At 71.9% G+C, this 57,671-nt stretch carries 47 protein-coding genes and 1 pseudogene (1 of these 48 running past the window's edge); 23 read left to right on the top strand and 25 right to left on the bottom strand.

Annotated elements, in window-relative coordinates; translation table 11 throughout:
* A protein-coding gene (gene scy / locus ACWGIS_RS08595) for a polarized growth protein Scy (RefSeq protein ID WP_453361645.1) crosses the window boundary here: on the bottom strand, nt 1-3,322 show its 5' portion. It extends 527 nt beyond the left edge of the window; 3,322 of the gene's 3,849 nt are visible here — the first part of the coding sequence; it begins with the start codon at nt 3,320-3,322; the stop codon falls past the left edge of the window.
* A gap of 257 nt (nt 3,323-3,579) precedes the next feature.
* Complete coding sequence (gene mce, locus ACWGIS_RS08590) at nt 3,580-4,020, bottom strand: methylmalonyl-CoA epimerase (protein ID WP_355792002.1); 441 nt, start codon at nt 4,018-4,020, stop codon at nt 3,580-3,582.
* A 148-nt stretch (nt 4,021-4,168) separates the two neighbouring features.
* Here mce and ACWGIS_RS08585 point away from each other — a divergent pair, with 148 nt between their 5' ends.
* A complete protein-coding gene (locus tag ACWGIS_RS08585; protein ID WP_453361644.1) occupies nt 4,169-5,371 on the top strand; it encodes an acetyl-CoA C-acetyltransferase in 1,203 nt (400 codons plus the stop codon).
* Between the two features lie 123 nt (nt 5,372-5,494).
* Entirely contained in the window at nt 5,495-6,451 is a 957-nt protein-coding gene (meaB, locus tag ACWGIS_RS08580; protein WP_453361643.1) for a methylmalonyl Co-A mutase-associated GTPase MeaB, read from the top strand.
* A 485-nt stretch (nt 6,452-6,936) separates the two neighbouring features.
* On the opposite strand, the gene ACWGIS_RS08575 is transcribed toward meaB, so the two are convergent.
* On the bottom strand, nt 6,937-7,542 hold the full coding sequence (locus tag ACWGIS_RS08575; RefSeq protein ID WP_453361642.1) for a PepSY domain-containing protein: 606 nt from the start codon (nt 7,540-7,542) through the stop codon (nt 6,937-6,939).
* Nucleotides 7,543-7,665: 123 nt separating this feature from the next.
* Here ACWGIS_RS08575 and ACWGIS_RS08570 point away from each other — a divergent pair, with 123 nt between their 5' ends.
* Both ACWGIS_RS08570 and ACWGIS_RS08565 read left to right on the top strand, forming a co-directional pair.
* Nucleotides 7,666-8,328 carry a response regulator transcription factor gene (locus ACWGIS_RS08570; RefSeq protein ID WP_453361641.1) on the top strand — a complete coding sequence of 221 codons (663 nt, stop codon included), beginning with the start codon at nt 7,666-7,668 and terminating at the stop codon, nt 8,326-8,328.
* A complete protein-coding gene (locus ACWGIS_RS08565; protein WP_453361640.1) occupies nt 8,325-9,758 on the top strand; it encodes a sensor histidine kinase in 1,434 nt (477 codons plus the stop codon). Before ACWGIS_RS08570 ends, ACWGIS_RS08565 begins: the two co-directional genes overlap by 4 nt.
* 3 nt (nt 9,759-9,761) lie before the next feature.
* On the opposite strand, the gene ACWGIS_RS08560 is transcribed toward ACWGIS_RS08565, so the two are convergent.
* From ACWGIS_RS08560 to ACWGIS_RS08545, 4 genes are all read right to left on the bottom strand, one after another.
* Entirely contained in the window at nt 9,762-10,238 is a 477-nt protein-coding gene (locus tag ACWGIS_RS08560) for a MarR family winged helix-turn-helix transcriptional regulator (RefSeq protein WP_121406028.1), read from the bottom strand.
* Between the two features lie 92 nt (nt 10,239-10,330).
* The gene (locus ACWGIS_RS08555; protein WP_453361639.1) at nt 10,331-11,128 is read right to left on the bottom strand and encodes an AIM24 family protein; all 798 of its coding nucleotides are present in this window, start codon (nt 11,126-11,128) and stop codon (nt 10,331-10,333) included.
* Nucleotides 11,125-11,775, bottom strand: coding sequence for an AIM24 family protein (locus ACWGIS_RS08550; RefSeq protein ID WP_355785714.1), 651 nt, complete (start codon nt 11,773-11,775; stop codon nt 11,125-11,127). Before ACWGIS_RS08550 ends, ACWGIS_RS08555 begins: the two co-directional genes overlap by 4 nt.
* Nucleotide 11,776: 1 nt before the next feature.
* Nucleotides 11,777-12,409 carry an AIM24 family protein gene (locus tag ACWGIS_RS08545; protein ID WP_453361767.1) on the bottom strand — a complete coding sequence of 211 codons (633 nt, stop codon included), beginning with the start codon at nt 12,407-12,409 and terminating at the stop codon, nt 11,777-11,779.
* A 200-nt stretch (nt 12,410-12,609) separates the two neighbouring features.
* Here ACWGIS_RS08545 and ACWGIS_RS08540 point away from each other — a divergent pair, with 200 nt between their 5' ends.
* From ACWGIS_RS08540 to ACWGIS_RS08525, 4 genes are all read left to right on the top strand, one after another.
* Nucleotides 12,610-12,957, top strand: a complete 348-nt coding sequence (locus ACWGIS_RS08540; RefSeq protein ID WP_453361638.1) for a DUF3817 domain-containing protein — start codon at nt 12,610-12,612, stop codon at nt 12,955-12,957.
* Nucleotides 12,954-13,247 (top strand): MTH1187 family thiamine-binding protein, encoded by a 294-nt coding sequence (locus ACWGIS_RS08535; protein WP_453361637.1) that lies wholly within the window; start codon nt 12,954-12,956, stop codon nt 13,245-13,247. The genes ACWGIS_RS08540 and ACWGIS_RS08535 overlap by 4 nt, the downstream gene beginning before the upstream one ends.
* Nucleotides 13,248-13,519: 272 nt before the next feature.
* Nucleotides 13,520-15,307, top strand: coding sequence for a glycosyltransferase family 2 protein (locus tag ACWGIS_RS08530; protein WP_453361636.1), 1,788 nt, complete (start codon nt 13,520-13,522; stop codon nt 15,305-15,307).
* Nucleotides 15,308-15,310: 3 nt separating this feature from the next.
* A complete protein-coding gene (locus tag ACWGIS_RS08525; RefSeq protein ID WP_453361635.1) occupies nt 15,311-17,266 on the top strand; it encodes a galactose oxidase-like domain-containing protein in 1,956 nt (651 codons plus the stop codon).
* Between the two features lie 12 nt (nt 17,267-17,278).
* Here ACWGIS_RS08525 and ACWGIS_RS08520 read toward each other — a convergent pair whose 3' ends face one another.
* A complete protein-coding gene (locus ACWGIS_RS08520; protein WP_453361634.1) occupies nt 17,279-18,286 on the bottom strand; it encodes a glycoside hydrolase family 6 protein in 1,008 nt (335 codons plus the stop codon).
* A 118-nt stretch (nt 18,287-18,404) separates the two neighbouring features.
* Nucleotides 18,405-19,388: a DUF5937 family protein gene (locus tag ACWGIS_RS08515; RefSeq protein ID WP_453361633.1), complete on the bottom strand. Its 984-nt coding sequence runs from the start codon at nt 19,386-19,388 to the stop codon at nt 18,405-18,407.
* An 82-nt stretch (nt 19,389-19,470) separates the two neighbouring features.
* Here ACWGIS_RS08515 and ACWGIS_RS08510 point away from each other — a divergent pair, with 82 nt between their 5' ends.
* From ACWGIS_RS08510 to ACWGIS_RS08495, 4 genes are all read left to right on the top strand, one after another.
* Entirely contained in the window at nt 19,471-20,844 is a 1,374-nt protein-coding gene (locus ACWGIS_RS08510) for an MFS transporter (RefSeq protein ID WP_453361632.1), read from the top strand.
* 10 nt (nt 20,845-20,854) lie between these two features.
* Nucleotides 20,855-21,364: a MarR family winged helix-turn-helix transcriptional regulator gene (locus ACWGIS_RS08505; RefSeq protein ID WP_453361631.1), complete on the top strand. Its 510-nt coding sequence runs from the start codon at nt 20,855-20,857 to the stop codon at nt 21,362-21,364.
* A 65-nt stretch (nt 21,365-21,429) separates the two neighbouring features.
* Nucleotides 21,430-21,768 carry a DUF3817 domain-containing protein gene (locus ACWGIS_RS08500; RefSeq protein ID WP_453361630.1) on the top strand — a complete coding sequence of 113 codons (339 nt, stop codon included), beginning with the start codon at nt 21,430-21,432 and terminating at the stop codon, nt 21,766-21,768.
* 128 nt (nt 21,769-21,896) lie between these two features.
* Nucleotides 21,897-23,597, top strand: coding sequence for an acyl-CoA mutase large subunit family protein (locus ACWGIS_RS08495; RefSeq protein WP_453361629.1), 1,701 nt, complete (start codon nt 21,897-21,899; stop codon nt 23,595-23,597).
* A 238-nt stretch (nt 23,598-23,835) separates the two neighbouring features.
* Here ACWGIS_RS08495 and ACWGIS_RS08490 read toward each other — a convergent pair whose 3' ends face one another.
* Nucleotides 23,836-24,462 (bottom strand): TetR/AcrR family transcriptional regulator, encoded by a 627-nt coding sequence (locus ACWGIS_RS08490; protein ID WP_453361628.1) that lies wholly within the window; start codon nt 24,460-24,462, stop codon nt 23,836-23,838.
* 278 nt (nt 24,463-24,740) lie between these two features.
* Here ACWGIS_RS08490 and ACWGIS_RS08485 point away from each other — a divergent pair, with 278 nt between their 5' ends.
* The 4 genes from ACWGIS_RS08485 (at nt 24,741) to ACWGIS_RS08470 (ending at nt 28,932) form a co-directional block, all read left to right on the top strand.
* Complete coding sequence (locus ACWGIS_RS08485) at nt 24,741-25,721, top strand: tetratricopeptide repeat protein (RefSeq protein ID WP_453361627.1); 981 nt, start codon at nt 24,741-24,743, stop codon at nt 25,719-25,721.
* Between the two features lie 620 nt (nt 25,722-26,341).
* Entirely contained in the window at nt 26,342-26,974 is a 633-nt protein-coding gene (locus ACWGIS_RS08480) for a DUF6230 family protein (protein WP_453361626.1), read from the top strand.
* Between the two features lie 106 nt (nt 26,975-27,080).
* Nucleotides 27,081-27,665 (top strand): DUF6114 domain-containing protein, encoded by a 585-nt coding sequence (locus tag ACWGIS_RS08475; protein ID WP_453361625.1) that lies wholly within the window; start codon nt 27,081-27,083, stop codon nt 27,663-27,665.
* Nucleotides 27,655-28,932 carry a hypothetical protein gene (locus ACWGIS_RS08470; protein WP_453361624.1) on the top strand — a complete coding sequence of 426 codons (1,278 nt, stop codon included), beginning with the start codon at nt 27,655-27,657 and terminating at the stop codon, nt 28,930-28,932. Before ACWGIS_RS08475 ends, ACWGIS_RS08470 begins: the two co-directional genes overlap by 11 nt.
* Before the next feature lie 207 nt (nt 28,933-29,139).
* Here ACWGIS_RS08470 and pyk read toward each other — a convergent pair whose 3' ends face one another.
* From pyk to pta, 3 genes are all read right to left on the bottom strand, one after another.
* On the bottom strand, nt 29,140-30,570 hold the full coding sequence (pyk, locus tag ACWGIS_RS08465; protein WP_453361623.1) for a pyruvate kinase: 1,431 nt from the start codon (nt 30,568-30,570) through the stop codon (nt 29,140-29,142).
* Between the two features lie 73 nt (nt 30,571-30,643).
* Nucleotides 30,644-31,930 carry an acetate kinase gene (locus tag ACWGIS_RS08460; RefSeq protein WP_453361622.1) on the bottom strand — a complete coding sequence of 429 codons (1,287 nt, stop codon included), beginning with the start codon at nt 31,928-31,930 and terminating at the stop codon, nt 30,644-30,646.
* Complete coding sequence (pta, locus tag ACWGIS_RS08455; protein ID WP_453361621.1) at nt 31,927-34,017, bottom strand: phosphate acetyltransferase; 2,091 nt, start codon at nt 34,015-34,017, stop codon at nt 31,927-31,929. Before pta ends, ACWGIS_RS08460 begins: the two co-directional genes overlap by 4 nt.
* A gap of 282 nt (nt 34,018-34,299) precedes the next feature.
* Between pta and ACWGIS_RS08450 the strand changes: the two genes are divergently transcribed.
* Complete coding sequence (locus ACWGIS_RS08450) at nt 34,300-35,325, top strand: ATP-dependent 6-phosphofructokinase (RefSeq protein ID WP_453361620.1); 1,026 nt, start codon at nt 34,300-34,302, stop codon at nt 35,323-35,325.
* Between the two features lie 169 nt (nt 35,326-35,494).
* Here ACWGIS_RS08450 and ACWGIS_RS08445 read toward each other — a convergent pair whose 3' ends face one another.
* The 6 genes from ACWGIS_RS08445 to ACWGIS_RS08420 form a co-directional block, all read right to left on the bottom strand.
* Complete coding sequence (locus ACWGIS_RS08445) at nt 35,495-36,124, bottom strand: XRE family transcriptional regulator (protein WP_453361766.1); 630 nt, start codon at nt 36,122-36,124, stop codon at nt 35,495-35,497.
* Between the two features lie 452 nt (nt 36,125-36,576).
* Complete coding sequence (locus ACWGIS_RS08440) at nt 36,577-37,437, bottom strand: carbohydrate ABC transporter permease (protein ID WP_453361619.1); 861 nt, start codon at nt 37,435-37,437, stop codon at nt 36,577-36,579.
* Between the two features lies 1 nt (nt 37,438).
* Entirely contained in the window at nt 37,439-38,314 is an 876-nt protein-coding gene (locus tag ACWGIS_RS08435; RefSeq protein WP_453361765.1) for a carbohydrate ABC transporter permease, read from the bottom strand.
* Nucleotides 38,315-38,409: 95 nt separating this feature from the next.
* Nucleotides 38,410-39,747, bottom strand: a complete 1,338-nt coding sequence (locus tag ACWGIS_RS08430) for an extracellular solute-binding protein (protein ID WP_453361764.1) — start codon at nt 39,745-39,747, stop codon at nt 38,410-38,412.
* Between the two features lie 757 nt (nt 39,748-40,504).
* The gene (locus ACWGIS_RS08425) at nt 40,505-41,188 is read right to left on the bottom strand and encodes a response regulator (protein ID WP_453361618.1); all 684 of its coding nucleotides are present in this window, start codon (nt 41,186-41,188) and stop codon (nt 40,505-40,507) included.
* Nucleotides 41,185-42,948 carry a sensor histidine kinase gene (locus tag ACWGIS_RS08420; RefSeq protein ID WP_453361617.1) on the bottom strand — a complete coding sequence of 588 codons (1,764 nt, stop codon included), beginning with the start codon at nt 42,946-42,948 and terminating at the stop codon, nt 41,185-41,187. The genes ACWGIS_RS08425 and ACWGIS_RS08420 overlap by 4 nt, the downstream gene beginning before the upstream one ends.
* Before the next feature lie 347 nt (nt 42,949-43,295).
* Here ACWGIS_RS08420 and ACWGIS_RS08415 point away from each other — a divergent pair, with 347 nt between their 5' ends.
* Nucleotides 43,296-44,711 (top strand): cation:dicarboxylate symporter family transporter, encoded by a 1,416-nt coding sequence (locus ACWGIS_RS08415; RefSeq protein WP_402379752.1) that lies wholly within the window; start codon nt 43,296-43,298, stop codon nt 44,709-44,711.
* Between the two features lie 485 nt (nt 44,712-45,196).
* Here ACWGIS_RS08415 and ACWGIS_RS08410 read toward each other — a convergent pair whose 3' ends face one another.
* Nucleotides 45,197-45,814 (bottom strand): TetR/AcrR family transcriptional regulator, encoded by a 618-nt coding sequence (locus ACWGIS_RS08410; RefSeq protein ID WP_453361616.1) that lies wholly within the window; start codon nt 45,812-45,814, stop codon nt 45,197-45,199.
* A gap of 216 nt (nt 45,815-46,030) precedes the next feature.
* Here ACWGIS_RS08410 and ACWGIS_RS08405 point away from each other — a divergent pair, with 216 nt between their 5' ends.
* Nucleotides 46,031-47,827: an MFS transporter gene (locus tag ACWGIS_RS08405; protein ID WP_453361615.1), complete on the top strand. Its 1,797-nt coding sequence runs from the start codon at nt 46,031-46,033 to the stop codon at nt 47,825-47,827.
* 205 nt (nt 47,828-48,032) lie between these two features.
* Here the strand turns inward: ACWGIS_RS08405 and ACWGIS_RS08400 are convergent.
* Both ACWGIS_RS08400 and ACWGIS_RS08395 read right to left on the bottom strand, forming a co-directional pair.
* Nucleotides 48,033-48,287 (bottom strand): annotated as a pseudogene (locus ACWGIS_RS08400) (MarR family winged helix-turn-helix transcriptional regulator); the annotation flags it as partial.
* A 57-nt stretch (nt 48,288-48,344) separates the two neighbouring features.
* Nucleotides 48,345-49,289, bottom strand: coding sequence for an NAD-dependent epimerase/dehydratase family protein (locus ACWGIS_RS08395; RefSeq protein WP_453361614.1), 945 nt, complete (start codon nt 49,287-49,289; stop codon nt 48,345-48,347).
* Between the two features lie 95 nt (nt 49,290-49,384).
* On the opposite strand from ACWGIS_RS08395, the gene ACWGIS_RS08390 reads away from it, so the two are divergent.
* From ACWGIS_RS08390 to ACWGIS_RS08375, 4 genes are all read left to right on the top strand, one after another.
* Nucleotides 49,385-49,906: an Lrp/AsnC family transcriptional regulator gene (locus ACWGIS_RS08390; protein ID WP_453361613.1), complete on the top strand. Its 522-nt coding sequence runs from the start codon at nt 49,385-49,387 to the stop codon at nt 49,904-49,906.
* 43 nt (nt 49,907-49,949) lie between these two features.
* On the top strand, nt 49,950-50,378 hold the full coding sequence (locus ACWGIS_RS08385; RefSeq protein WP_453361763.1) for a MerR family transcriptional regulator: 429 nt from the start codon (nt 49,950-49,952) through the stop codon (nt 50,376-50,378).
* Complete coding sequence (locus tag ACWGIS_RS08380; RefSeq protein ID WP_453361612.1) at nt 50,375-50,707, top strand: thioredoxin family protein; 333 nt, start codon at nt 50,375-50,377, stop codon at nt 50,705-50,707. The genes ACWGIS_RS08385 and ACWGIS_RS08380 overlap by 4 nt, the downstream gene beginning before the upstream one ends.
* Nucleotides 50,708-50,853: 146 nt before the next feature.
* Nucleotides 50,854-53,118 carry a HelD family protein gene (locus tag ACWGIS_RS08375; protein WP_453361762.1) on the top strand — a complete coding sequence of 755 codons (2,265 nt, stop codon included), beginning with the start codon at nt 50,854-50,856 and terminating at the stop codon, nt 53,116-53,118.
* 70 nt (nt 53,119-53,188) lie between these two features.
* Here the strand turns inward: ACWGIS_RS08375 and glgB are convergent, their stop codons facing one another.
* The 3 genes from glgB to ACWGIS_RS08360 all read right to left on the bottom strand — a co-directional run.
* A complete protein-coding gene (glgB, locus tag ACWGIS_RS08370) occupies nt 53,189-55,876 on the bottom strand; it encodes a 1,4-alpha-glucan branching enzyme (RefSeq protein ID WP_453361611.1) in 2,688 nt (895 codons plus the stop codon).
* 49 nt (nt 55,877-55,925) lie between these two features.
* A complete protein-coding gene (locus ACWGIS_RS08365) occupies nt 55,926-57,332 on the bottom strand; it encodes a maltokinase N-terminal cap-like domain-containing protein (RefSeq protein WP_453361610.1) in 1,407 nt (468 codons plus the stop codon).
* A 109-nt stretch (nt 57,333-57,441) separates the two neighbouring features.
* On the bottom strand, nt 57,442-57,671 hold a 230-nt coding region (locus ACWGIS_RS08360), incomplete at its 5' end, for an alpha-glucosidase C-terminal domain-containing protein (RefSeq protein WP_453361609.1).

Here is a 57,671-nt window from a genome sequence, read left to right as displayed (position 1 = left end):
CGGTCGCGTCCCGGCGCGCGCCGACCAGCAGCTCGTCGGCGTCCGTACGGGCCCGCTCCACCAGGGTGTTGCCCTCCACGGTCGCCTCGGACACCAGGCGCTCGGCCTCGTTGCGGGCGGCGCCCACCATCGTGTCGGCCTGCCCCTCGGCGTCCGCCGTGGTCTTCTGCGCGGCCTGCTGCGCCTCCGAGAGGAGCTTGTCGGCCTCCGCCGCCGTCTCCGAGATGAGCGTGTCGACCTGCTCGGCCGCCTCGGAGCGCCGCTTGTTGGCCTCCTTGCGGGCCTCGTCGAGCGTCTGCTCGGCCTTCTCCCGCGCGGCCGCCGTGACCCGCTCGGCCTCCGCCGCCGCCTCCGCCTTGACGCGCTCCGCCTCGGTGCGGATCCGCTCCGCGTGCTGCTGCGCCGAGCCGACCGTCTCCGCGGCCTCCGCGCGCAGCCGCTCCGCGTCGCCCGTCGCGTCCGAGATGAGCTTCTCGGCCTTCGAGACGGACTCCGTACGGACCCGCTCCGCCTCCGCGGCCGTCTCCGCGGTCAGGCGCTCCGCCTCGGACCGCGCCTCGGTGATGAGGGTGTCCGCCTGCGTCGCCGCGTCCGAACGGATCCGGTTCGCGTCCTCCCGGGCCTCGGCGCGGGTGCGCGAGGCGTCCTGATCGGCGTTCGCGATCGTGTCGGACGCCTCCGTGCGGGCCCGCTGGGCGTGCTCCGCGGCGTCCGAGCGCAGCCGCTCGGACTCGGCGATCGCCTCCGCGACCGTCCGCTCCGCGAGCGCCTTCGCGGCCTCCGACTCCTCGGACGCCTCCCGCCTGACCCGCGACGCGTCCTCGGAGGCGCGCTCCCGCTCGGCGTACGCGTCGGCGCGGACCCGGTCCGCCTCCTGCTGCGCCTCCGTGCGCGTACGGTCCGCCGCGTGCTCCGCGGCCGAACGCAGCCCGGCGATCTCCTCCTGAGCCTGCTCGTGCAGCCCGGCGACGGCGTCCCGCACCTGCTGCGCGGTCTGCTCGGCGCTGGTGACCATCTCGGTCGCGCGCCGGTCGGCCTCCTCGACCAGCCGTACGGCCTCGGCCTGCGCCTCGTCCACCCGGGTGCGCGCGGACGCCAGCAGCTCCTCGCTCTGCTCGCGGGCCCGCTCGCGCTCCTGGTCCGCCTCCTGCCGCGCCGAGCCGAGCACCTCCTCGGCCTCGCGACGGCGCCGGGCGGCCTCCTCCTGCGCGGCGGCCAGCGTCTCCGCGCCCTCGGCCGCCAGCCGCTCCGCCGCGGCCTGCGCCTCCGCGCGTACCCGGTCGGCGGTGTCCTGGGCCTCCGACTTCAGCCGCTCGGCCTCCGCCGCGGCCTCCGAACGCAGCCGTACCGCGATGTTCTCGCCCTCGGCGCGCGACGCGGACGCGTCCGCCGCCGCCTCCGTGCGCAGCCGGTCCGCCTCCGCCTCGGCCTGCGCCTGAAGCGTCCGGATCCGCTCGGCGGCCTCCGTGCGCAGCCGCTCCGCCTCCTCGGCCGCCTCGCGGCGGATCCGCTCGGCCTCCGCACGGGCGTCGGTCAGCGCCTGCTCGGCCGCGACCACACGCTCCTCGGCCTCCGTGCGCAGCCGGCCCAGCTCTTCCGCGGCCTCGGCCTGCCGGGCGGCGACGGCCCGCTCGGTCTCCTCGCGCAGCTCGCGCGCGACCCGCTCGGCGTCCGCCTTGATGCCCTCGGACTGCTCGACGGCGTCCGCGCGGTGCCGCTCGGCCTCGGCGCGGGTGCGCTCCAGTGTCTCCTCGGCCTGCCGGCGCAGCGTCGTCGCCCGCTCGATGGCCTCGGTGCGCACCCGCTCGCTGTCCGCCGTGGCGGTCGTCCGCAGCTCGTCCGCGTCCGCCTTCGCCTTGGCCAGCAGCTCCTCGGCGGTCCTGGCCGCCTCCTCGATCTGCTGGACGGCCTCGCGCCGCGCCTCGCCGCGGATCCGCTCGCCCTCGGAGACCGCGTCCGCCCGCAGCTGCTCGGCCTCGCCGCGCAGCCTGCGCGCCTCCTCCTGCAGCTCGACCGTCTTGGCCCGGTACTCCTTGGTGTCGTCCTTCGCCGCGCCCTTGAGCTCCTCGGCGATGTCGTGCGCCTGGGCACGCAGCCGGTCCGCCTCGGCCTCCGCCTCGGAGCGGATCCGCTCGGCCTCCTCGGTCGCCGCCCGGGTGGTCTTCTTGGCGTCCTGCGACGCCTTGTCAAGCACCTCCTCGGCCGTCCGCGCCGCCTTGGCGAGCTGCGAGGCGGTCTCCTCGGCGGTGAGACTGCGCGCGTTCTCCTCGGCCTCCGCGATGATCTTCTCGGCCGCCGCCTTGGCGTCGGCGACGAGCTGCTCGGCGTCCGCCTTGGTGGTCTCGGCCTCCTTGGTGGCCTCGCTGACCAGCCGGGCGACCTGCTCCTTCGCGGTGCGGGTGCGCTGCTCGTTGGCCGACTCCGCGCCGGACAGCGTCCTGGCGGCGGCGTCCTTCGCCTCGGCGACCAGCTTGTCGGCCTCGGCACGCGCCTCGCGCAGGGCCTTCTCGGCCTCCGCCATCCGCTGCTCGGCGGTCCGGCTCAGCTCGGTGGCCTGGCGGCGCGCGGCGTCCGACTCGGTGGCGGTGGAGCTGCGCAGCTGCTCGGCGTGCTCGGTGGCCTCCTGGGCCTGCGACGACGCGGCGTTCAGCAGCCGCTCGGCGTCCGAGCGGGCCCGGCGCAGCAGCTGCTCGGCCTCCGCGCGGGCCGCCTCGGCGTCGTTCGTCAGCCGCTGGCGGGCCTCGGCGGCGATCCGCTCGGCCTCGGCACGGGCCGCGGCGAGCGCCTGGTCGGCCTCGGTCCGCGACTCCTCCAGGAGCCGGCGGGCCTGCTGCTCGGTGCGGGCCCGCAGCTGCTCGGCCCATGCCACGTTCTCGTTGACGTGCGACTCGACGGTCTGCCGGCGCTCGGCCAGCTCCTGGTCGAGCTGCTGGCGGCGGGTCACCGCCTCCTGGTGCAGCTCCGCCTGGAGGCGCGCGGCCTGCTCGGCGTGCTCCTGGAGGATGCGCTGCGTCTGCGCGCGGGCCTGGCTCAGCTCCCGCTCGGCGTCCGCGCGCAGCTGGTCGGCCTGGATCTGGGCGTTACGGAGCAGCTGCTCGGCCTGGTAGCCGATGTCCGCACCGTCGTAGGCAGGACGGGTCGCCAGACTGCGGCGCGCCTCGTGCAGCTTGGCGCGCAGCACCTCGACCTGATAGCCGAGGTCCTCGGCGTGCTGGACGGCCTTCTCCCGCTCGGTCTTCAGCCGCTCCATCTCGGCCTCGAACCGAGAGAGGTGGTCGACGTCAGCCGCCGGCTCTCGCTCCTGGCGTTCGTAGCCCCGCACTGCGCGGTCCCATCCGTCCCCTGGTCGCAAGTCTTTCCGAACGAGCTCCGTCCGTCCGCCGAACGGGGCCCCCGGGGAATGGTGTCAGATCAACGGCGGAGCATGGGCTGCTGCCCCGACGCTCGCCCCCCGAAACCTGGACCCCGGCCCTCGGTCCTGTCGCAGACAGAACCCGGGGCCGTGTCCAACGACAGGCCCCGGGCCGCCCCGGTGAGGCAGCGGCCGTCCCCAACCCTACCGGCCCAGATATACGGAGGTCAGTGCTCAGGTGACTCAACAGCCGCCGAAGTGACCAGTTCTGTCAGCACGCCATGACAATCCTTGGGGTGGAGGAAGGTGATCCGGGAGCCCATGGACCCGATCCGGGGCTCGTCGTACAGGACCCGTACGCCCTTGTCCTTGATGTCGGCCGCGTCGCCGTCGACGTCCGCCGTGCCGAAGGCGATGTGGTGGACCCCCTCGCCGTTCTTGGCCAGCCACTTGCCCACGGCGGAGTCCTCGCGGGTGGGTTCGAGCAGCTGGAGGTAGGAGGCGCCGCCGTCGGACGTCTCGTTGATCTTGAGCATGGCCTCGCGGACGCCCTGCTCCTCGTTGACCTCGGAGTGGAACACCTCGAAGCCGTACGTCGCCCGGTAGAACTCGACAGTCCTGTCGAGGTCGAAACAGGCGATTCCGATGTGGTCGATTCGCGTCAGCATGGAGTCAGTGCAGCGCTCCTCGCGTGGTTACGCAACGTGCGCGCGATCACACCGCGGGCCGGATGACGGGTGGCGTACCGCTCAGTACATTCTCAGTAAACCCTCGTTCACTCCTCGGCTGTGCAAGCCGGTAAGGGGATCGCACCTCATGTCTGGAACGAACAGCACGACCTCCGTGATCGTCGCGGGTGCCCGCACCCCGATGGGACGGCTGCTCGGCTCGCTGAAGTCCTTCTCCGGAGCCGACCTCGGAGGATTCGCGATCAAGGCCGCCCTCGACCGTGCGGGCATCGGCGGCGACCAGGTGCAGTACGTGATCATGGGCCAGGTCCTGCAGGCCGGGGCGGGGCAGATCCCGGCGCGGCAGGCCGCGGTCAAGGCCGGCATCCCGATGAGCGTGCCGGCGCTCACGATCAACAAGGTGTGCCTGTCGGGCCTCGACGCCATCGCCCTCGCCGACCAGCTCATTCGCGCCGGCGAATTCGACGTGGTGGTCGCCGGCGGCCAGGAGTCCATGACGAACGCCCCTCACCTGCTCCCGAAGTCTCGTGAGGGCTACAAGTACGGTGCCATCCAGATGCTCGACGCCATGGCGTACGACGGGCTCACGGACGCCTTCGAGAACATCGCCATGGGCGAGTCGACGGAGAAGCACAACAGCCGCCTCGGCATCGCCCGCCCCGAGCAGGACGAGATCGCGGCGCTGTCCCACCAGAGGGCCGCCGCCGCCCAGAAGAACGGCGTCTTCGAGGCGGAGATCACGCCGGTCGAGATCCCGCAGCGCAAGGGCGAGCCTGTCGTCTTCAGCCAGGACGAGGGCATCCGCGGCGACACCACCGCCGAGTCGCTCGGCAAGCTGCGCCCCGCCTTCACCAAGGACGGCACCATCACCGCCGGCACCTCGTCGCAGATCTCGGACGGCGCCGCCGCCGTGGTCGTGATGAGCAAGGCCAAGGCGCAGGAACTGGGCCTGGAGTGGATCGCCGAGATCGGCGCCCACGGGAACGTGGCCGGGCCGGACAACTCGTTGCAGTCGCAGCCGTCCAACGCCATCCAGCACGCCCTGAAGAAGGATGGCCTGGACGTCGGCGATCTTGACCTGATCGAGATCAACGAGGCGTTCGCCGCGGTCGCCGTGCAGTCGATGAAGGACCTCGGCGTCACTTCGGACAAGGTGAACGTCAACGGCGGTGCCATCGCGCTCGGTCACCCGATCGGGATGTCCGGTGCGCGGCTCGTCCTCCACCTCGCGCTGGAGCTGAAGCGGCGCGGCGGCGGCGTGGGCGCGGCGGCGCTGTGCGGTGGCGGTGGCCAGGGTGACGCGCTGATCGTGCGGGTACCCAAGGCCTGACACCGGGTTCGTCCCGCCGGTGGGACGACACCGGGTGGCCCGTCCCGACGGGGACGGCGCCGGGTGCGCGTCCCGCCGGTCCGCTGTTCGCCCTCTCGTACGACCCGACTGAACGGAGCTGTGATGCAGGACGTCTCCACACTGGTGGCCCAGGCCAGGGAAGGACGGCCGCGGGCCGTGGCCCGGCTGATCTCCCTGGTGGAGGGGGCGTCCGAGCAGCTTCGCGAGGTCATGGCCGCGCTGGCGCCGCTCGCCGGGAACGCCTACGTCGTCGGGCTGACCGGCTCGCCGGGTGTCGGCAAGTCGACGTCCACCTCCGCGCTGGTCACCGCCTACCGGCGGCTCGGCCGGCGGGTCGGGGTGCTCGCCGTCGACCCGTCGTCGCCGTTCTCCGGGGGCGCGCTGCTCGGGGACCGTGTGCGGATGTCCGAGCACGCGTCCGACCCGGGTGTGTACATCCGCTCGATGGCGACCCGCGGGCATCTCGGCGGGCTCGCCTGGGCGGCCCCCCAGGCGATCCGTGTCCTGGACGCGGCGGGCTGCGACGTCGTCCTCGTCGAGACCGTCGGCGTCGGGCAGTCCGAGGTCGAGATCGCCTCGCAGGCCGACACGTCCGTGGTGCTGCTCGCCCCCGGCATGGGGGACGGGATCCAGGCGGCGAAGGCCGGAATCCTGGAGATCGGTGACGTGTACGTCGTGAACAAGGCCGACCGGGACGGGGCCGACGCGACGGCCCGCGAGCTGAACCACATGCTCGGGCTCGGGGAGTCCCGGGGGCCGGGGGACTGGCGGCCGCCGATCGTGAAGACGGTGGCGGCGCGCGGGGAGGGCATCGACGAGGTCGTCGAGGCGCTGGAGAAGCACCGGGCGTGGATGGAGGAGCGCGGGGTGCTGGCCGAGCGGCGGCTGGCGCGGGCCTCCCGCGAGGTCGAGACGATCGCCGTCACGGCGCTGCGGGAGCGGATCGGCGACCTGCACGGCGACCGCCGGCTGAGCGCGCTGGCGGAGCGGATCGTGTCGGGGGAGCTGGACCCGTACGGGGCGGCGGACGAACTGGTGGCGGGGCTGACCCGGGGCTGACCCGGGGCTGACGCGGGGCCGGCGTCCGGTGGACGTGGGGCGCCTTCTGTGCGACGTGGGTCGGGGCCGTGCCGGTACATCCGCCCGTTGCGGGCCGGGCGCGAGCTCCGTCACAGAGGTGACCCGGAGTCCAACGCCCGGCCCGCAACGGGCATTTGATGTACCGGCACGGCCCCTTCCGTCGTACGGCGGCTGCCGGTTCGTTCCCATTGAGCTGCGTCCCGGGGGCGGTGCGGGGTCGTTCCCATTGAGCTGCGTCCCGGGGGCGGTGCGGGGCCGTCCCCATTGAGCTGCGTCCCCAGGGTGGTGCGGCGCCGTCCCCATTGCCTGTGGGGTCGTCCCCAGCGCGCTGCGGGGTCGTGGTTGTCGCGGTGCGGGCTGAGAGCCCCTGCCGGCTCGGGCGCGGGTGATCGTGCCGCTGGGGCGGCACTTGTGGGCCCCGTCGGCAGCGGGATCGCCCGTCTCCGCCTCGGCTGCGGCGGGACTCAGTCGTCGTTCGGGGTGGCCGCGGTCACGTTCGCGGTGCGCGGGTCCACGCGCCAGTCGTGCTCGGTGCCGTTCGCGGACCTCGTCTCCGCCTCCCAGGCGCTGCCGCCCTCGTCCTCCAGCTCTACGGAGGTGACCGTCCCCTTCGCCGCGGCGGCGCGGGCGGCCTCGGCGGCCGAGGTGGACGTGCCCTTCAGCGCGGCCCGGTGCTCGGCGGCGTCGTCCTCGGTCTCGGCACGGGAGCCGAGCACCTTGCCGGTGGCGGGGTCGACGCGGACGCCGTGCACGGTGTCCCCCTTGCCGAGGACGTCGACCTCCCAGGCCACGGCGCCGCCGTCGTCGTCCAGGTCCGCGGCGACGGCCGTACCCGGCGTGCGGGCCAGGGCCGCCTCGATGGCCTCCGCCGCGCTCACCTTCGCGGACTTCGCGGCGGCGTCCTCGCCGTCGCGGGAGTCGTCGTCCCGGGTCTCGTTCCGGTCGTCGTCCTTGTCCCGCACGGTCGACTGCCGCGTGTCGTCGTCGCCCGAGACCGCCAGGGCCGTGGCGGAGCCGCCCGCGATCAGGGTCGCGGCGGCGACGGTGGCGATGACGATGTTGCGCTTCATGAGGTTCCTCCCGGTGTGCACGGTGATGCCTTGTTCCGACGGAAGACAATCTGCCCGGCGGACCTGAACCCGGCCTGAAGCCGCCTGAAGCCCTCTTCAGCTTCCGTTTGGGACGCTGGGCGCATGCGCCTGTTGATCGTGGAGGACGAGAAGCGGCTGGCCCTGTCGCTCGCGAGGGGACTGACCGCCGAGGGCTTCGCCGTGGACGTCGTCCACGACGGGCGGGAGGGCCTCCACCAGGCCGGTGAGGGGACGTACGACCTCGTGATCCTCGACATCATGCTGCCCGGCATGAACGGCTACCGCGTCTGCGCCGCCCTCCGCGCCGCCGGCCACGACGTGCCGATCCTGATGCTCACCGCCAAGGACGGCGAGTACGACGAGGCCGAGGGTCTCGACACGGGCGCCGACGACTACCTGACGAAACCGTTCTCGTACGTGGTGCTGGTGGCGCGGGTGAAGGCCCTGCTGCGCCGGCGCGGCACGTCCGGAGCCTCGCCGGTGCGGGTGGTCGGCGACCTCAGGCTGGACGCGGCGGCCCGGCGCGTGTTCCTGCGCGAGGACGAAGTCGCCCTCACCACCAAGGAGTTCTCCGTGCTGGAGCAGCTCGTCGTGCGGGCGGGAGAGGTCGTCTCGAAGGCGGACATCATGGAGCACGTCTGGGACTTCGCGTACGACGGGGACCCGAACATCGTCGAGGTGTACGTGAGCACGCTGCGCCGCAAGCTGGGGGCCGGACTGATCAGGACCGTGCGCGGCGCCGGGTACCGGCTGGAGGCCCGATGAGGCGCCTCTTCGGTTCCGTCCGCGCCAAGGCCACCCTGGGCGCGACCGTCGTCGTCGCGATCGCGCTGGTCGCCGCCGGGACCGCCGTACTGCTCTCGCTGCGGTCCAACCTGATCGTGCAGGCCGGTGCGCAGGCCGAGCGCACCGCCCGGGAGGTGGCGGCCGACCTGGCCGGCCGCACCCCCTACGGCGAGCTGTCGCTGGACGACGACCAGCCGGTGCAGGTGGTGGACGGGTCCGGGCGGCTGGTCGCGGTGAGCGAGCACCTGGAGCGGATCAGCGGCACCGGGACCGGCGCCGTGCGGCCCGTGCCCCCGGCGGAGGCCGCTCGCGACGACCACGGCGGCGAGGACCCCGGGGACGACGACGCGCTCGAACCGGGCGAGATCGGCGACGAGGTGGAGTACAGCGAGGGGTCCGCCACCATCGACGGGGACACCGCCGACTACCGCTTCGCGGCCGTGGAGGTGAGCGTCGGGGACCAGGGCGACCTCACCGTGTACGCCGGTTCCCCGCTGTCGGCCGAACAGAGCGCCGTGGGCACCGCGTTGACCGTGATGCTGATCGGGTTCCCGCTGCTGCTCGCCGTGGTCGCCGGGGTGACCTGGCTCGTCACCCGGCGGGCGCTGCGCCCGGTGGAGGACATCCGGAGGGAGATGGCCGCGATCACGGCCTCGGAGGACCTGGCGCGCCGGGTGCCGGTGCCCGTCACGCACGACGAGGTCGCCCGGCTGGCCCGGACCACCAACGAGACGCTGGCCGCGCTGGAGAAGTCCGTCGAGCGGCAGCGGCGGTTCGTCGCGGACGCCTCGCACGAACTGCGCAGCCCCATCGCCTCGTTGCGGACCCAGCTGGAGGTGGGCGCGGCCCATCCCGGGCTGCTGGACGTCGCGGGCGCGGTCGAGGACACCGTACGGCTCCAGCGGCTGGCCGCCGATCTGCTGCTGCTGGCGCGGCTGGACGCGGGGGAGGGGCCCGGGGACGCCCGGTTCGACCTGGGCGCGCTCGTGCGGGAGGAGGCGGCCGGGCGGACGGGGGTCACGGCGGACGCCGAGACGGTCGAGGTGACCGGCTCCCGGGGGCAGTTGGCACGGGTGCTGGCCAATCTGCTGGACAACGCGGGACGGCACGCGCGCGACCGGGTCGCCGTCACCCTGCGCCGGAAGGGCGCGTGGGCCGTGCTCGGGGTCGCGGACGACGGTGCGGGCGTGCCGGCGGCGGAGCGGGAGCGGATCTTCGAGCGGTTCGTACGGCTCGACGACGCCCGCAGCCGGGACGACGGCGGGGCCGGTCTGGGCCTCGCCATCGCCCGCGACGTCGCGCTGCGGCACGGCGGCACGCTCACCGTCCGCGAGGCGCCCGGAGGTGGGGCGCTCTTCGAACTCAGGCTGCCCGTGGGCCGGTCGGCACGGGATGCCGGGGCCGGGTGACGGTCAGGGACGGCCCCGCTGGCCCCGCAGCTGCTCCGCGATCGGGGTCAGCGACTTGTGGAGGTCGTTCAGGGCCTCCGGGGAGAGCAGGTCGATGAAGTGCCTGCGCACGGACGCCACATGGTGCGGGGCGACCTTCCGCATCGTCTCCAGGCCGTGGTCGGTGAGGACCGCGTACAGTCCTCGTCGGTCGGATTCGCAGTTCTCACGACGTACCAGGTTCGCGTTCTCCATGCGGGTGATCTGGTGCGAGAGGCGGCTCTTGGACTGGAGGGTGGCGGACGCGAGGTCGCTCATCCGCATCCGGACGTCCTCCGACTCGGAGAGATTCACCAGGATCTCGTAGTCGTTCATCGTCAGTCCGAACGGCTGCAAGTCCTTCTCGAGCTGATACGTCAACAGCCTGTTGACCTCCAGGTGGGTGCGCCAGGCGCACTGCTCCGCATCGGTCAGCCAGCGCGTGGCCGTCTCGGTCTCCATGAATGAAGTCTACCTAAAAGGTTGAAAGGCGAACTAGTGAGGGTGGTGTGACTACGCGCACGCGTTCGACGTCACACTCCGCAGACTACCGCTCACAGCCCGAAGCGACGCTGGAGGTCCCCCAGCTGTCCGGGAAGACGCGGTGCGCCGGCTTGCCCTCCGTGCTGACCCGGCACCCCGCCGCCGCCCGGTACGCCGGCCTGCTGCGGGACCGCTCCGGTGGCCTGCTCCGCCATCAGCGCCTCGGACGACTGGAGCAGTACCGTACCCGCCCCCACGAACTCGAACTGGTGCTCCTCGCCCGAGGCCCCGCCGATGCCCGTCATCGCACGTAGACCGCCCATGACACCTGTCAGGTAACCGTGGTCGTAGTGGTGGCAGGGGGAGGGGCAGTCGGCCCATCCGACGAGCGCCTGCGGGTCCACCCGGATCGGCGGTTCCATGAACACCACGGGGCCGTTCGACGCGGCCACGAACTTGCCCGAACCGATGAGCGTCAGGAAGCCCGGGACGATGGACTGCTTCAGCGCGAGACTTGGCTGAAAAGCGAGCAGGTTGCCCGAGCGAATGGTCAGGTTGCCCTGCTCCAGGTCGTACGAATTCACGTCGAAGGCCCGGTCAGCGAGGAGCATCTTGCCCGAGCCCTCCGCCACCACCCAGTCGCTCGCGTGCAGAGGCGAATGGAACGACGTACGCACCAGACGGTCCAGCCGGCCGTGCCCGATGCCGTTGAACTCCATCGAGCCGTAGTAGGCGATCATCTTGCCCTTCTGCAGGAACCACTGGCTCCCCTTGAGCTCCACGCAGAAGGTGTACTTGTTCACGTTGTCGTCGACCGGCAGGGTCGCCGGGTCGAAGATCACCGGGCCCTGGGCCCCGTACGCGCTCACAGCTTCTCCTCCGAGGCCTGGACGTACACCGCACCGCTGCCACTCAGCTCCAGCTGGAACGCCTCGCCCGAGCCGCGGCCCACCATGTCGCGCCAGCCGAGCGCCGTCGACAGCTTGTTGCGCACGTCGCCGTGGTGCGCCACGTACGCCTGCGGATCGACGTGGACCGGGCGCTGCGGGGTGATCGGGACCTGGACCACGCCGCCGTGCGCCATGACCGCGACCGCGCCGTGGCCCTTCAGGGTCGTGGTGAACAGGCCCTGGCCCGTCACCTGGCCGCGCACCATGCCCATCACCCCGCCCTGCGAGCCCATGAACATCGTGCCCTGCTCCAGCGTGCCGTCGAAGGCGAGCAGCCGGTCCGCCTCCACGTACAGGGTGTCGCCGGTGAGGGTGATGACCTCGATGTGGTGGCCGCCGTGCCCGAAGAACACCGTGCCGGAGCCCTCGACGGTCATCAGGGGGGTGGCCTCGTTCGCCAGTCGGCGGCCGATCATGGACATCACGCCGCCCTGGCCGCCCTGCATGTTGGGAGTGAAGGAGACCTCGCCCTTGTAGGCGAGCATCGCGCCCCGCTGACTGAACAGCCGCTGGCCCGGCAGGACCGTCGCCTCGATCATCTTCGAGTTGATCTCACGGAAGGGCATGTCACACATCCCCCGCGATCGTGTTGCGCTCGCTGGGCTGGACGTAGACCAGGCCGTCGCCCTCGAAGCGGATCTGGAAGGCCTCGCCGCCGCCCTCGCCCATGAACGTGCGGAACGTCACACCGGACTGGAAGGACTGCCGTACGTCGCCCTGGTGCGCGATGTACGCGCCCGGGTCGACGGTCAGCGGGTACTGGGAGCTGACCCGCAGGACCACCGCGGGGCCGTCGGACATGATCGCCGCCTGGCCGTGGCCCTCGACGGTCGTCGTGAACAGGCCGTTGCCCTGGGAGGCGCCGCGCAGGCCGGTGAAGGACGTGCCCGTCCGCAGGCCGGCGTCCGTCGCGAGCAGGTTGCTGGACTCGACGTACAGCTTGTCCCCCTGGAGGTTCACGAGATTGATCTCGGAGGCCCGGTCGGCGAAATAGCAGGTCCCCTGCCCTTTCACCTCCATCATGATCATCTGCTCGCCGGTGAGGCGCCGGGTCACCATCCCCCGTATCCCCTCACCGCCACCGCTGAGCTTCTTGAAGGCCATCTGCCCGTCGTACGCGACCATCGAGCCGTTCTTCGCCTTCACGGCGTCGCCGGTCATGTCTACGGCCAGCACCTTGCTGCCTTGGAGTCGGAACATCGCCACGGTGTGAAGGTAGCCGCCGGAGGTGGCCGCCGACAGGGCCTCAGGGTGGAGAACGACCCCGACCGCACCCTTACGGGGCGGCCGTCACCCCCGGACCGGGGCGCTCCGGCCCGGATGCCACAATGAGGGGACGCTTGTGCGTGCGTTCACAAAGCGCCCCTGCCCGCCGACAGCGAATCCCCCGAAGGTGACCCGTGGACCTGAAGACCGCCACCGCCCTCCGCCGCCTGCGCCTGGTCTCGGCGCCCGAGGCCGTGTCCTTCCTGCTGCTGCTGGTCTGCTCGGTGCTCAAGCGCACCACGGACTTCAACGCGGTGCCCGTCATGGGCGCGGTCCACGGTGTGCTCTTCATCCTCTACGTGATCTTCTGGGCCGACGCCTGGAACCGCGCGAAGTGGCCGTTCGGGACCGCCGCGCTCTACTTCGTGCTCTCCGTCCTGCCCACCGGCGGCTTCTTCGCCGAGCGCAAGCTGCGGCGCGAGGCGGAGGACGCGGTCATCGCGTCCCGCGCGCGCCGCGAGGGCGTGGTGAAGGCGTCATGATCGTCGCCTTCTCCGTGACGCCGCTGGGAGTGGGCGAGGACGTGGGCGAGTACGTCGCCGACGCCGTCCGGGTGGTCCGCGAGTCGGGCCTGCCGAACCGCACCGACGCGATGTTCACCTCGGTCGAGGGCGAGTGGGACGAGGTCATGGACGTGGTGAAGCGCGCGGTCGCCGCGGTGGAGCGGCGGGCGCCCCGGGTCTCCCTCGTCCTGAAGGCCGACATCCGGCCCTCGGTCACCGACGGCCTGACGTCCAAGGTCGCGACGGTGGAGCGTCACCTGTCCGCGTAGCCACCAGAGATCTCCCGTGAACCCCGGTCCGGCGGACCGGGGTTCTTCCGTGCCCGCCGCACCGAGACGCCCGCGCCCACCCGTCGACGCCCCGCCGGCGCCCGTGCGTCGACGCCCGTGCCGACGGCTCCCCGCTCGGCCGCTCCGGGCGACACGCTGCCGCGTGTGGCCGTACTCCTTCTGACCCGTCCAGTTCGACACGCCACAGAAACTCCACTTGTGTGTGGGTATCGGCTCGTTCGATCACCCCGTTTCAATCACTGGAGGGCGCTGTGCGGCCCGAGGGCTACGACTACGACACCTACAGCCGACTGGCGGGACCGCTCACGCAGCCGTCCACCTCGGCCTACCGGGTGCAGTACACCAAGCTCCTCTCGCGAGAGCCGCGTCGAATACGAGCCGTCCTCCTGATGACGCTGGCGCCCCTCCTCACCTGCCTGCTCCTCGTCTACCTGGTGTGGCCCACCCACTGGGTCGAGCGCGAGGGCGGCGCCCGCTGGCTGATCGGCCTCGACGTCACCATGCTCATATCGATCGGCCTGATCGAGCTGTTCATGGTCGTCAACGTGGTCTCCATCGCCCACGCCACGATGGTCGCCCGCGACCCGGTCCCCGTCGTCCCGCAGCCCGGTACCCGCGTCGCCTTTCTCACCACGTACGTGCCCGGCAAGGAACCCCTCTCCATGGTCCGCGCCACCCTTGAGGGCGCGGTCAAGGTCACCCACACCGGCCCCCTCGACGTCTGGCTCCTCGACGAGGGCGACGACGAGCAGGCCAAGGCCCTGTGCGCGGAACTCGGCGTACGGCACTTCACCCGGTCCGGCGTCCCCGAGTGGAACCGGGAGAAGGGCGTCCACAAGGCCCGCACCAAGCACGGCAACTACAACGCGTGGATCGCGATGCACGGCGGCGAGTACGAGTTCTTCGCCTCCGTGGACACCGACCACGTCCCGCTCCCCGGCTTCCTGGAGCGGATGATGGGGTACTTCCGCGACCCGGACGTCGCGTTCGTCGTCGGCCCGCAGGTCTACGGCAACTACGACAGCCCCGTCACCAAGGCCGCCGAGTCGCAGCAGTTCCTCTTCCACGCGCTCATCCAGCGCGCCGGGAACCGCTACCGCGCCCCCATGTTCGTCGGCACCAACAACGTCGTGCGGATCGCCGCGCTCCGCCAGATCGGCGGCCTGTACGACTCCATCACCGAGGACATGGCGACCGGGTTCGAGCTGCACCGCCACCGCAACCCGAGGACGGGCGGCCACTGGCGCTCGGTCTACACCCCCGACGTGCTCGCCGTCGGCGAGGGCCCCGCGTCCTGGACCGACTTCTTCACCCAGCAGCTCCGCTGGTCCCGCGGAACCTACGAGACCCTGTTCAAGCAGTACTGGAAGGCGCCGTTCACGATGCCTCCCGGCCGCCTGTTCTCGTACACGATGATGCTCTTCTACTACCCGATGACGGCCGTCAACTGGTTCCTGGGCATCCTCAGCTGCGTCCTGTTCCTGTGGTTCGGCGCCTCGGGCACGCAGGTCGCCGCCTCCGTCTGGCTGATGCTCTACAGCGACGCCGCGGCGCTCCAGATCGGGCTGTACCTCTGGAACCGGCGGCACAACGTCTCCCCGCACGAACCGGAGGGCTCCGGCGGTCTCGCCGGGATGGCGATGTCGGCGCTCTCCGCGCCGATCTACCTCAAGTCGCTGAGCGCCGCCCTCAAGCGCAGCCCCAGCGGGTTCGTGGTCACGCCGAAGGGCGGCGGCGCCAGCCCCGACCGGCTGGCGACCTTCCGCATCCACCTCTCCTGGGCGGCGCTGCTGGCGTTCTCGCTGCTCGCGTCGTTCGTCCTGGACCACACCCACGCGGCCATGCGCACCTGGGCCGTCCTCGCCATGGGGATCTGTCTGGCGCCGGTCGGGGTGTGGCTCTCCACCCAGCTCAAGGACCGCAGGGCCGGTGCGCTGCCGCGGCCGGCCGCGGCCCGGATCCCCGAAGCCAAGGAGCCCGCGCTCGCCACCGGCGGCACCCCGACCCCGGTCTCCGGTTCCACGACAGGAGGCAACTAGGCCATGGCCTACCGGCCCTCGAAGAAGACCAAGAAGACCGTGCTGAGCATCGGCGGCATCGCCGTGCTCGCCGGGCTCAACGCCCCGGCCGCGCTCGGCTTCGCCGAGGAGCAGTACTACGAGTACAAGATCGCCCAGCCCGCCTACAAGGCCCGGTACGGCTCCTGGTCGCAGCTCGACATCCCCAGGGAGTTCCGTACCAACGCCATCCACGCCGCCCTGCTGCACACCGGCAAGGTGCTGATCGTGGCGGGCTCGGGGAACGAGATCAAGAAGTTCGACAAGGGCTCCTTCGACACCGTCCTGTGGGACCCCCGCAAGAACACCTACAAGAAGATCCCGACCCCCGACGACTTCTTCTGCTCCGGGCACGCCCAGCTCCCCGACGGCAGGCTCCTGGTGGCCGGCGGCACCGCCCGCTACGAGCGGCTCGACGGCGAGGTGGAGCGGGCCGGCGGCGGCATGCGGGTGAAGAACGAGGACCCCGACAAGGCGATGGTCCTCAAGAAGGGGACCCGCTTCCGCTCGCCGGCCGGCGTCGAGTACGTCAGCAGGTTCGAGGTGACGATCCCGCGCGCCAAGCGCACGCAGGAGATCACCTACAACCGGGCGGGCGTCATGCAGCCCTGGAAGACCAAGGTCACCGCGAGCGAGGCCCGCGTCTTCGTGGAGGCCGCCGAGAAGGGCCCGCTGTCGGTGACCGACAAGCAGGCCCAGTACGAGATCGTCGGCCTGAAGGGCAAGGACGGGGCCAACACGTACGGGATCTCCGAGAAGATCACCATGGACAAGCAGGACTTCCAGGGGATCAGGGCGGCCTACGAGTTCGACCCGAAGGCGGAGAAGTACATCCCCGTCGACCCGATGGCCAAGGCCCGCTGGTACCCGACGCTCGTCGGTCTCGACGACGGCCGGGTGCTGGCCGTCTCCGGTCTCGACGACGTCGGGGTGATCGACCCGGGCGACAACGAGATCTACGACCCGGAGACCAAGCAGTGGACGGCGGGCCCCAAGCGGTACTTCCCGACGTACCCCGCGCTGTTCCTCACCAAGGGCGGCAAGCTGTTCTACCCGGCGTCCAACGCCGGGTACGGCCCCGCGGACAAGGGCCGTGAGGCGGGCCTGTGGGACCTGGAGTCCAACACGTTCGAGAAGGTGCCGGGGCTGCGGGACGCCGACGCGACCGAGACGTCCGCCTCGCTGCTCCTGCCGCCGGCCCAGGACCAGAAGGTGATGATCCTCGGCGGGGGAGGCGTCGGCGAGTCCAGGAAGTCGACGCGGCGCACGGCGGTGGTCGACCTCAAGAAGGACAACCCCGCCTTCGAGGACGGACCGGATCTGCCGCAGGGCACCCGCTACCTGAACAGCGTGATCATGCCGGACGACTCGGTGTTCACCACCAACGGGGCGAAGGACTACCGGGGCCGCAGCGCAAGCAACATCCTCAAGGCGCAGTTCTACGACCCGAAGTCCAACACCTTCCGCGCCGCCGCCGCACCGAGGGTGGGACGCAACTACCACTCCGAGGCGCTGCTGCTGCCCGACGGCCGGGTCGCCACCTTCGGCTCCGACCCGCTCTTCGACGACCAGCAGAACACCAAGCTGGGCCACTTCGAGCAGCGCATGGAGGTGTTCACCCCGCCGGCCCTGCACAAGAACGGCAAGAACCGCCCGGTGCTCGGCGACGGGCCCGAGGAACTCGACCGGCAGCGCCGCGCGACCTTCGCCACCGACCACCCGGAACGCGTCGCCAGAGCCCGTCTGATGCGTCCCAGCGCGGTCACCCACACGACGGACGTCGAGCAGCGCTCCATCGACCTGAAGGTCGACAAGGACACCTCGTCGGTGACCGTGCAGGTGCCGAAGGACCCGGGCCTGGTGCCGCCCGGCTGGTACATGCTGTTCGTGACGGACGCGGACGGCACCCCGTCCGAGGCGAAGTGGATCCAGGTCCGGTAGCCGGACGGCCGGCTACGCCCCGGAGTTGCGCGCCAGCCCCAGGGCGTAGTCGGGCCACCACTGGCCGGCCGCCGGTCCGCCCCGGCACTGCCCGTCCGACTCGCCGGGCCGCTTGATCCACAGGTAGGCGTCGAGGGCGGGCTCCGAGGTCTCGGTCGTCGGGCTGGTGCCGAGGGCCCGGCCGGGCGGGTTGCACCAGGCGTCGCCGCGGTCGCCGCGCAGCGGGCCGTTGCCGTTGCGGCTGGTGTCGATCACGAAGTGCTTGCCGCCGAGGCTCCTGGAGAGGCGGACGCCGTACTCCGTCGTCGTGCCGTCGGTCTCGAAGTTGGAGACGTTCAGGGAGAAGCCGTCGGCGCGCTCGACGCCCGCCCGCCGGAGCGGCTCGACCAGCTGGGCGGGGTCGTCGATCCAGGCGGGGTTGCCGGAGTCCAGGTACACCTTGGTGCCGGGCTGCTGCTTGAGCCGGACGATCGCCTCGGACAGCAGCTGCTCGCGCTCGGCGTGGTACTCGGCGGGCGTGCAGCCGTCCGCGACGTGCGCGACCGCGTCCGGCTCCAGCACCACCAGCGCCTTGCTGTCGCCGAGCGCCTCCGCGAACCGCCCGATCCACTGCCGGTAGGCGTCCGCGTCCGCCGCCCCGCCCGCCGAGTGCTGACCGCAGTCGCGGTGCGGGATGTTGTACGCGACGAACAGCGCCGTACGCCCTTCCCGCGTCGCCGCGGACGTGGCGGCCCTGATCACCGGGCCCGGGTCGTCGCCGGCGGGCCACAGCGCGGCCGGCTGCCGGGCGATCCGCTTCAGCAGGTCGGCGTCGTGCGTGCGGCCCTCCCGCCGCCACAGCCGGATCTGCCGGGCGGCCGGGCTCGCGGGGTCGACCCAGAACGGGGACCGCGCGACGGACTCCGCGTCCCGGGACGCGCCCGGGGCGACGGTGGCCCGGTCGGCGTCGGGCGCGGACGAACAGCCCGCCGCGAGCCCGAGCGTCGCGAGGACCGCGAAGGTACGGATCAGCCGGGACATCCTGCCCCCTTGGGCGAAGTGATTTTTGTGATGATTCGTCAGCAATCGTGACATAACCGTCACCGTCGGAGGGGAACCGACATGGGTACGCCACGGGCCGCGTGCCGTCGCGGGTGCCTCAGACCCCGCCCGACGCGAGCGCCATGCCCAGCGGCGTCCGCTCGTAGAGCACCTGGTGCCCGTACCGGCGCGAGGTGAGCAGACCCGCCCCGCGCAGCGCCGACAGATGGCCGGACACGGACGACGGCGCGAGCCGCAGGCGGTGGGCCAGAGCCGTCGTGCCGGCGGGTTCGTCCAGCGCGGCGAGCACCGCGGCCCGGCCCCGCCCGAGCAGCCGTACCAGCGCGTCGGGCGCCTGCCCGCCCGGCTCGGCCCACAGGCCGCCGATGCCCCGGGCCGGATAGACCAGGGTCGGCTGCCAGGGCGGATCGAAGCCGCTCACCACGTCGGGCCAGGCGAACACGCTCGGCATCAGGACCAGGCCCTGGCCGCGCAGCTCCCGCTCGTGCGAGCCGCGCGCGTCCACCGTCAGCGTCCCCGGGCTCCAGGCGAACCGCCGGTCCAGCTCCGGCAGCAGTCCGCCGAGGCCCACCTCGGCCAGCCGGCGCGAGTGGAACGCCACGTCCGCCTCCAGCAGCGCCCTCAGCCGCGGCCAGTCCGGTTCCACCAGCGCGCGCCAGGCCGCCTCCAGCAGGTCCGCGAGTTCCTCGATCATGCGGACCGGGTCCGCCAGAAGGGCGCGGCCACGAGGGGAGCCGAGGGCCCCCGGGGTGTCCGCCAGCGCCCGCGCCGTGTCGTCGAGGGCGGCCTCGGGGTCGGCGGCGCGGACCGCGGCGATCTCCTCCTCGAAGGTCGCGGCCGGACCGATCGGCGGCGGGCCGAGCCAGTCCGGGGTGTGCCCGCGCCGGGGCATGAGCAGCAGCAGGGGCGCGAGATCGAGACCGGCGGCCGCCGCGTGGATCCGGCGCAGCCAGGGCGCGTGATAGCCGTGCCGCTCGGGCCGGTCGAGCGTGCGGACCGCCTCCTGCGTCTCCCACAGCGCGGACACCGCGAACCGGCAGCGCAGCAGGTCGTCCTCGCCGAAGTGCAGACGGAACGGCATCGCACCCCCCGGATCGCCGCGGACATTCGGCTGACGCCGAAACTCTACGGCCGGGCGGACCCCGACGGGCACGCTGCTGTCCATGCCGAACGAGTCCGAGGGCACGTCGACCGTGCCCGCCCCGCCCGAACCCGCCACCGGATACCTGCGCGTCTTCGCCGTACGCGAGTTCCGTGCCGTCTTCGCCGCCCACGCCTTCTCGCTGCTCGGCCTCGTCGTCAGCGAGATCTCCCTGTCGGTCCTCGTCTACGACCTGACCGGCTCGCCCCTGCTGAGCGCCCTGACCTTCGCGCTGGGCTTCCTCCCCCACCTGATCGGCGGGACCCTGCTCGCCGGGGTCGCCGACCGGTTCCCCGCCCGGCGGGTCCTGGTCGTGTGCGACCTCGTGTGCGCGGGCTGCGTGGCCGTCATGGTGGTGCCCGGGACTCACATCGCCGTGCTGCTCGCGATGCGCTGCGCGCTGGCCGTCGTCTCGCCCGTCTTCCAGGGCGCGCGCATGGCCACCCTGGCGGACGTCCTCGGCGACGGCGACCTGTTCGTCCTCGGCCGCTCGCTGCTGAGGATCGTCTCGCAGAGCGCGCTGCTCGCGGGGTTCGGGCTCGGCGGGCTGCTGCTGAGCGCCGTGGCGCCGCGCGGGGCGCTCGTGATCACCGTGTGCACCTTCCTCGCCTCGGCGGCGCTGCTGCGCCTGGGCACCGTCAGGCGCCCGGCCCGGGCGGGCACCGGGGCGGCCCTCGTGAAGGACTCCCTGCGCGGGGCCCGGCAGGTGCTCGCCGACCGGCGCACCCGGGTACTGCTCCTGCTGTTCTGGGTGCCGCCGATGTTCATCGTCGCCCCCGAGGCGCTGGCCGCCCCCTACGCCGACGGGCTCGGCGCCGGTCCGGCCGGGCTCGGGCTGCTGATGTGCGCCCTGCCCGTCGGCACCGTCCTGGGAGAGCTGTACGCCGGGTCACGGCTGCGGCCGGCGACCCGGAGCCGGATCACCCTGCCGCTGGTCTGCCTCACCCTGCTGCCCTACCTCGGCTTCGCCCTGCGCCCCGGGCTCGGCTGGTCCCTGGTCCTGCTGGTCCTCGCCGGCGCCGGATCCGCGTACACCCTCGGGCTCGACCAGTGGTTCGTGCGGGCGGTGCCGGAGGAACTGCGCGGGCGGGCGATGGCCCTGAACACGGCCGGGCTGATGACCGTCCAGGGGGTCGGGATGGCGCTGGCGGGCGTCGCCGCCGAATTCGCCGGAGTGGTCGCCACCGTCGCGGGCGCCGGGGTGCTGGGCACGGTGTGCTGCCTCTGGCTCGCCGCGGAGGCGCGGCGGACGGAGGCCGGTCCGGAGCGCGGGCAGCCCTCCGGGCCGGGTGCGAAACCGGCCCACGGGCGCCCCGTTCCGGGCAGGAACCCGGCGGAAACGGCCGCGGAGACCGAAACGCGAGACGGGGCTGACCACGATATGACCGGCCGGTAGGGTCTTTGCCGTGCCGAAGCCCCTCAGTCTCGCCTTCGATCCCATCGCCCGCGCCGACGAACTCTGGAAGCGGCGCTGGGGTGCCGTGCCGTCCATGGCGGCGATCACCTCGATCATGCGCGCGCACCAGATCCTGCTCGCCGAGGTCGACGCGGTCGTCAAGCCGTACGGGCTGACCTTCGCACGGTACGAGGCACTGGTGCTGCTCACCTTCTCCAAGGAGGGCGAGCTGCCGATGTCCAAGATCGGCGAGCGGCTCATGGTGCACCCGACGTCCGTCACGAACACCGTGGACCGCCTGGTCAGGTCCGGCCTGGTCGGCAAGCGCCCCAACCCCAACGACGGCCGCGGCACCCTCGCGTCCATCACGGACAAGGGCCGCGAAGTGGTCGACGCGGCCACCCGCGACCTGATGGCGATGGACTTCGGCCTCGGCGTGTACGACGCCGAGGAGTGCGCGGAGATCTTCGCGATGCTCCGCCCGCTGCGGATCGCGGCACACGATTTCGACGAGGAGTAGCGGGCCCGCGTACGGCCGCGGGGGCCCTCGAAGATCGCCTCGAACCGGCGGTTACGCTCGTACGCATGAAAAAGAGCGTGCTGACCCGCTACCGCGTCATGGCCTACGTCACCGGCGTGCTGCTGGTCCTGCTGACCCTCGGCGTGATCGCCAAGTACCTCCTGCACATGGACGGCGCCGAGGACTTCACCAAGCTGGTCGGCATCGCGCACGGCTGGCTCTACGTCGTCTACCTGGTCTTCGCCTTCGACCTGGGCTCCAAGGCGAAGTGGCCGGTCGGCAAGCAGCTGTGGGTGCTCGCCGCGGGCACCGTCCCGACGGCCGCCTTCTTCGTGGAGCGCAAGGTCAGCCGGGAGCTCGAACCGCGGATCGCGGACGACTCGCCCGTCGTCGCCAAGGCCTGAATCGTCTCCTCCGAGCCCGGCCGCACGGCCCCCGTGGCGGGGTCCGGCCGGGCCCACGGCACCGTCGTACGGCGTGTACGGCGGTGAGCCATCGACATTTACTAGGACGTCCTAGTAAATTCGAGGGTATGGACGCTGACGCCATCGAGGAGGGCCGCCGTCGCTGGCAGGCCCGGTACGACGCTTCGCGCAAGCGCGAGGCCGATTTCACCACGCTCTCCGGCGATCCCGTGGAGCCGGTGTACGGGCCGCGGCCCGGGGACACCTACGAGGGCTTCGACCGGATCGGCTGGCCGGGGGAGTACCCGTTCACCCGCGGGCTCTACGCGACCGGCTACCGGGGGCGGACGTGGACCATCCGGCAGTTCGCCGGGTTCGGGAACGCCGAGCAGACGAACGAGCGCTACAAGAAGATCCTCGCCAACGGCGGCGGCGGCCTCTCCGTGGCCTTCGACATGCCGACGCTGATGGGACGCGACTCCGACGACCCCCGCTCGCTGGGCGAGGTCGGGCACTGCGGGGTGGCCATCGACTCGGCGGCCGACATGGAGGTCCTGTTCAAGGACATCCCGCTCGGTGACGTCACGACGTCGATGACGATCAGTGGACCGGCCGTCCCGGTCTTCTGCATGTACCTGGTCGCCGCCGAGCGCCAGGGCGTCGACCCGTCCGTGCTCAACGGCACCCTCCAGACGGACATCTTCAAGGAGTACATCGCGCAGAAGGAGTGGCTCTTCCAGCCCGAGCCGCACCTGCGCCTCATCGGCGACCTGATGGAGCACTGCGCGGCGGGCATCCCCGCGTACAAGCCGCTGTCCGTCTCCGGCTACCACATCCGGGAGGCCGGTTCCACGGCCGCCCAGGAGCTGGCGTACACGCTCGCGGACGGCTTCGGTTACGTCGAGCTGGGGATGAGCCGCGGGCTGGACGTGGACGTGTTCGCGCCCGGGCTCTCCTTCTTCTTCGACGCGCACGTCGACTTCTTCGAGGAGATCGCCAAGTTCCGCGCGGCCCGCCGGATCTGGGCCCGCTGGATGCGCGACGTCTACGGCGCCACCTCCGAGAAGGCGCAGTGGCTGCGCTTCCACACGCAGACCGCCGGTGTCTCGCTCACCGCGCAGCAGCCGTACAACAACGTGGTGCGGACCGCGGTGGAGGCGCTGGCCGCCGTGCTCGGCGGCACCAACTCCCTGCACACCAACGCCCTGGACGAGACCCTCGCGCTGCCCTCGGAGCAGGCCGCCGAGATCGCCCTGCGCACCCAGCAGGTGCTGATGGAGGAGACCGGCGTCGCCAACGTCGCGGACCCGCTGGGCGGTTCCTGGTACGTCGAACAGCTCACCGACCGCATCGAGGCCGAGGCGGAGAAGATCTTCGAGCAGATCAGGGAGCGCGGGCTCCGGGCGCACCCCGACGGGCGGCACCCGATCGGGCCGATCACCTCCGGCATCCTGCGGGGCATCGAGGACGGCTGGTTCACCGGCGAGATCGCCGAGTCCGCCTTCCAGTACCAGCAGTCCCTGGAGAAGGGCGACAAGCGGGTCGTCGGCGTCAACGTGCACCACGGCTCCGTCACCGGCGACCTGGAGATCCTGCGGGTCAGCCACGAGGTCGAGCGGGAGCAGGTGCGGGCGCTGGGGTCCCGCAAGGAGGCGCGCGACGACGCGGCCGTACGGCGTTCGCTGGAGGCCATGCTCGCCGCCGCGCGGGACGGCTCGAACATGATCGGGCCCATGCTCGACGCGGTGCGGGCCGAGGCGACGCTGGGCGAGATCTGCGGGGTGCTGCGCGACGAGTGGGGGGTGTACACGGAGCCGGCGGGGTTCTAGACCCCCGCGGAAGCCGGACCGGTCCCCGGGGGCGCCGCCCCCGGGGGCTTCCGTGTCGTGCGGCGCGGTGCGTCCTCACGTGACGGACGGGCTGACGGGTTTGCATCCGTCCGCGTGCCGGCGCGTCTCGGTGGTGCCGTCGGGGCGCTCCGGGGGCTCGCGTCTCTCCGTGGTGCCGTCGCAGCGCCAGCGTGCTCGTCCTCGCGCGCCGGACGGGCTGAGGCACAGCCAGGTGCGTTCAGGCTTCCGTCGCCGCGCCCGTCAGGCCCAGCAGCAGGACGCGGGTGAAGCTGCGCACCCACTCCTCGTCCGCGGGCTCCGCGCTGACCAGGGTGCGGTGCACCACCGCGCCCGCGACCACGTCGAAGATCAGGTCCACCGTGCGGGCGGCGGACTCCGGGTCCTCCTCCGGGGGCAGCTCGCCGCGTTCCTGGGCACGGGCGCGGCCCTCCAGGACGAGACGCTTCTGGCGGTCGACGATCGACGTGCGGATGCGCTCGCGCAGGGGCTCGTCGCGGGTCGACTCCGCGACGACCGCCATCAGCGCGGTCTTCGCCTCGGGGCGCCCGAGGATCGCCGCGAACTGCAGGACCACGCCCTCGATGTCGGCGGCGAGGCTGCCCCGGTCGGGGAGTTCCAGTTCGTCGAAGAGGACAGCCACGGCGTCGACGACGAGTTCGTTCTTGCCCGCCCAGCGGCGGTAGAGCGTCGTCTTGGCGACCCCGGCGCGCGTCGCGACGTCCCCCAACGTCAGCTTGGACCAGCCCAGTTCGACCAGCGCCGCGCGTGTCGCCTCCAGGATCGCGGCGTCCGCGGCGGCGCTGCGTGGTCGGCCCGTGCGGGGGGCCGGAGTGCGACTCTGCATGTCAGCGACCATATCCGGGCATGCGGGGGACGATATCCGGCTGTTGTGCGAAGCCGTGAGGGAGATCACCGGGGCCGGGCGTACGGGGGCGCCCCCGGGGAGTTACGCTACGACTCGTAGCGAAAGCGTGTGCGGCCGTGCCGCACAGGCGACAACCACTGGCGCCAGGTGGGGACCCGGCGCCGAACAGCACATCACGGGCCCGGTTTCGACCATGCCGGGGTCCCGGCTCGGGGCACGCTTTTCACACGTGCACGCGGAAGGGGGAGGATGTACTCATGCAGCCACGGAACATGTCCATGAGCGGAGTCGTCGACCTCGCCGCGGTGAAGGCGGCCCAGGAGGCCAAGGCGAAGGCGGAGCAGGCGCGCGCCGAAGCGGCCAGGCAGGGCGGCGGGGGCGGGGCCGTGTCCCCCGCAGGTCTCGTCATCGACGTAGACGAGGCCGGATTCGAGCGCGACGTCCTGCAGCGCTCCACCGAGGTACCGGTCGTCATCGACTTCTGGGCCGAGTGGTGTGAGCCCTGCAAGCAGCTCAGCCCGGTCCTGGAGCGGCTGGCGGTCGAGTACAACGGGCGCTTCGTCCTCGCCAAGATCGACGTCGACGCCAACCAGATGCTGATGCAGCAGTTCGGGATCCAGGGGATTCCGGCCGTCTTCGCGGTGGTCGCCGGCCAGGCGCTGCCGCTCTTCCAGGGGGCCGCGGGCGAGGCGCAGATCCGCGGCACGCTGGACCAGCTCGTCCAGGTGGCGGAGGAGCGCTTCGGGCTCACCGGTCTGACCGTCGCCCCCGACGGCGCCGGTCCGGACGCCGCCCCGGCCGCCCCGGAGATCCCGGCCGGCCCCTACGACGCCCTCCTCGAAGCCGCCGTACGGGCCCTGGACGCCGGTGATCTGGCCGGTGCCGTCCAGGCGTACAAGAACGTGCTGAGCGACGACCCGGCCAACAGCGAGGCCAAACTCGGCCTGGCCCAGGCCGAGCTGCTCCAGCGGGTGCAGGACGCGGACCCGCAGCAGGTCCGCAAGGACGCCGCCGAGAGGCCCGGTGACGTGCCGGCGCAGATCGCCGCCGCCGACCTGGACCTGGTGGGCGGACACGTCGAGGACGCGTTCGGGCGGCTCATCGAGGCCGTGCGGCGCGCGGCCGGTGACGACCGGGACGCGGCGCGGCTCCGGTTGCTCGAACTGTTCGAGGTCGTCGGGGCCGACGACCCCCGCGTGACCGCGGCGCGCAGGGCGCTGGCGCGGGCCCTGTTCTGACCAGTCCCTAAACGCCCGGACGTGTGTTGCCCGGGTGAAGGGATCGCCTCCTGAGTGACCAAGCGGCCGCGCTTTACCAAAACTTGGTAAACGCGGCCGCTGTTACTTGGAGTAAGTCAGGGGCGTTGTTCTGTCGGATTCCGTCCGTGAATCAAGTATTTTGCCCCCTCGCTTGACACCACGTTGAGTCGTCGACCGAGACCACCGGGTCGTTGTTCGGTTATCCGCCCGTTACTAGCGAGTAACGAACCCCCTTGTGTCGGCGGCGAGAATGCACCACGATCGGCGACGCTCGGTCCATTTCCGTACCCGACAGCCAATCGGGCCACCGGGTTCTCTGGGTCCCCACCGAGTAGGGCCGGCGGCAGTGGCGCCGGTTCTTGGGCAGGGGGGTCTCCGCTCTACGGCGGAGCCTGTCCAGCAGGTTGTGCGTGATGTGTGTCAGGCGCGACCAGTGGTTGTCGCTCGGGGGTGATCGCCGGTGAATCGGGCGCAGTTCGCGCTGTCGAGAACGGGCGCTCTCCTTCCCGAGGACGTAGCACTTCTCCCATCCCTGCCCGGCTGAGCCGCCGTCATGGGGCAGTCAGGGCCAGGAGATGTACGTCCGAGAAGGAGGAAATATGGAGTCCCAGGTGCGTGGCGGAACCAGATGGAAGCGGTTCGCCGTCGTGATGGTGCCCAGCGTGGCCGCCACGGCAGCGATAGGTGTCGCCCTCGCGCAGGGCGCTCTCGCCGCGTCGTTCAGCGTTTCCGGTCAGTCGTTCAAGGTGACGGCGGACCGGCTCGACGGTACGGGCTTCTCGCAGTACGGAGCCATTGACGCGGGCTACACCCTGGACGGCAAGAAGACGGCTCACCCCGTCGCCGTCTCGGCGTTCAAGTCCGCCTCGATCAAGAACATGTGCCAGTCCGTTGTCACCCCGGACGTGCCCATCTTCGGTTCCGTGAGTCTCATGCTGAAGGCCGGCGGTGGCGACACCGCGGTCAAGGCAGAGAACCTGTACATCGACGTCGAGGACCTTCAGGCCGACGCGACGTTCCGCAACATCGACATCGGTGTTGCGGCCAAGGACGCCAGCAAGGGTCCGGGTATCGCCAAGGGCGACCAGGCGAACCCCTACGGTTTCGCGCAGCAGGCCGACTCGGCCACGCTGACCGACGTGAAGCAGACGGCGTGGGCGACCACTGCCGGAACGTTCAAGCTCAGCGGCCTGAAGATGTCGCTGTCCAAGGGCGTCAAGGAGTGCTACTAGGCACTCCGTGGGGTGGACGGGGGAGCCGTCGGCTGCCGCGTCCACCCCATCCCTTCCGCAGTACGCGTACTTCTCACAGCAAAGCCGTTCCAGGGAGCTGTTTTCCATGAGCGCCGAGACTCCTGCCGCGCCCGGCCAGTTCAGCCACCAGAGGTCGCGGTTCCGCGCCTGGAGGGGTGACCGGCCGTTCTGGGCCGGCCTGTTCGTCCTGCTCAGCGGACTGCCCATCGCCTACTTCCCGTACGCGAACCTGCAGATCGGCCATCTGACCCTGGCGATGGCGACCACCGCCGGCGCGGGGTCCCTGATCATCGGCGTGCTGCTCGTGGTGCTGGGGCTCAGCCTCTGGTTCCAGAAGCACGTGCGCACCTTCGCGGGTGTCGCGGCGATCCTGCTGGCCCTGGTGTCCATCCCGGTGTCCAACCTGGGCGGCTTCCTGATCGGTTTTCTGTTCGCCCTGATCGGCGGGGCGATGGCGGTCTCCTGGGCGCCCGGTGTGCGGGAGACGGAGCCCGCCGGGGTGGCCCGCAAGAGCGAGGTCCCCGAGAGCGCGGCCCCCGCCGGGAGTGTGCCCGCCCAGCCCGTGCCCGGGCTGAGCAAGCCCGTCGAGCCGAACGAGCCGAACGAGCCGAACGATCTGTCAGGAACGAGCCCGACGAACGGGGCGAACGGGAGGCACAGTGCCGGCTGACGAGGTGACCCACGGGACGGATGTGGACGAGTCCCGTGTGAGAACCGGGCCGCGTCACGCGGCGCCCAGGAAGCCGTTGTTCACCAGGTTCCACGTACCGGCCGGCAAGGCGATAGCCCTGGCGGCCATGCCGACGGCCGTCCTGATGGGCATGGGACTGACGCCCACGCTCGCGCAGGCGGAGGACCACCCCTCGTCCAAGAGCCTCACCGCGGACGAGTACCAGAAGTGCGTCGAGGCACTGGACGGCTCCGAGGAGGCGTCGGCCTCGCCGTCGCCCTCCGCCTCCGCCTCGGCGAGCGCCACCGCGACCGAGCCCGCTCCCACGGCCACGGCGTCCCCGGACAAGACCCCTTCGCCGGATTCAGGTTCCGACGACGAGGCCGACTCCGCGCCGGCGCCCGCCCCGAGCAAGACGGCTCAGAGCGGCGGCGGCGACACGGCCACCCCGACCCCCTCGCCGTCCCAGAGCACCAGCAACCCGCTGGACCCGCTGGGCATCGGCGACGCCATCAAGGACGTCCTCACGCCCGACGAGAAGGAGGAGGCGAGCCCCACCCCGACGCCGTCCGCCTCCGCCACGGCGAGCCCGGGCAAGGAGACCTCCGACCCGGTCGAGGACACGGCGGACAAGGTCACGGGGACGGTGGAGGACACCGCCAAGGACACGAAGGACACCGCGGACGCGGCGTCCGGGACCGTGAAGGACACCGCGGAGAAGGCGAAGGAGGCGGCCGGCGACGCCACCGCGTCCCCCAGCCCCTCCGCGAGCGAGAGCGCGGACCCGGCCGAGGGCTGCCCGACGGCCACCGACGACGAGGGCGGCGTCGAGAAGATCGTCTCGCTGCCCGACGACCCGTGGTACCTCAACGCCAGCTCGCTGCTGCTGAAGGGCGCCGACTACCAGGGCGTCGTGAAGGTGCGCACCGCCAACGGCACCGTCAAGAAGGTCCTGAAGTACGTCATCTCCGACGGCACCGACATCGGCGACCTGCACCAGACGGTCGACGACAAGCAGGCCGGCAAGACGTACCACGTGCAGGCGGCCAAGGGCTCGACGTCCACCATCCGCAACGGCAAGACCGTCATGTACACGGAGAGCATCTCCGGCAACCTGCTCGGTCTGATCCCGGTCACCTTCGACCCGGACAACCCGCCGCCGCTGAACATCCCGCTGATCTACTTCACCAAGGTGAAGGTCGTGCAGGCCGGCCAGTTCGGCGGAGACCTGACCGTGCCGGGGCTGCACCAGTACACCACCGGCTGACCGCCGCACCCGCCGGCCGAGGCCGGCCCAAGGACCCGTTCGGGAGCCGCGCAACAGGGCCGCGACCCGGTTCCTCGCCACCGCGAGGGCCGGGTCGCGGTCTTTTCGCGCCCGAGGGGCGGGCCCGCCCCGGCCGTACACCGTCCGGGAACGCGCCGAGGGCGCCCCCTCGGCACGGGGGCGCCCTCGGCGGCGTACGGGGACCGGTCAGTCGCGGCCGGTCCGGCCCAGGTGGTGCACCCGGACCATGTTGGTGGTGCCCGGGACGCCGGGGGGCGAGCCGGCGGTCATCACGACGACGTCGCCCTGGTCGAAGCGGTTCAGCTTCTGCAGCTCGGAGTCGACCAGCTCGACCATCTCATCGGTGCTGTGCACGAACGGCACGACGTAGGACTCGACGCCCCAGCTCAGCGCGAGCTGGTTGCGGGTGCCCTCGTCCGTGGTGAACGCCAGGATCGGCTGCGCGGCGCGGTAGCGGGACAGCCGGCGGGCCGTGTCACCGGACTCGGTGAAGGCCACCAGGCCCTTGCCGCCGAGGAAGTCGGCGATCTCGGCGGCGGCACGGGCCACCGAACCGCCCTGCGTGCGCGGCTTCTTGCCGGGGACGAGCGGCTGGAGGCCCTTGGAGAGCAGCTCCTGCTCGGCCGCGGTGACGATCTTCGACATCGTCTTCACGGTCTCGATCGGGTACGCGCCCACGCTCGACTCCGCCGACAGCATGACCGCGTCCGCGCCGTCCAGGATCGCGTTGGCGACGTCGGAGGCCTCGGCGCGCGTCGGACGCGAGTTGGTGATCATCGACTCCATCATCTGGGTCGCGACGATCACCGGCTTGGCGTTGCGCCGGCACATCTCCACCAGGCGCTTCTGCACCATCGGGACCTTCTCCAGCGGGTACTCGACGGCCAGGTCGCCACGGGCGACCATGACACCGTCGAAGGCCGCCACGACGGCCTCCATGTTCTCCACCGCCTGCGGCTTCTCCACCTTGGCGATGACGGGGACCCGGCGGCCCTCCTCGTCCATGATCTTGTGGACGTCGTTCACGTCGTGGGCGTCCCGCACGAAGGAGAGCGCGACCAGGTCGCAGCCCATCTTCAGGGCGAAGCGCAGGTCCTCGATGTCCTTCTCCGACAGGGCGGGCACGTTCACGGCCGCGCCGGGCAGGTTGATGCCCTTGTGGTCGGAGATGACACCGCCCTCGATGACGACCGTCTTGACCCGGGGGCCCTCGATCTCGACGACCCGCAGCTCGACGTTGCCGTCGTTGATGAGGACCTGGTCGCCCTTGGAGACGTCGCCGGGCAGACCCTTGTAGGTCGTGCCGCAGATCGTCTTGTCGCCCGGGACGTCCTCGGTGGTGATGGTGAACTCGTCACCGCGCACCAGCTCGACGGGACCCTCGGCGAAGGTCTCCAGGCGGATCTTCGGGCCCTGGAGGTCGGCGAGTACGCCGATGGCGCGGCCGGTCTCGGCGGCGGCCGCCCGGACACGGTCGTACCGGCCCTGGTGCTCGGCGTGCGAGCCGTGGCTGAAGTTGAAACGGGCAACGTTCATGCCGGCCTGGATCAGCGCGACGAGCTGCTCGTGGGAGTCGACCGCGGGGCCGAGAGTACAGACGATTTTCGAACGGCGCATAGGGCGATCCTATCGGTTTGTTTCGCTGCGGAATATTCCGTCTGGCGGAAGATACAAAGGGGCGGGAGGCCGCTCAGGTGAGGTCGTCCGACCGCTCGGCGGACCCGCTCACGAGGGCGTACGTCTGCGTGGCGATCTCCAGTTCCTCGTCGGTCGGTACGACGGCCACCGCGACCCGCGCGTGCCCGGGGGAGATGAGCCGCGGCTCGTCCGACCGTACGGCGTTCAGCTCGCCGTCGACCGCCAGGCCGAGCCCCTCGAGACCGGCCACCGCGGCCTCCCGGACCGGCGCGGCGTTCTCGCCGACCCCGGCAGTGAAGGCCACCGCGTCCACCCGGCCGAGCACCGCGTAGTAGGCGCCGATGTACTTCTTCAGGCGGTGGATGTAGATGTCGAAGGCCAGCCGCGCCTGCTCGTCGCCCTCGTCCACCCGGCGCCGGATCTCCCGCATGTCGTTGTCGCCGCACAGACCGATCAGCCCGCTCTTCTTGTTGAGAAGAGTGTCGATCTCGTCCGTGGACATCCCGCCTACACGCATCAAATGGAAGATGACGGCCGGGTCCATGTCACCGGAGCGCGTACCCATCACGAGCCCCTCCAAGGGCGTCAGCCCCATGGAGGTGTCCACGCACCGGCCCTGCCGCACCGCGGACGCCGACGCGCCGTTGCCCAGGTGCAGCACGATCACGTTCACCTCCGACGGGTCCTTGCCGAGCAGCTTCGCCGTCGCCCGCGACACGAAGGCGTGCGAGGTGCCGTGGAAGCCGTAGCGGCGGACGCGGTGCTCGTCGGCGGTCTTCACGTCGATCGCGTAGCGCGCCGCCGACTCCGGCATCGTCGTGTGGAACGCCGTGTCGAAGACGGCGACCTGCGGCAGGTCCGGGCGCAGCGCGCGGGCCGTGCGGATGCCGGTCAGGTTGGCCGGGTTGTGCAGCGGGGCCACCGGGATCAGCCGCTGGATCTCCGCGAGCACGGAGTCGTCGACGACGGTGGGCCGCGTGAACTGCAGGCCGCCGTGCACCACCCGGTGGCCGATGGCCGCCAGTTCGGGGGAGTCCAGGCCGAGACCGTCCTCGGCCAGCTCCCGCGCCACGGCCTTCAGCGCCGCCTCGTGGTCGGCGATCGGCCCCGTCGTCTCCCGGGTCCCGGCGCCGTCGCCGGTGAGCGGGGTGTGCTTCAGCCGGCTCGTCCGCTCGCCGATGCGCTCCACCAGGCCCATCGCCAGACGGCTGTGGTCCCGCATGTCGAGCAACTGGTACTTCACCGACGACGAACCGGAGTTGAGGACGAGGACGCGGGAAGGGGCGGCCTTGCGCCGCTCCTCGGGCAGCGCGCCGGCGGGCGACGGATGGGAACTCACTGGGAGGTGGCCTTCTCGCTCGGGGTCTGGGACTGGATCGCCGTGATGGCGACGGTGTTGACGATGTCCTGGACGAGAGCGCCGCGGGACAGGTCGTTGACCGGCTTGCGCAGGCCCTGCAGGACCGGACCGACCGCGATCGCGCCGGCCGAGCGCTGCACGGCCTTGTAGGTGTTGTTGCCCGTGTTGAGGTCCGGGAAGATCAGCACGGACGCCTGTCCCGCGACCTTCGAACCGGGCAGCTTGGTGGCCGCGACGGACGGCTCCACAGCGGCGTCGTACTGGATCGGCCCCTCGACGCTCAGGTCCGTCCGGCGCGCCCGCACCAGCTCGGTGGCCTCCCGCACCTTGTCGACGTCCGCGCCCGAGCCGGAGGTGCCCGTCGAGTACGACAGCATCGCGATCCTCGGCTCCACGCCGAACTGCCGGGCCGTCGCCGCCGACTGGACGGCGATGTCGGCGAGCTGCTGCGCGTTCGGGTCGGGGTTCACCGCGCAGTCGCCGTAGACCAGCACCTTGTCGGCGAGGCACATGAAGAACACCGAGGAGACGATCTTCGCGTCCGGCTTGGTCTTGATGATCTCGAAGGCGGGGCGGATGGTGGCCGCCGTGGAGTGCACGGAACCCGACACCATGCCGTCGGCCAGCCCCTCCTCGACCATCAGGGTGCCGAAGTAGTTCACGTCCGCGACCACGTCGTAGGCCAGCTCCACCGAGACGCCCTTGTGGGCGCGCAGGGCGGCGTACTTCTCCGCGAAGCGGTCCCGCAGCTCGGAGGTCTGCGGGTCGATGAGCTGCACGCCGGTGAGGTCGATGCCGAGGTCGGCGGCCTTCTTGCGGATCTGGTCGACCGGGCCGAGCAGCGTCAGCTCGCACACGCCCCGGCGCAGCAGCACCTCCGCGGCGTGCAGGACGCGCGCCTCGGTGCCCTCGGGCAGCACGACGCGACGCTTGTCCGAGCGGGCCTGCTCCAGCAGCTTGTGCTCGAACATCATCGGCGTGAGGCGGTCGCTGCTCGGCGCGGAGACCCGCTTCAGCAGCTCGCTCGTGTCGACATGGCGCTCGAACAGGCCGAGTGCCGTCTCCGCCTTGCGCGGGGTCGCGGCGTTCAGCTTGCCCTCCAGACCGAAGAGTTCGGCCGCCGTGGGGAAGCTGTTGCCGGACACCGAGACCACCGGGGTGCCCGGGGCGAGGCGCGCGGCCAGCGTCAGGACCTCGTCGCTGGGCCGCTCGTCGAGGGTGAGCAGCACGCCGGCGATCGGCGGCGTGCCGGCGCTGTGCGCGGCGAGGGAGCCCACCACCAGGTCGGCGCGGTCGCCCGGGGTCACGACGAGGCAGCCGGGGGTCAGCGCGTTCAGGAAGTTCGGCAGCATCGCACCGCCGAAGACGAAGTCGAGCGCGTCGCGGGCCAGCCCCGAGTCGTCGCCGAGCAGCACCGTCCCGCCGAGGGCGTGGGTGATCTGGGCGACCGTCGGCGCGGACAGCGCGGGCTCGTCCGGCAGCACGTAGCAGGGCACGGGCAGCCGGTCGCCGAGGCGCTCCTGGATCTCCGCGCGGTCGGCGGGCGCGACCCGGTTCGTGACCATCGCGAGGACGTCGCAGCCGAGTCCGTCGTACGCCCGGTACGCGTTGCGGGTCTCGGCGAGCACCGACTCCGCCGTCTGCTTCCGGCCGCCGACGACCGGGATGACGGAGGCGCCGAACTCGTTGGCCAGCCGGGCGTTGACCGCCAGCTCGTCCGGGAACTGCGTGTCCGCGAAGTCGGTGCCGAGGACGAGGACGACGTCGTAGTCGCGGGCGACCAGGTGGAAGCGGTCCACCAGGGTCGACACCAGCTCGTCGGTGCCCTGCTCGGCCTGGAGGGCGGACGCCTCGTAGTAGTCCATGCCGTACACCGTCGCCGGGTCCTGCGTCAGCCGGTAACGGGCGCGCAGCAACTCGAAGAGCCGGTCCGGGCCGTCGTGGACGAGCGGGCGGAACACCCCCACCCGGTCCACCTGGCGGGTCAGGAGTTCCATGACTCCCAGCTCGACGACCTGGCGGCCGTCGCCGCGGTCGATCCCGGTCACGTACACGCTGCGCGTCACGCGTGCTCTCCGTTTCATCACTGGGCCGGCTTGGTGCTTCTCGTGGCTCGGGAAAAAATACCCGCTATGGTGAGCAGAACCCTCTTGACAATACCTCCGTGGCTGGCTAAGGCGCCCGCCAGGTGGAAGGTCCTGGTGAGGCGGGACAAGGGTTCCACGGGGGCCGGGGCGGCGGGGTGCCGTCCGCCGCACGCGCGCCGGACGGCAGCAGCGGCCGCCTGTGGGGCGTGAAACAATCGGACTGGCTCACACGTACCAACAGCGAGCAGGAGACACAGCACGATGCGCATCGGAGTTCTCACCGCAGGCGGCGACTGCCCGGGGCTGAACGCAGTGATCCGGTCGGTCGTGCACCGAGCGGTCACCAACTTCGGGGACGAGGTCATCGGCTTCGAGGACGGCTACGCCGGACTGCTCGACGGCCGCTACCGCGCCCTCGACCTGAACGCCGTGAGCGGCATCCTCGCCCGCGGCGGCACCATTCTCGGCTCCTCCCGGCTCCAGCGCGACCGGCTCCGCGAGGCCTGCGAGAACGCGCAGGACATGGCCCGCGAGTTCGGTATCGACGTGCTCATCCCGATCGGCGGCGAGGGCACCCTGACCGCCGCCCGGATGCTGTCGGACGCGGGCCTGCCGGTCGTCGGCGTCCCGAAGACCATCGACAACGACATCTCCTCCACCGACCGCACCTTCGGCTTCGACACCGCGGTCGGCGTCGCCACGGAGGCGATGGACCGCCTCAAGACCACCGCCGAGTCGCACCAGCGCGTCATGGTCGTCGAGGTCATGGGACGGCACGCGGGCTGGATCGCCCTGGAGTCCGGCATGGCCGCCGGCGCCCACGGCATCTGCCTGCCCGAGCGCCCTTTCGACCCCTCCGACCTCGTCGCCATGGTCGAGGAGCGCTTCGCGCGCGGCAAGAAGTTCGCCGTCATCTGCGTCGCCGAGGGCGCCCACCCCGCCGAGGGCACCATGGACTACGGGCACGGCGCCATCGACCAGTTCGGCCACGAGCGCTTCCAGGGCATCGGCGCGGCCCTCGCGTACGAGCTGGAGCGGCGCCTGGGCAAGGAGGCCAAGCCGGTCATCCTCGGCCACATCCAGCGCGGCGGCACGCCCACCGCGTACGACCGGGTGCTCGCCACCCGCTTCGGCTGGCACGCCGTCGAGGCCGCCCACCGCGGCGACTTCGGCAGGATGACGGCGCTGCGGGGCACCGAGATCGAGATGGTCCCCCTCGCGGACGCGACCACCGAGCTGAAGACCGTGCCCAAGGACCGCATGGACGAGGCGGAGTCGGTCTTCTAGGCGCCGGTCCGGTCTGCCGGACTTGGCCGCACGTGCACGAGCGGGTGCGGACCGATTCGCGCCCGCTCAGTACGTGCATGGACGAGGCGGAGTCGGTCTTCCAGGCGCCTGCCCGGTCTGCCGGACCGGCCGCACGTACGCGCGCGGGAGCGGACCGACTCGTGCCCGCTCAGTAGGTGCTGCGCTGGACCGTCGCCCAGAAGTGGTCGACGATCCGGTCCATGAAGTCCCTCCCGGCGTCGCCCGCGTCACCCGCCGCCGCGCCGTCGGCCCAGCTGAGCGTGGCCGCCATCTGCCCCTGGTAGTCCGCGTGCAGCTCCTGGAGGGCGTCCTCCAGGAGCCGCCGGTCCAGCGGCACCGTCTTGGCGAGCGGACGCACGTACGCCTGCCAGCGGGTCGTCACCGCACTGCGCAGCAGCTCCCCGAGCTTCCCGTCGCGTCCGGTCACGGTGACGAAGTCGGGCAGCGAGAGGTCCAGCAGCTCGGCGAGCGCGGCCGACTGGCGCTCGTTGCCCCGCCACTCGTCGGTCTCCTCCATCCGCTGGTACACGAGGAGTTCCAGGCCGACGGCGCGCGCGACGTCCTCGGGGGCGACGCCCCGTGCGACGCGGTGCTCCCGCAAGGTGCGCGGGGCGCCGATGAGTTCACCCGGGGAACACCACAGCACGGCGGCCAGCGCGGTGAGTTCGGGGCTGCTCGGTGCGGTGATGCCCCGCTCCCAGGCGACGACGAGATCGGGCGTGACGTAGGGCAGCCCGTACGAGACGCGCATGCCGTACGCGACGTGTTCGGGTCCCATGCCGAGCCCGGCGCGCAGTCGGCGGGCGGCGAGGGCGTTGAAGGGCGGGGTGGGCTGGGGGGCCGGCTGCTGGTGCACGCGCACAAGCTATGGGGGCGTGGCCGGGATGACTACGGTCTGTTCGGCCACAATCACAGATTGTAGGAACATACGGTTTCGGCCGTTCCGTTGCTATGGCCGAAGATCGCGGACCGCCGGCCGAGCGGGCCTGCCGGGACCGGCAGGTTGTCCGCGGCAGCGTTTCCGCGGAGGCCGCGGCGCGGCGAACGGCAAGGTGGCGGGGCATATGCGCGCCCGTGACCGGGCTCCTGACCTCCGCTGTCCGGCGGCGCGGGGCCGCCGGGGAACACGGGGCCGACGTCCCCGAGGGCCGGCCCGGCGCGCGCCCGTTTCCCCGTCCGGGACGTCCGCGGTCCCGGCCGGGGAGCGGAACCGGGCGGCGCGATCGCGCCTCACCCCTTCACGGCCCCGCCCAGCGCGAACCCACCGCCGAGCCGCCGGGCCACCAGGATGTACAGCAGCAGCACGGGCGTCGAGTAGACCACCGAGAACGCCGCCAGCTGCCCGTACACCACCATCCCCCGGTTGCCGAAGAACTCGTTGATGCTCACCGACGCCGGCATCTGGTCCGGCGTCAGCAGCAGCATGAACGGGACGAAGAAGTTCCCCCACATCATCACGAACGAGAAGACCGTCACCACCGCGACGCCCGGCCCCATCAGCGGAAGCACGATGCGCAGCAGCGACTGGAACGACGATGCCCCGTCCGTCCAGGCCGCCTCCTCCAGCTCCTTCGGCACGCCGTCCATGAAGTTCTTCATCAGCCAGATGGCGAAAGGGAGTTGGGAGGCGGCGAAGAAGAACACCGTGCCGTGCACGGTGTCGATCAGGTTCACCTGGACGAACAGCGCGTACACCGGGACCATGATCGCCGTGATCGGCAGGCTCGTCGCGAACAGGATCGTCAGCAGGAACGGGCGGTTGAGGCGGGACCGGAAGCGCGACAGCGGATACGCGGCCAGCGCCGCGCACACCACCGTCAGCAGCGTGCCGCCACCGCACAGGATCAGGCTGTTGAGCAGCGGGGTGAAGACGATGTCCCGCGTCAGCACCGCGTCGAAGTTGTCCAGGGTGACACCGTCCGGAGCCTTCACCCGCAGGTCCGCGTGCGCGTCCAGCGCGGACAGCATCACCCAGGCCAGCGGCAGCGCGAACGCCGCCGCCACCGCGAGGAGCCCCGCGTCCGCCGCCAGCCGCCGGGCCGTACGGCGGGACCGCAGGCCGAGCCTGGCGGACCGGGCCGACAACGCCATCTCAGACCTCCGTCCGCAGCAGGCGCATGTACACCAGTGAGAACAGGGAACCGACCACCAGGAGCAGCAGGGCCACCGCCGTCCCGTAACCGATCATGCTCTTCTGGAAGGCCTGTTCGTACATGAACAGCGGCAGCGTCTGGCTCCGGTCACCCGGACCGCCTCGCGTCATGACCCAGATGAGCCCGAACACCGACAGCGTCTGCAGGGTGTTGAGCATCAGGTTCGTGCCGATGGAACGGCGGATCATCGGCAGCGTGATGTGCCACATCCGCCGCCAGCCGCCGGCCCCGTCCACCTCCGCTGCCTCAGTGATCTCCTTCGGGATCTCGTTCAGCGCCGCCGAGTACACCAGCATCGAGAACGCCGTGCCCCGCCACACGTTCGCGAAGGACACCGCCAGGATCGGCAGCGTGAACAGCCAGTTCTGGGACGGCAGTCCGAGCCAGTCCAGGATGGCGTTCAGCGTGCCCTCGCGGCGGAAGAACGCGTAGAGCAGGAAGCCCGCCACCACTTCCGGCAGCACCCACGCCGTGATCACGACGCCGCCGACGAGCGTGCGCACCGGCTTCGACGCGCGCCGCATGAGCGAGGCGAGGGCCAGGCCCAGCGTGTTCTGGCCGACCAGGGACGACAGCACCGTGAAGACGAGGGTGAGCCAGACCGCGTTCAGGAACGCCTCGTCCCGGAACGCGGCACGGAAGTTGTCGACGCCGACGAAGGACGACCGGGCCTGGCCGGTGAGCTGGAGGTCGGTGAAGGCGATCCAGGCGCAGTACGCGATCGGTCCCGCGAGGAACAGCAGCAGCAGGACGACGGCGGGGGAGAGCGGGAGCACCCGGACCAGGGCGCGGCCTCCGCCGCCGCGGCGCGGCACCGCGGACCCCGGCGGGCCGGCCGTCTTGGCGGGCGCCGGGGCGCGGCGCGGACGCCTGCCGGGCCCCGGCTGCCGGTCCGTCCGCGTACCGACGCTCACTTCGTGGTCACTTGTCCGTCGGTGGCGGACTCCAGCTCCTCGTCGTAGCCGCGCGCCGCCTCCTCGACCGAACTGTCACCCGTCGTCACCCCCTCCATCGCCTCCTGGATCGCGGTGGAGACCTTCGGATACGCCGGGTACGCGGGCCGGTAGTGGGTGCTCGCGACCAGGTCCGTGAAGAACTTGATGCCGGGCTGCGCCTTCACGTACGCGGGGTCGGCCGCGACGTCCTCACGCACGGCGATACCGGAGTTGGCGATGTACCACTTCTGCGCGTTCGCCTTCGTCTGCATCGTCTTGATGAATGCGAAGGCCAGGTCCGGGTTGGCCGCCTTGGCCGGGATCGACCACGTCCAGCCGCCGGACATGCTCACCTTGCCGGGCGCCTGGCCGTGCTGGGTCGGCATCGCGGCGAGGCCGAGCTTCTGCGACCACTCGGGCCACTCGTGGCCGGCGCCCTTGCCCCAGTCCTGCGGCAGCCAGCTGCCGTCCAGGTCGATCCCGAGCTTGCCCTCCGGCAGCAGTTCACCACGCACCGCGGTGCCGAAGTTCGGATCGAGGGCGTCGGAGACGTCAGGGCCGAGCTTCTCCCGGTAGACCGTCTCCACGAAGGTGAGAGCGTCCTCGAACCCCTGGCTGCCAGTGATCCACTTCTTGGCGGCCGTGTCGTACAGCGGGTCCGACGTCCCGTCGTTCGTCCCGTACAGCAGCATCTCGAAGCCCTGCATCGTGGCGGCCTCGCCCGCGGGCTTGCCGGTGTAGACGTTGAGGGGCGTGACGCCGGGGACCTTCTTCTTGATCGTGCGGGCGGCGTCGAGAACGTCCTCCCAGGTCCTGGGCTTCCAGTCGGCGGGCAGCCCCGCCTTGGCGAAGACGCCCTTGTCGTACCAGAGCCCGCGGGTGTCCGTGCCGTCCGGGACGCCGTACGTCTTGCCGTCCTGCGCCTTGGCCGCGCTCTTCGCCGTGTCGACGAACCGGTCCCAGTCGTCCCACTTGGCGAGGTAGCCGTCGAGCGGCTTCAAGTACCCGCTGGTGATGTCGGAGTTGATGAGGAAGGTGTCCTCGTAGACCAGGTCCGGCGCCGTCTTCGGCGAGCGCAGCATCTGCTGGAGCTTCGTGTAGTACTCGGAGTCCGGGGCCTTGATCGGGACGAGCTCGACCTTCTTGCCCGGGTTCGCCTTCTCGAACTGCTTCTTGACGTCCGCCAGATAGGTGTCCATCACCTTGACGGAGTTGTCCGTGGACTGCTTGAAGGACACCTTCACCGTGTCCGGATCACTCCCGGATCCGCCGCCACAGGCGGTCAGCGTTCCGGCGGCGGAGAGGACGAGCAGGGCGGCGAGGAACGGGGCGCTGGTACGGGAGCGGGGGGCTTGGAACGGGGCGCTGATACGGGGGCGAGCGGCGGGGAGCGGGGCGCTGATACGGGGGCGGGCGGCGATGGGACGCACGGGCACGACCTCCTACGGGCCTTCGTCGGCCGAGTCTGTCTGCCCCGTGAACGTAAGAGGAATGGTCTAGTCAGGTCAATGACCTTGCAGGGGGCGGTGGTTGGGAGGAAGGGGAGGGGGTGCGGGGAGGTGGCTGGGTGACTTGTGGGGTGGGTGGGGAGTGGGGTGGGGGGAGTTCGAGGGTGGGTGGTGGTCGACAGGGGTGATCGTCGATGGGGTGGGGTAAACGTTTGCGTAAGCGTTTGCGTAAGCGTTTACGGCGCGCCTGTGGGCTGACGTGGGCGAGGTGCGGGCGTGGGTGCGGATCTGGGTGCTTGCGGGTGCGCCTGCCGGCTGTGGACCTCACGGCGCCGGGGCCGTGGGCGTAAACGCTTACGTAAACGTTCGCGTAAGCGTTTACATACGCGTTAGCGTTTACGTGCGCGTCCTCTCACAAGTCCCGACACGGACGCGCTTGCGGAACCCCGCACAAGCACCGCCCGCGAGTTCCGCGCACCGCACCGCACCGAAGGCCCTTCCCGCCGACCTTCGCCGTCCACCGCCCGCAAACCGCTTGCGTAAACGCTTACGTAAGCGTTTACGCAAAGGCTTACGTAAGCGTTTACGCGTGCCCTTACCCGCCCCCCGCACGCGAGGCCGACTACTTGGCCGCCTCCACCCACCGATACACCAGCTCCGGCCGCCCCACCTGCCCGTACAGCGGGCTCCGCCCGGCCCACCCCGCGTCCACCAGGTGCTCCAGGTACCGACGGGCCGTGATCCGGGAGATGCCGACCGCCTCGCCGACGCCCGCCGCGGTCAGGCCCTCGCCGCAGTCCCGCAGCGTCCGCGTCACCCGCTCCAGTGTGGGCGCGCTGAGCCCCTTCGGCAGCGCGGCGGGACCCGGTGCGCGCAGGGTGGCGAGCGCCCGGTCGACCTCGTCCTGCCCGCTGGCCTCGCCCGCCGCCGCGTGGAACTCGGCGTAGCGCACCAGCCGGTCCCGCAGGGTGGCGAAGGTGAAGGGCTTCAGCACGTACTGCACGACTCCGAGGGAGACGCCCTCGCGCACCACGGCGAGGTCCCGTGCCGAGGTCACGGCTATGACGTCCGCCTGGTAGCCGGCGGCGCGCAGGGAGCGGGCGAGCTGCAGGCCGTGCACGTCCGGCAGGTGCAGGTCGAGCAGCAGCAGGTCCACCGGGGTGCGGTCCAGCGCGCGCCGCGCCTCCGCGCCCGTGCGGGCCTTGCCGACCGCGGTGAAGCCGGGTACGCGGCCGACGTACATGACGTGGGCGTCGGCGGCGACCGGGTCGTCCTCGACCACGAGTACGCGGATGGGCTCGGTCATGCGTCGCCTCCAGGCAGGGCGGTGCGGGCGGGCCCTGCGGGTCCGGGCACCCGGTCCGGCAGGGCGGTGCGGGCGGGCCCTGCGGGGCCGGGCACCCGGTCCGCGAGCAGGACGGCCGCCGCGGGCCCCGCCCCGGCGGGGCCCGCCGGGTCCGTGGCGGAGCCCACCGTAGGCAACGGCATCCGCACCTCGAACTCCGCCCCGCCCCCGGCCGCCTCCGTCACCGTCAGTGTGCCCTCGTGACGGCTCACTGCCTGGCGCACGAGCGCGAGTCCGAGCCCCCGGCCGCCGGGTCCCGCCGGCTTCGTCGACCAGCCGCGCTCGAAGACGGCCTCCGCGTGGGCCGGGGCCACCCCCGCGCCGGTGTCCGCGACGCGCAGGACCAGCCCCTCCCGGTCCGTGCAGGCCGTCACCGTGACCCGCGCCCCCGCCGAACCCTGCGCCGCGTCCACCGCGTTGTCGATGAGGTTGCCGAGGATCGTCACGAGGTCCCGGGCGGGCAGCGAGGGAGGGAGCAGGCCGTCGTCGAGGCCGCTGTCCTCCGACACCACCAGCTCCACGCCCCGCTCGTTGGCCTGCGCGGCCTTGCCGAGCAGCAGCGCGGCCAGCACCGGCTCGCTGACGGCGGCCACCACCTGGTCCGTCAGCGCCTGCGCCAGCTCCAGTTCCGCCGTGGCGAAGTCGACGGCCTCCTCGGCGCGTTCCAGCTCGATCAGGGACACCACCGTGTGCAGACGGTTCGCGGCCTCGTGCGCCTGCGAGCGCAGCGCCTGCGTGAAGCCGCGCTCGGAGTCCAGCTCGCCCATCAGGGACTGCAGTTCGGTGACGTCGCGCAGGGTCACCACCGTGCCCCGGCGCTCGCCGCCCGACACCGGCGAGGTGTTGACGGCCAGCACCCGGGTGTCCGTCAGATGCACCTCGTCCATCCGGGGCTCGGAGGACAGGAGCGCCCCCGTGAGCGGTGCGGGCAGGCCGAGCCGGGCGACCGAGAGGCCGACGACCTCGCCGCTGACACCCAGCAGCTCCCGGCCGCCGTCGTTGATCAGCGCCACCCGGTACTGCCCGTCCAGCATGAGCAGCCCCTCGCGTACGGCGTGCAGGGCGGCCTGGTGGTAGTCGTGCATGCGGCTCAGCTCGGCCGCGTTCATGCCGTGGGTGTGGCGGCGCAGCCGGGCGTTGATCACGTACGTGCCGACCGCGCCCAGGGCGAGCGCTCCGGCCGCGGCCCCGAGCAGAGCGGTGACCTGGTCCTGGACCCGGGCGGTGATGGCCTCGACCTTGATGCCGGCGCTGACCAGGCCGACGATGCGGCCGCCGTCGCTGATGGGTGTGACCGCGCGCACGGACGGGCCGAGGGTGCCGGTGTACGTCTCCGTGAAGGACTGGCCGTCCAGGGCGCGGGCCGTGTGGCCGAGGAAGTGCCGCCCTATGAGGTCCTCGTCCGGGTGGGTCCAGCGGATTCCGCGCGGGTTCATGATCGTCACGAAGTCCACGCCGGTGTGCCGCTGCACCCGCGTCGCGTACGGCTGCAGGCTCCTCGTCGGGTCCGGGGTGCGGATGGCCGCGCGTACGGAGGGGGCGTCGGCGACCGAGCGGGCGACCGCCATGGCCTGGCGGCCCGCGGCCTCCTCGGCCTGGCTGCGGTCGCTGATGTAGGTGAACAGCGCGTATCCGGCGACCAGGACCGCGATCAGCACGGCCTGCATGGCGAAGAGCTGGCCGGCCAGGCTGCGGGGGGTCGGGACGCGGGGGAGGCGCATGCCAGTCAGTCTGCCTCGCGCGGTGAGCGTGAACTAAATGAACGGAAGGGTGACCGCCCTCACAGGCCGGGAGATAGTCACCGCACCGGGGAGTCGGTTTCCCGGTCACGCCGGGGCCGCGTCCGCCGTCCCCACCGGGAGCTTCCCCTCCCGGCCTCATCGGGAGTCCCCCTCCCGGCACCACCGCTCGGGAGTCCCCGCTCCCGGCACCACCGTCCGGGAGTCCCCGCTCCCGGCACCACCGCTCGGGAGTCCCCACCCCCGGTCTGTCCGGGAGTCCCCACTCCCGGCCATACGCCCGGGAGCTCCCCGCTCCCGGTTCCGCCCGGACGTGAGCCGCACGCCGGATGATGCCGACGACGTCGTCAAGGAGGGCAGCCGTGACCAGCACACCCGGAACGGCACCTGCCGCACCCGCCGCCAAGCGGGACCGCACGCACTATCTGTACATCGCCGTGATCGTCGCCGTGATCCTCGGCATCGCCGTGGGCCTGATCGCCCCCGATTTCGCGGTCGAGCTGAAGCCCATCGGCACCGGCTTCGTGAACCTGATCAAGATGATGATCTCGCCGATCATCTTCTGCACGATCGTGCTGGGCATCGGTTCCGTGCGCAAGGCGGCCAAGGTCGGCGCCGTCGGCGGTATCGCGCTCGGCTACTTCCTGGTCATGTCGCTGGTCGCGCTCGCCATCGGCCTGGTGGTGGGCAACATCCTGGAGCCGGGCACCGGGCTCGCCGTGACCGAGTCGGTCAAGGAGGCCGGACAGGGCCAGGTGTCCGCCGAGGCGCTGCCGCCGGTGGAGTTCGTGCTGTCGATCATCCCGACCACGATGGTGTCGGCGTTCACCGAGGGCCAGGTCCTGCAGACCCTGCTGGTCGCGCTGCTGGCCGGCTTCGCGCTCCAGGCGATGGGCTCGGCGGGCCAGCCGGTGCTCCGCGGCATCGAGCACATCCAGCGGCTCGTCTTCCGCATCCTCGCCATGGTGATGTGGGCGGCGCCCCTCGGCGCCTTCGGCGCGATCGCCGCGGTCACCGGTTCCGCGGGCCTGGACGCCCTCAAGAGCCTGGCCGTGCTGATGCTGGGCTTCTACGTCACCTGCTTCCTGTTCGTCTTCATCGTGCTCGGCGCGCTGCTGCGGATCGTCGCGGGCCTCAACATCCTCACGTTCTTCAAGTACCTCGGCCGTGAGTTCCTGCTGATCCTGTCCACCTCCTCCTCCGAGTCCGCGCTGCCGCGGCTCATCGCGAAGATGGAGCACCTGGGCGTGAGCAAGCCGGTGGTCGGCATCACCGTCCCGACCGGCTACTCCTTCAACCTCGACGGCACGATGATCTACATGACGATGGCGTCCCTCTACATCGCCGACGCCCTCGGCAAGCCGATGTCCGTCGGGGAGCAGATCCCGCTGCTGCTCTTCCTGCTGGTGGCATCCAAGGGCGCCGCGGGTGTCAGCGGCGCCGGTCTGGCCACGCTGGCCGGCGGACTGCAGTCGCACAAGCCCGCGCTGGTGGACGGCGTCGGTCTGATCGTCGGCATCGACCGCTTCATGAGCGAGGCACGCGCCCTCACCAACTTCGCGGGCAACGCGGTCGCCACGGTCCTGATCGGCACCTGGACGAAGGAGATCGACCGCGAGCGGGTCGACCAGGTGCTCGCCGGACAGCTCCCCTTCGACGAGGAGACGCTGCTCGACCACGACGAGGACGCCTCCCCGGCGGGGCTGCCCGAGCAGGGCGGCGAGAAGGAGCTGGTCAAGGCGTAGAGCTTCGCCGGGCCCCTCCCTGATGGGGGCCCGGCGGAACCGCGCCCGGGCGCCGACGGCACCCGGGTGCCCCGAGAACGCCGGGCGGCCGGGCCACCCCCCGTTGGCCCGGCCGCCCGGTGCGGTACGGACATCGCGCGGAGCCGCTCTCCGTGCCTGTCACCGGCCAAGGCCCGACTCTGGCCGACGGCCGTCCCCGTCCCCGTCCCCGCCGAACCAAGCCGGCCCCGCGACGCCGGTCCCGTCCGGGAACAAGGCCCGGACGAGGCCCGGTAAGGCTCAGGCGCGGACCGGACGAGGCACAGGCAAGGCCCGGGGCGGACCGGACGAGGCTCATACGTGGGCCTGGCAAGGCCCGGCGCGGACCGGACGAGGCCCACATGAGGGCCAGGCAAGGCCCATATGAGGGCCAGGCAAGGCCCGGACGAGGCCCAGGTGAGCCATAGACAAGGCCCAGGTGAGCCCCAGACAAGGCCCAGCCGGAACTAGGCGCTCAGCTTCGCCACCAGGCCGGTGGCCCGAGAGGCGGGTACGCCCGCCGTGGTCAGCATCGTGACCGCGGCGGAGCGGCCCGCCTCCTCCGCTGCCAGCAGGCCGTCGTTCACGGCCTCCATCAGCGCGAACAGCATCTGCTCGTGCACATAGGCCAGGGCCCGCGGGGGCAGCGGGGACTCGAAGACGCCCTGCTCCAGACCGCGTCCGAGCAGCTCGGCGCAGGCCTCCCGGACGGGCGTGAGGCGGTCGCGGATGCCCTGCACGGTGACGCTGCGCTGGGCGAGCGCGACCAGCAGCCGGTAGCGGTCGGCGATCTCCCAGACCGCGAGCGTCGAGCGGACCAGCGACTCCGCGGGGTCCTCGGCGCCCGCGCGCCCCGCCGCGTGCGCCGCCTCCACCGCCTCGACCGCACCCTCGAAGAGCGTGCCGATCAACGCCTCGCGGCTCGGGAAGTGCCCGTACACCGTGCGCCGGACGACGCCCGCGGCCCGCGCGATCTGGTCCATGGAGGCATCGGGGTCGCGCAGCAGCTCGGCCAGCGCGACATCGAGGATGCGTCGGCGGTTCACGTCGGCGCGGCTGGCGTTACCCGTGGTCATGGCTGTCATTCTGCCTGCCCTTCGTCCTCGGCGGTCGTCGCGTCCACCCGGTCACCACCGCCGCGATTTGCACAGCCCTGTGCAATGACGTACGTTGCACAGTGTCGTGCAATTGCACGGTGCTGTGCAAGTGGTCGGGTGAGACGGCCGCCGCGCAGGTCCATCGCGGCGCGGGCCGAGCGTCCGTTCCCGCGCGAGTCGACACAGGAAGGGCGACCCGTACCCATGCGTCTCGTCATGAACCAACCGGTCGAGAGGATGGACCGGCCCTACGCCCGGCGCTGGTGGGCCCTGCTGGTGCTCTGCCTGAGCCTGCTGATCATCGTGATGGCGAACACCGCGCTGACGGTCGCCGCCCCGGACATGACCCAGGACCTCGGTCTGTCCAGCGCCGACCTGCAGTGGGTCATCGACGGCTACACCGTCCCGTACGCCGCGCTGATGCTGCTGCTCGGCGCGATCGGTGACAAGTACAGCCGGCGCGGCGCCCTCGTCCTCGGGCTCGTCGTCTTCGGCGGCGGGGCCGTCGCCGGTTCGCTGGTCGGCAGCTCCACCGGCGTCATCGCGGCCCGTGCCGTCATGGGCGTGGGCGCGGCGCTGATCATGCCGGCCACGCTCTCGCTGCTCGCCGCGACCTTCCCGCGCGCCGAGCGCGCCAAGGCGATCACGCTGTGGACCGCCACCGCCGGACTCGCCATCGCGGCCGGGCCGCTCGTCGCCGGCGCCCTCCTGGAGCACCACGGCTGGTCCTCGACCTTCCTGATCAACGTGCCCGTCGCCGCCGTCGCGATCGTCGGCGCCCTCGTCCTCGTACCGCCGTCCGCTGCCGCGCACCACAACCGGGTCGATTACGTCGGCGGGCTGCTCTCCGTGGTCTGGATCGGCGCGCTCGTCTACATGATCATCGAGGGGCCGCACTTCGGCTGGGGCGTGAAGGCCGTGACCGCCGCGGTCGTCGCCGGTCTCGGTCTCGTCCTCTTCGTGCTGTGGGAGCTGCACCACCCGCACCCGGTCATCGACGTGCGCCGCTTCGCCAACCGCGGGTTCGCCGGCTCCAACCTCGCGGTCGCGCTGTTCTTCCTGGCCGTGTTCGGCGCCTTCTACTTCCTCACCCAGCACCTCCAGTTCGTCCTCGGCTACGACGCTCTGGACACCGGAGTGCGCATGCTGCCGCTCGCCGGGGCCGTGTTCGTCGGCTCCGCGCTCACCGGGTACCTGACCCCGCGCGTCGGCATGCGGATCACCGTCACCGCGGGCATGGTCGGCGGTACGGCGGCCCTCGCGCTGCTCACCCGGATCGACGCCTCGTCCTCGTACGGCGACTTCGTCCTGCCGCTGGTCGTCCTCGGCCTCGCGATCGGGCTCGCGCTGTCGCCCTGCACGGACGCCATCATGGGCGCGTTCCCCGAGTCCGAACTGGGCGTCGGCGGCGCGGTCAACGACACTTCGCTGGAACTGGGCGGCTCCCTCGGCATCGCCATCCTCGGTTCGGTGCTGGCGAGTTCGTACTCCTCCCACCTCTCCGACGCCACCGCGGGCCAGGGTCTCCCGGCGAGCGCCCTCTCCACCGCGCAGGACTCGGTGGGTGCGGGCTACGCGGTCGCCCAGGGCATCGGCGACAAGGCCCGGCAGGCGGGAGAGCAGGCGGCCCACGCGCAGAACGCCGAGCAGGCCGCCCAGTTGAAGTCGCAGGCCGACCAACTCGCGGAAGGCGCTCGGCACATGGCGGACGCGGTCGGCGCGTCCTTCTCCGACGCGGTCGCCCACACCAGCCTGATCGGCGCGGTGGTCCTCGGCGTCGGCACGGTGCTGGTGGCGGTCATGCTGCCGCGCAAGGGGCGTACGACGCGGCCGGAACCGGAGCCGGAGACCGTACAGGCCACGGACACCGACGAGTCGCAGACGCCGGACACCGACGGAATCTCGCGGGGTGACGCGACCCCGGCCGGCACCGGCTCCGGCGGCGACGCGGAGGCCGCCGACGAGAAGTCCGAGACCGTGGGCGGGCGCGACCGTTCGTGACGCGCCGACCGTACGGACCCGGGCCGGGTCCGTACGTGAGGCACCGCCTGTACGGGCCGGGCCGGCGTCCGAGTGTGGCGCCCGAACGGCGTGGACCGGGCCGACGTCCGTACGGACGCACCGGACCGCGTGGACCGGTCCCGCCAGACCAGGGCCGGGGTCCGGGGAGTCGGGGGGCTTCCCGGGCTCCGGCCCTTGCCGCGTCTCACGCGTAGGGGTCGGTGATCTCCCGCAGCAGCGTCAGCGCTTCCCTCAGCTGGGTCATCCGGCGCCGGCCGAGGTGCGCGGCCCACTCCGCCTCCACCTCGGCCACGGTGGCGGCGACGGGAGCGGCCGCGAGCCCGCGCTCGGCGACGCACACCAGCCGGGCACGCCGGTCGGTCGGGTCCGGCACCCGCCGCACGTACCCCGCCCGCTCCAGCCGGTCGACCAGGAATCCGGCCGTCTGCTTGGTCACCTGAGCCTGTTCGGCACTCCCGGGCCGTCACCGGGCCGCTCGTGGGGGTGCACCCGTACGTCAGTCGTTCTCCCCGTGCGGCACGGCACCGCGAGTCGTGGCCACGGGCGTCTCGCCGACCGTCTCGGCGACCGCCCGCGGCAGCCACTCCCGTGCCTGCCCGAAGGAGTAACCGAGCGCGGTGGCCCGGGAGTTGTCCATCCCGTACGAGCGGGTGAACGAGAACGGCGAGACCTCGCCGACGTCGACGGTCCGGAACACGGTCCTGCCGCCGGGGACGTGCGCGGCCACCGCGCGGCACAACTCCTCGGTGGTCAGCACCCCGTGGGAGGCGGCGTTCACCGGCCCCGTGAAGTCCCCGCGGGTGACCCACATGAGGAAGTCGGCGATCTCCTCGACGTGGATGTACGTCGCCGGACGGTTCACCGGCGGTACGGCGATCGGCTCGCCCGCCTCGATGCGCCGGACGTAGTGGTCCAGCCGTCCCGTGAAGTCGTCGTCCCCGCCCAGCACATGGGCGACGCGGACGGAGACGTAAGGGAAGTCCGGGGCCCCGGCGAACACCGCCTCGGCCTGCCGCTTGCCCTCGCCGTAGTGGGCGTCGAGGAACGCGGGGTCGTCCCAGGGGAGGCCGGGGTCCACCGCGACCGTCCCCGGGTCGACGGCGTCCTCGCGCACCGGCACCGACGAGTCCTCGTCCTCGTACACCTCGACCGTGGAGGTCATCACGTACCGGCGGGTGCGGCCGGTGAAGACGCGGCGCGCGACGGCCGCCTGCCGGGGTGAGTAGCAGACCTGGTCGACGACGACGTCGAAGGTGCGGGAGCCGAGCGCGGCCGTCAGCGCCCGCTCGTCCCCGCGGTCGGCGATCACGTGGAGCGCGCCGTCGGGCGGCGGCGAGGAGCCGCGGTTGACGACCGTGACGCGGTCGCCGGCGGCCAGCAGCCGGGCGATGAGCCGCTTTCCGAAATAGCGGTTCCCGCCGATGACACACACGTCGCGCACGACGCCCTCCCGAATTCCCCAGGTCCGCACCCGGCGGCCGTCGCCCGTGCGGTGATAATTCTCCCGTCGCGGACCGCGGCACTGAAGGGGGACTCATGGGAGATCAGGCCGTCGTACCGAAGGAACCACGGTCCCAGCGCGGCGTCGCCGACGAAACGTCGGCGGCCTTCGACGAGCTGGACCGGCACATCCTCGAACTGCTCCAGACCGACGGCCGGATCAGGCTCAGCGAGCTGGGCCGCCGGGTCAGACTGAGCCCGGCGGCGGTCGCCGAGCGCGTCCGGCGGCTGGAGTCCGCCGGGGCCGTCACCGGGTACGGCGCCCACGTCGCCCCCGCCCGCCTCGGCTACGGCATCCAGGCGTTCGTCCGCGTGAACCCGCACGGCGGCTACACCCTCGGGCACCCGAGGACCCGGGAACTCCTCGCCCGGCCCGAGGTCGTGGAGGTCCACCACGTCGTCGGCGAGGACTGCTGGATCCTCAAGGTGGCGGTGCGGGACACCGTCCATCTGGAGGAGATCCTGGCGCAGACCTCCGCCCTCGGCCGGACCACCACGTCGATCGTCCTGTCGTCCCCGGTGGAACGGAAACCGCTGCTCCCGCCCCCGCCGCGGTGAACCGCTTGCCCTGACGTCGGCGTCAAGGTCTACCGTCGTGGACATGCGAATCGGCGAGCTGGCGGCGCGGGCCGGGACGACCACGCGGACCCTGCGCTACTACGAGACGCGGGGACTGCTGCCAGCGCGGCGGGGCGAGAACGGGTACCGGACCTACGACGAGGACGACCTGACCCTGCTGCGGCAGATCAGGACCCTCCAGGACTTCGGGTTCGACCTGGAGGAGACCCGGCCCTTCGTGGAGTGTCTGCGGGCCGGGCACCCCGAGGGCGACTCCTGCCCCGCCTCGCTCGTCGTGTACCGCCGCAAGCTCGGCGAACTCGACGTGCTGATCGGCGAGTTGCAGGCGGTGCGGGCCCATGTCGGCGCCCAGCTGGCGAGGGCCGAGCGGGCGCGCGACGAGCTGGCGGCCGGTGCGGAGGTTCCGGGCGGCCCGGAACCGGTGTGCGAACTGGGAGGACGGACGCAGTGATCCGAGCGGCAGGAGTGGCCGAGGTGACGGACGCGGACTTCGCGGCGGAGGTGATCGGGGCGGAACTGCCGGTGCTGGTGGAGTTCACCGCCGACTGGTGCCCGCCGTGCCGGCAGATGGGCCCGGTGCTCAGCGCCGTCGCCGCCGAGGAGGACGGCCGGCTCAAGGTGGTGCAGCTCGACGTGGACACCAATCCGCAGACCGCGCTCGCCTACGGGGTGCTGTCGATGCCCACCTTCATGGTGTTCCGGGGAGGTGAGCCGGTGCGGTCCATGGTCGGCGCCCGGCCGAAGCGGCGGCTGCTGGAGGAGCTGTCCGACGTGCTCTGAAATCCGGAGCGGCTGAGAAACGATTCTGCGGGTGCCGGGAACGAAAAAATCCCTCGAGCAATTGCGCTCGGGGGATTTCTCTGCGTATATTCAATGATTCGCGACCTGCAATTCGGGTCGCGAATGAGGTTCACTGCGCACAGTATATCCGGCCGGGAGCGGAATTGTCAAACACCGAATTTCCAGACGATGAATTGCGGCACGAGCAGGAATTCATCGACGCCCTGTACGCCCGCGTGGACGCACTGCGCGGCGCCACGGAGGCGTCCGTCGTCGACGCGCTCGGCCAGGGCAACACACCGATGCAGGCCAGACTGGAGAGGGACGTCCTCGTCGCCGAGCGCTCCGGGCTGCTGGCCGCCCTGAACGCGGTGGACGGCTCCCTCTGCTTCGGCCGCATCGACCTCACCACGGGCGTCAGCCACCACATCGGCCGGATCGGCGTCCGCGCCGACGACGCCGAACTCACCCCGATCCTGATCGACTGGCGGGCCCCGGTCGCCCGCCCCTTCTACCTCGCCACCGGCCACACGCCGATGGACCTGCGCCGCCGCCGGCACATCACCACCGACGGCCGCCGGGTCACCGCCCTGCACGACGAACTCCTCGACCTCGGCGAGCGGGAGCGCACCGGCCACGAGGACCCGGCGGGCGACGCCGTGCTGCTCGCCGCCCTCAACTCGGCCCGCACCGGCCGGATGAGCGACATCGTGCAGACCATCCAGGCCGAGCAGGACCGCATCATCCGCGCCCCGCACCGGGGCGTCATGGTCGTCGAGGGCGGCCCCGGCACCGGCAAGACCGCCGTCGCGCTGCACCGGGCCGCGTTCCTCCTCTACGAACACCGCGAGCTGCTCGCCAAGCGGGCCGTCCTCATCGTCGGCCCGAACCCGGCCTTCCTCGGCTACATCGGCGAGGTGCTGCCCTCACTCGGCGAGACGGGCGTGCTGCTCGCCACCGTCGGCGAGCTGTTCCCCGGGGTGCGGGCGACCGCCGCCGACACCCCCGAGGCGGCCGCCGTCAAGGGCCGCGCGGACATGGCCGACGTCCTCGCCGCCGTCGTACGCGACCGGCAGGCGCTGCCCGATCCGGTCATCGCCATCGAGCACGACCGGGACATACTGATGCTCGACGAGGGCCTCGTACGGGTGGCCCGCGAACGCACCCGCGAGGCGAAGCTGCCGCACAACGCGGCGCGCGAGCACTTCGAGGGCCACATCCTCAACACCCTCACCGACATGCTCGCCGAGCGGATCGGCACCGACCCCTTCGACGGCTCGAACCTGCTCGACCCCGGCGACATCACCCAGATCCGCGACGAACTCGCCGAGAACCCCGAAGTCTGGTCCGCGATCGACCAGTTGTGGCCCCGGCTGACCCCGCAGCGCCTGGTCGCCGACTTCCTGGCGGCCCCGGAGGGACACCTCCCGGACGAGGACGCCGCCGCGGTCCGCCGCCCGGTCACCCGGGCGTGGACCGTCGCGGACGTCCCGCTCCTGGACGAGGCGGCGGAACTCCTCGGCGAGGACGACCGCGTGGCGCGGGCCGTCGCCGAAAGGGAGCGCAACGCGCAGGTCGCCTACGCCCAGGGCGTGCTGGACGTCTCCTACGCCTCCCGGACCTACGAGTTCGAGGACAAGGACGAGGAGGACTCCGAGATCCTGTCCGCGCACGACATCATCGACGCGGAACGGTTCGCCGAGCGGCACGAGGAGGACGACCACCGCAGCGCCGCCGAACGTGCCGCGGCCGACCGCACCTGGGCCTTCGGGCACATCATCGTCGACGAGGCGCAGGAGCTGTCCCCGATGGCCTGGCGGCTGCTGATGCGGCGCAGCCCGACCCGCTCGATGACGCTGGTCGGCGATCCCGCGCAGACCTCCGAGGCGGGCGGCGTCGGCTCCTGGTCGGACATCCTCGCCCCGTACGTCGAGGACCGCTGGGAGCACACCCGCCTGGCCGTCAACTACCGCACCCCGTCCGAGATCATGGACCTCGCGGCGGCCGTCGTGCGCGCCGGGAACCCGGACTTCGAGCCGCCGAGCTCGGTGCGCTCCACAGGTGTACGGCCCTGGGTGCGCGCCACCGACGACCTGCCCGGCGCGGTGGCCGGGGCCGTCGCCGAACTCACCCCGGCCGAGGGGCGGCTCGCCGTGATCGCGCCCCGGGACCTGCACCGGGTGCTGGCCGCCCGGCTCGACGGGGTGACCGCGGGGGAGGAGCCCGACCTGACCAGCACCGTCGTGCTGCTCGACCCCCGGCAGGCCAAGGGGCTCGAATTCGACTCCGTCCTGGTGGTCGAGCCGGGGCGGTACGGGAGGAGCGATCTGTACGTCGCCCTGACCCGCGCCACCCAGGCGCTGGGCGTGCTGCACACCGGGGACGTGCCCGAGGCCCTGAAGGCGGCCTGACGCCGCGGGGGCCGAATCCCTGCCCGGAGGAGGATTCGGCCCCCGCGGCGCCGGTGGGCGGGCTACGGGGTCAGGCCGGGCGCAGCCACACCGTCGACAGGGGTGGCAGGGTCAGCCGGATGCTCGCCGGACGGCCGTGGGCGCCCTGCGGCTCCGGCTTCACCGGGTGCGGGTTGGTGACGTCGCTGCCGCCGTACCGGGCGAGGTCGGTGTTGAGGACCTCGTGCCACGCGGGCACGTCGTCCGGCACCCCGAGCCGGTAGTCGTGCCGGACCACCGGCGCGAAGTGGGAGACGGCGAGCAGCGGGGAGCCGTCCGCGTCGTACCGCAGGAAGGCGAGGACGTTGTCCTCCGCGGCGTCCCCGGCGATCCAGGCGAACCCGGAGGGCTGGGTGTCCCGCTCCCACAGGGCCGGTTCGCCCTGATAGACGGTGTTGAGATCGCGGACCAGGTCGCGGACGCCGCGGTGGTCGGCCTCCGCGCCGTACGCCGGGTCGAGCAGCCACCAGTCGGGCCCGCGCGCCTCGGACCATTCGGCGCCCTGGGCGAACTCCTGTCCCATGAAGAGGAGTTGCTTGCCCGGGTGGGCCCACATGAAGCCGAGGTAGGCGCGGGTGGTGGCCCGCTGCTGCCACCAGTCGCCGGGCATCTTCGACACCAGCGACCGCTTGCCGTGCACGACCTCGTCGTGGGAGATCGGCAGCACGTAGTTCTCGCTGTACGCGTACACCATCGAGAACGTCATCTCGTTGTGGTGGTACTTGCGGTGGACCGGTTCGTGCTGCACGTAGTCGAGGGAGTCGTGCATCCAGCCCATGTTCCACTTCAGCCCGAAGCCCAGGCCGCCGAAGCCGCCGGGCCCGGTGTGGTGGGTGGCCCGGGTGACGCCGTCCCAGGCGGTCGACTCCTCCGCGATGGTGACCACGCCCGGGTTCCGCCGGTAGACGGTGGCGTTCATCTCCTGGAGGAAGGCGACCGCGTCCAGGTTCTCCCGGCCGCCGTGCTCGTTCGGCGTCCACTGGCCGGGCTCACGGGAGTAGTCGAGGTAGAGCATCGAGGCGACGGCGTCGACGCGCAGGCCGTCGATGTGGAACTCCTCGCACCAGTACACGGCGTTGGCGACGAGGAAGTTGCGCACCTCGCGGCGCCCGTAGTCGAACTCCAGCGTGCCCCAGTCGGGATGGGCGGCCCGCAGCGGGTCCGCGGGCTCGTACAGCGGACGCCCGTCGAACTCGGCCAGCGCCCAGGCGTCGCGCGGGAAGTGCGCCGGCACCCAGTCCATGAGCACCCCGATCCCGGCCCGGTGCAGGGCGTCGACAAGGTACTTGAAGTCGTCCGGGGTGCCGAGCCGGGCCGTCGGCGCGTAGAACCCGGTGACCTGGTAGCCCCACGAGCCGCCGAACGGGTGCTCCGCCACCGGCATCAGCTCGACGTGCGTGAAACCGAGGTCGGCCACGTACGCGGGCAGCACCTCGGCGAGCTGGCGGTACGTCAGTCCCGGTCGCCAGGACGGCAGATGGATCTCGTACACGGAGAACGGCGCCTCGTGCGCGGGCCGCTGCGCGCGCCGGGACATCCACTCCTCGTCCCGCCACTCGTGGTGCGAGGCCTCGATGATCGAGGAGGTGCAGGGCGGCACCTCGGTGCGCCGGGCCATCGGGTCGGCCCGCAGTGTCTTCGAACCGTCGGCCCTGGTGATCTCGAACTTGTACAGCTCGCCCTCGCCGATCGCGGGCACGAACAGCTCCCACACCCCGGACGAGCCGAGCGAGCGCATCGGGTACCCGGTGGCGTCCCAGTAGTTGAAGGTGCCGGCCACCCGCACCCCGCGCGCGTTCGGCGCCCACACCGTGAACCGGGTGCCGGTCACGCCCTGGTGCACCATCGGCTGCGCGCCGAGCGCCTTCCAGAGCTGTTCGTGGCGGCCCTCGCCGAGCAGGTGCAGGTCGAAGTCGCCGATCGCGGGCAGGAACCCGTACGCGTCCTCGGTCTCCTGCACCGCCGACTCGTACGTCACGACCAGCCGGTAGTGCGACGGGACCTCGGGCAGCGGCAGCAGTCCCGAGAAGAAGCCGTCGCCGTCGTCCCGCAGCTCGGTCCGCGTCCCGTCGACGTCGACGGACACCCCCAGGGCGTACGGGCGCAGCGCGCGGAAGGCCACGCCTCCGGGCACGACGTGCGCGCCCAGCACCCCGTGCGGGTCGTGGTGCGTGCCGTTCAGCAGCCGTTCCCGGTCGCCCGGCTCGACACCGGCGAAGGCGGGCGGCCCGGGCGGCTCCGGCGGCCCGGCGGGCGCGGGCACCTGGGCGGGCGCGGCCGCCGGTTCGGGCGTCCGGGGCGCGGCCACCGAGACGCCCGCCCGACCGCTCCGCGGCCCGGCGGCCGTACCGCCGGCCCGCTTCTGGGCGGGCACCTTCTTGTCGGCGGTCTTCTTCGCGGTCGCCTTCCCGGCCGGTGTCCGCGCGGCCGTCGTCTTCGCGGCCGTGGTCTTCGTCGCCGCGGCCTTCACCACCGCCGACTTCCTGGCGGCGGCCTTCTTCCCCGTCGCCTTCTTCGCCGCCGGTGCGCCCTCGGCGGCCTTCTTGACCGCCGTCTTCTCCTCGGCGGAGCGTTTCGCGGCCGCCGTCGTCTTCTTCCCGGCCGCCTTCTTCGCGGCGGCCGTCCTCTTGCCGTCGGCCGCCTTCTCGGCGGCGGCCGGCTTCCTCGCGCTCGCGCCGGTCTTCTTCGGACTGTCCTCGGACGGGGGACGGGGGGTCACGGGCAGGGCCTCCTCGGCAGGGGTGAGGTGGGGCGGTTCGGGGCACGGGTCACGGCGAGCCGTCGTCCGCGGCGAGCCGACGGACCGCGGCCATCGGCACCGGCAGCCAGTCGGGCCGGTGCCGGGCCTCGTACAGGACTTCGTATATCGCCTTGTCCGTCTCGTAGGCGCGCAACAGGACCGGATCGGTGCGCGGGTCGCGCCCGGTGACCTCCGCGTACCCGTTGCAGTACGCCGCCCGGCAGGCGTCGGCCCAGCCTGCCGCCCGGGACTCGGCGGAGTGGGCCGCGTAGTCGAAGGAGCGCAGCATCCCCGCGATGTCCCGCACGGCCGGCTGCGGCATCCGGCGTTCCGCGAGCGGCTTCGACGGTTCGCCCTCGAAGTCGATCAGCGACCACTCGCCGGACGCGGACCGCAGGCACTGCCCGAGGTGCAGGTCGCCGTGGATGCGCTGGGCGGTCCAGGTGTGCCCCTCGCCGGCCAGGTCGGACAGGGCCTGGAACGCGGAGCGCAGACCGGGGGCGTACGGCCGCAGCGCGGGCACCGCCTGCGCTGCGGCCTCCAGCCGCTCGGTCATGCCGTCGACGATCAGCTGCAGCTGGGGCGGGCCGACGGTGACCGTGGGCAGCGCGCGGGCGAGCGCGGTGTGCACCTCGGCCGTGGCCCGGCCGAGCGACCGGGCCTCGGCGGCGAAGTCCTCGCCCTTGGCCAGCTCGCGCAGCGCGAGCTCCCAGCCGTCGGCGGCGCCCTGCACGAAGGGCTGCATGACGCCGAGGACGTACGTCTCGCCGGCCAGGTCCGCGAGCATCCACGCCGTGGGGGCGGGAACCCGCGGGCAGCCCTCGCGGGCCAGCATCAGCGGCAGCTCCAGATCGGGGTTGACCCCGGGCACGATCCGGCGCAACAGCTTCAGGATGAACGTATCTCCATAGACGATGGAGGAGTTGGACTGCTCCGCCGTCACCACGCGCGGCACCAGGTCCTCCCGGATGTCCTGGCGCCGGTCGCGCTCGAACCGCAGGTCCCCGACGCGGGCCTGCGTCCGCAGCGCTTCCAGCAGCACGTCGGCGGAGCGGGGGTCGTACAGGGCCTCGTACGCCGTCCGTCCGGCCAGCGGACCCTCGTCGAGATGGCCGATCAGCGCGGGCGCCAGCCGGGGCGGCAGCGCCTCGCGCACGCCTATCAGCAGCTGGTAGCAGTCCCCGGGGTGGGCGGGGGCGCCCGGTGCCGGGGTGAGCGGCTGGTGCGCGCGTACGAGGAGGTGGAACAGGCCCGTCGTGGAACCGGGCGGCAGCAGCTCGGTGGCCGCCACCAGGGTGAATCCGGTCACCGGGCGCCCTTTGCCCGCGAACCAGCGCTGCCGCGGCAGCCATTCCCGCAGCAGTGGATCGAGGGACGCGAGCAGATCAGGGCGGGCGACCGGGGCCGTGACTGGATGGATTGCGGCTTCCGACATGGCGTCGCGTCCTTTCCCCGGGAGGTCGGGGCGGGGTGTTACTGATGCGTGCCCCGGTCGGGCCGGTGGAAACCGGCCCGACCGGGATCTGCGCGCCTTCCGTCCGCTTCTACGCGGTGTCCTTGCGGAGCCGGAACCAGTAGAAGCCGTGGCCCGCGAGGGTCAGCAGGTAGGGCAGTTCGCCGATGGCGGGGAAGCGGACCCCGCCGATCAGCTCGACCGGGTGCCGTCCGCTGAACGCGCTCAGGTCCAGCTCGGTCGGCTGTGCGAAGCGGGAGAAGTTGTGCACGCACAGCACGAGGTCGTCCTTGTACTCGCGCAGGAACGCGATGACGGCCG

This window comes from Streptomyces sp. NPDC054842, from assembly GCF_053611025.1.
The sequence above is the reverse complement of the archived record's forward strand: the minus strand, read 5'-3'. Positions and strand labels throughout refer to the sequence as shown.

Coding starts and splice junctions, on each gene's coding strand:
- mce (WP_355792002.1), bottom strand. CDS start 4,020: ATGCTGACGCGAATCGACCACATCGGAATCGCCTGTTTCGACCTCGAC.
- ACWGIS_RS08585 (WP_453361644.1), top strand. CDS start 4,169: ATGTCTGGAACGAACAGCACGACCTCCGTGATCGTCGCGGGTGCCCGC.
- meaB (WP_453361643.1), top strand. CDS start 5,495: ATGCAGGACGTCTCCACACTGGTGGCCCAGGCCAGGGAAGGACGGCCG.
- ACWGIS_RS08575 (WP_453361642.1), bottom strand. CDS start 7,542: ATGAAGCGCAACATCGTCATCGCCACCGTCGCCGCCGCGACCCTGATC.
- ACWGIS_RS08570 (WP_453361641.1), top strand. CDS start 7,666: ATGCGCCTGTTGATCGTGGAGGACGAGAAGCGGCTGGCCCTGTCGCTC.
- ACWGIS_RS08565 (WP_453361640.1), top strand. CDS start 8,325: ATGAGGCGCCTCTTCGGTTCCGTCCGCGCCAAGGCCACCCTGGGCGCG.
- ACWGIS_RS08560 (WP_121406028.1), bottom strand. CDS start 10,238: ATGGAGACCGAGACGGCCACGCGCTGGCTGACCGATGCGGAGCAGTGC.
- ACWGIS_RS08550 (WP_355785714.1), bottom strand. CDS start 11,775: ATGCCCTTCCGTGAGATCAACTCGAAGATGATCGAGGCGACGGTCCTG.
- ACWGIS_RS08545 (WP_453361767.1), bottom strand. CDS start 12,409: ATGTTCCGACTCCAAGGCAGCAAGGTGCTGGCCGTAGACATGACCGGC.
- ACWGIS_RS08535 (WP_453361637.1), top strand. CDS start 12,954: ATGATCGTCGCCTTCTCCGTGACGCCGCTGGGAGTGGGCGAGGACGTG.
- ACWGIS_RS08525 (WP_453361635.1), top strand. CDS start 15,311: ATGGCCTACCGGCCCTCGAAGAAGACCAAGAAGACCGTGCTGAGCATC.
- ACWGIS_RS08520 (WP_453361634.1), bottom strand. CDS start 18,286: ATGTCCCGGCTGATCCGTACCTTCGCGGTCCTCGCGACGCTCGGGCTC.
- ACWGIS_RS08515 (WP_453361633.1), bottom strand. CDS start 19,388: ATGCCGTTCCGTCTGCACTTCGGCGAGGACGACCTGCTGCGCTGCCGG.
- ACWGIS_RS08510 (WP_453361632.1), top strand. CDS start 19,471: ATGCCGAACGAGTCCGAGGGCACGTCGACCGTGCCCGCCCCGCCCGAA.
- ACWGIS_RS08500 (WP_453361630.1), top strand. CDS start 21,430: ATGAAAAAGAGCGTGCTGACCCGCTACCGCGTCATGGCCTACGTCACC.
- ACWGIS_RS08495 (WP_453361629.1), top strand. CDS start 21,897: ATGGACGCTGACGCCATCGAGGAGGGCCGCCGTCGCTGGCAGGCCCGG.
- ACWGIS_RS08490 (WP_453361628.1), bottom strand. CDS start 24,462: ATGCAGAGTCGCACTCCGGCCCCCCGCACGGGCCGACCACGCAGCGCC.
- ACWGIS_RS08485 (WP_453361627.1), top strand. CDS start 24,741: ATGCAGCCACGGAACATGTCCATGAGCGGAGTCGTCGACCTCGCCGCG.
- ACWGIS_RS08480 (WP_453361626.1), top strand. CDS start 26,342: ATGGAGTCCCAGGTGCGTGGCGGAACCAGATGGAAGCGGTTCGCCGTC.
- ACWGIS_RS08475 (WP_453361625.1), top strand. CDS start 27,081: ATGAGCGCCGAGACTCCTGCCGCGCCCGGCCAGTTCAGCCACCAGAGG.
- pyk (WP_453361623.1), bottom strand. CDS start 30,570: ATGCGCCGTTCGAAAATCGTCTGTACTCTCGGCCCCGCGGTCGACTCC.
- ACWGIS_RS08450 (WP_453361620.1), top strand. CDS start 34,300: ATGCGCATCGGAGTTCTCACCGCAGGCGGCGACTGCCCGGGGCTGAAC.
- ACWGIS_RS08445 (WP_453361766.1), bottom strand. CDS start 36,124: ATGGGACCCGAACACGTCGCGTACGGCATGCGCGTCTCGTACGGGCTG.
- ACWGIS_RS08440 (WP_453361619.1), bottom strand. CDS start 37,437: ATGGCGTTGTCGGCCCGGTCCGCCAGGCTCGGCCTGCGGTCCCGCCGT.
- ACWGIS_RS08425 (WP_453361618.1), bottom strand. CDS start 41,188: ATGACCGAGCCCATCCGCGTACTCGTGGTCGAGGACGACCCGGTCGCC.
- ACWGIS_RS08420 (WP_453361617.1), bottom strand. CDS start 42,948: ATGCGCCTCCCCCGCGTCCCGACCCCCCGCAGCCTGGCCGGCCAGCTC.
- ACWGIS_RS08415 (WP_402379752.1), top strand. CDS start 43,296: ATGATGCCGACGACGTCGTCAAGGAGGGCAGCCGTGACCAGCACACCC.
- ACWGIS_RS08410 (WP_453361616.1), bottom strand. CDS start 45,814: ATGACAGCCATGACCACGGGTAACGCCAGCCGCGCCGACGTGAACCGC.
- ACWGIS_RS08405 (WP_453361615.1), top strand. CDS start 46,031: ATGCGTCTCGTCATGAACCAACCGGTCGAGAGGATGGACCGGCCCTAC.
- ACWGIS_RS08390 (WP_453361613.1), top strand. CDS start 49,385: ATGGGAGATCAGGCCGTCGTACCGAAGGAACCACGGTCCCAGCGCGGC.
- ACWGIS_RS08385 (WP_453361763.1), top strand. CDS start 49,950: ATGCGAATCGGCGAGCTGGCGGCGCGGGCCGGGACGACCACGCGGACC.
- ACWGIS_RS08365 (WP_453361610.1), bottom strand. CDS start 57,332: ATGTCGGAAGCCGCAATCCATCCAGTCACGGCCCCGGTCGCCCGCCCT.